The sequence below is a fragment of the Entomobacter blattae genome (assembly GCF_014672835.1).
GTDB lineage: Bacteria > Pseudomonadota > Alphaproteobacteria > Acetobacterales > Acetobacteraceae > Entomobacter > Entomobacter blattae.
The window spans coordinates 958,015-1,015,685 of sequence record NZ_CP060244.1 but is presented as its reverse complement, the minus strand read 5'-3'; the positions used below and the strand labels follow the sequence as shown (position 1 = coordinate 1,015,685).

Annotated in this window: 41 protein-coding genes and 6 pseudogenes (2 of these 47 only partly in view); 25 read left to right on the top strand and 22 right to left on the bottom strand. The window is 48.5% G+C overall.

Annotated features, from left to right (window positions below; all coding sequences use genetic code 11):
* The 4 genes from JGUZn3_RS04550 to JGUZn3_RS04535 all read left to right on the top strand — a co-directional run.
* On the top strand, positions 1-419 hold the 3' portion of the coding sequence (locus JGUZn3_RS04550; protein ID WP_203414498.1) for a cation diffusion facilitator family transporter. 931 nt of this gene lie to the left of the window's left edge; only the last 419 of its 1,350 coding nucleotides appear in the window; its start codon lies beyond the left edge, outside the window; the stop codon is at positions 417-419.
* A 99-nt stretch (positions 420-518) separates the two neighbouring features.
* The gene (locus JGUZn3_RS04545; protein ID WP_203414807.1) at positions 519-1,457 is read left to right on the top strand and encodes a cation diffusion facilitator family transporter; all 939 of its coding nucleotides are present in this window, start codon (positions 519-521) and stop codon (positions 1,455-1,457) included.
* Positions 1,458-1,778: 321 nt separating this feature from the next.
* Entirely contained in the window at positions 1,779-4,727 is a 2,949-nt protein-coding gene (locus JGUZn3_RS04540) for a TonB-dependent receptor family protein (protein ID WP_203414497.1), read from the top strand.
* A gap of 1,863 nt (positions 4,728-6,590) precedes the next feature.
* Positions 6,591-7,856, top strand: coding sequence for a chloride channel protein (locus JGUZn3_RS04535; RefSeq protein ID WP_238996939.1), 1,266 nt, complete (start codon positions 6,591-6,593; stop codon positions 7,854-7,856).
* Between the two features lie 235 nt (positions 7,857-8,091).
* On the opposite strand, the gene JGUZn3_RS04530 is transcribed toward JGUZn3_RS04535, so the two are convergent.
* From JGUZn3_RS04530 to JGUZn3_RS04520, 3 genes are all read right to left on the bottom strand, one after another.
* A complete protein-coding gene (locus JGUZn3_RS04530) occupies positions 8,092-9,186 on the bottom strand; it encodes a WD40 repeat domain-containing protein (protein WP_203414806.1) in 1,095 nt (364 codons plus the stop codon).
* A gap of 99 nt (positions 9,187-9,285) precedes the next feature.
* Complete coding sequence (locus JGUZn3_RS04525) at positions 9,286-10,284, bottom strand: CobW family GTP-binding protein (RefSeq protein WP_203414496.1); 999 nt, start codon at positions 10,282-10,284, stop codon at positions 9,286-9,288.
* Positions 10,285-10,490: 206 nt separating this feature from the next.
* Positions 10,491-11,885 (bottom strand): O-antigen ligase family protein, encoded by a 1,395-nt coding sequence (locus JGUZn3_RS04520; protein WP_203414495.1) that lies wholly within the window; start codon positions 11,883-11,885, stop codon positions 10,491-10,493.
* Between the two features lie 502 nt (positions 11,886-12,387).
* Here JGUZn3_RS04520 and JGUZn3_RS04515 point away from each other — a divergent pair.
* The gene (locus JGUZn3_RS04515; RefSeq protein WP_203414494.1) at positions 12,388-12,618 is read left to right on the top strand and encodes a hypothetical protein; all 231 of its coding nucleotides are present in this window, start codon (positions 12,388-12,390) and stop codon (positions 12,616-12,618) included.
* A 353-nt stretch (positions 12,619-12,971) separates the two neighbouring features.
* On the opposite strand, the pseudogene JGUZn3_RS12325 reads toward JGUZn3_RS04515, so the two are convergent.
* The 9 genes and pseudogenes from JGUZn3_RS12325 to JGUZn3_RS12835 all read right to left on the bottom strand — a co-directional run.
* Positions 12,972-13,130 (bottom strand): annotated as a pseudogene (locus JGUZn3_RS12325) (PCRF domain-containing protein); the annotation flags it as partial.
* Positions 13,131-13,266: 136 nt separating this feature from the next.
* On the bottom strand, positions 13,267-13,818 hold the full coding sequence (locus tag JGUZn3_RS04505; protein ID WP_275402867.1) for a metal ABC transporter solute-binding protein, Zn/Mn family: 552 nt from the start codon (positions 13,816-13,818) through the stop codon (positions 13,267-13,269).
* Between the two features lie 210 nt (positions 13,819-14,028).
* On the bottom strand, positions 14,029-15,153 hold the full coding sequence (locus tag JGUZn3_RS12575; protein WP_203414493.1) for a glycosyltransferase family 4 protein: 1,125 nt from the start codon (positions 15,151-15,153) through the stop codon (positions 14,029-14,031).
* 306 nt (positions 15,154-15,459) lie between these two features.
* Positions 15,460-16,590 (bottom strand): tRNA 2-thiouridine(34) synthase MnmA, encoded by a 1,131-nt coding sequence (gene mnmA / locus JGUZn3_RS04495; RefSeq protein ID WP_203414492.1) that lies wholly within the window; start codon positions 16,588-16,590, stop codon positions 15,460-15,462.
* Positions 16,591-17,105: 515 nt separating this feature from the next.
* Complete coding sequence (locus tag JGUZn3_RS04490; RefSeq protein WP_203414491.1) at positions 17,106-17,252, bottom strand: hypothetical protein; 147 nt, start codon at positions 17,250-17,252, stop codon at positions 17,106-17,108.
* Between the two features lie 24 nt (positions 17,253-17,276).
* The gene (locus tag JGUZn3_RS04485) at positions 17,277-17,591 is read right to left on the bottom strand and encodes a ferredoxin family 2Fe-2S iron-sulfur cluster binding protein (RefSeq protein ID WP_203414490.1); all 315 of its coding nucleotides are present in this window, start codon (positions 17,589-17,591) and stop codon (positions 17,277-17,279) included.
* A gap of 263 nt (positions 17,592-17,854) precedes the next feature.
* The gene (locus JGUZn3_RS04480) at positions 17,855-19,021 is read right to left on the bottom strand and encodes a cysteine desulfurase family protein (RefSeq protein WP_203414489.1); all 1,167 of its coding nucleotides are present in this window, start codon (positions 19,019-19,021) and stop codon (positions 17,855-17,857) included.
* Positions 19,002-20,066, bottom strand: a complete 1,065-nt coding sequence (locus JGUZn3_RS04475) for a cysteine desulfurase family protein (RefSeq protein WP_203414803.1) — start codon at positions 20,064-20,066, stop codon at positions 19,002-19,004. The genes JGUZn3_RS04480 and JGUZn3_RS04475 overlap by 20 nt, the downstream gene beginning before the upstream one ends.
* Before the next feature lie 12 nt (positions 20,067-20,078).
* A pseudogene (locus JGUZn3_RS12835) lies at positions 20,079-20,444 on the bottom strand (aminotransferase class V-fold PLP-dependent enzyme); the annotation flags it as partial.
* A 758-nt stretch (positions 20,445-21,202) separates the two neighbouring features.
* Here JGUZn3_RS12835 and JGUZn3_RS04465 point away from each other — a divergent pair.
* The 6 genes from JGUZn3_RS04465 to JGUZn3_RS04440 all read left to right on the top strand — a co-directional run bounded on the left by JGUZn3_RS04465 (position 21,203) and on the right by JGUZn3_RS04440 (position 27,683).
* The gene (locus JGUZn3_RS04465; protein ID WP_203414488.1) at positions 21,203-21,868 is read left to right on the top strand and encodes an alpha/beta hydrolase; all 666 of its coding nucleotides are present in this window, start codon (positions 21,203-21,205) and stop codon (positions 21,866-21,868) included.
* A gap of 406 nt (positions 21,869-22,274) precedes the next feature.
* Positions 22,275-23,540: a tyrosine--tRNA ligase gene (gene tyrS / locus JGUZn3_RS04460; protein ID WP_203414487.1), complete on the top strand. Its 1,266-nt coding sequence runs from the start codon at positions 22,275-22,277 to the stop codon at positions 23,538-23,540.
* 500 nt (positions 23,541-24,040) lie between these two features.
* Complete coding sequence (locus JGUZn3_RS04455; protein WP_203414486.1) at positions 24,041-24,424, top strand: hypothetical protein; 384 nt, start codon at positions 24,041-24,043, stop codon at positions 24,422-24,424.
* Positions 24,425-24,515: 91 nt separating this feature from the next.
* Positions 24,516-24,932 (top strand): DUF4186 domain-containing protein, encoded by a 417-nt coding sequence (locus JGUZn3_RS04450; protein WP_238996899.1) that lies wholly within the window; start codon positions 24,516-24,518, stop codon positions 24,930-24,932.
* 310 nt (positions 24,933-25,242) lie between these two features.
* Positions 25,243-26,490, top strand: a complete 1,248-nt coding sequence (locus JGUZn3_RS04445; protein WP_203414801.1) for an aminopeptidase — start codon at positions 25,243-25,245, stop codon at positions 26,488-26,490.
* A 410-nt stretch (positions 26,491-26,900) separates the two neighbouring features.
* A complete protein-coding gene (locus JGUZn3_RS04440; RefSeq protein WP_203414485.1) occupies positions 26,901-27,683 on the top strand; it encodes a hypothetical protein in 783 nt (260 codons plus the stop codon).
* 137 nt (positions 27,684-27,820) lie between these two features.
* Here the strand turns inward: JGUZn3_RS04440 and glk are convergent, their stop codons facing one another.
* The 7 genes and pseudogenes from glk to JGUZn3_RS04405 all read right to left on the bottom strand — a co-directional run.
* Entirely contained in the window at positions 27,821-28,873 is a 1,053-nt protein-coding gene (gene glk, locus JGUZn3_RS04435) for a glucokinase (protein ID WP_238996898.1), read from the bottom strand.
* 398 nt (positions 28,874-29,271) lie between these two features.
* The gene (locus JGUZn3_RS04430) at positions 29,272-30,399 is read right to left on the bottom strand and encodes a glycosyltransferase family 4 protein (protein WP_203414484.1); all 1,128 of its coding nucleotides are present in this window, start codon (positions 30,397-30,399) and stop codon (positions 29,272-29,274) included.
* A gap of 89 nt (positions 30,400-30,488) precedes the next feature.
* Positions 30,489-33,554, bottom strand: coding sequence for a heparinase II/III family protein (locus tag JGUZn3_RS04425; RefSeq protein ID WP_203414483.1), 3,066 nt, complete (start codon positions 33,552-33,554; stop codon positions 30,489-30,491).
* A gap of 242 nt (positions 33,555-33,796) precedes the next feature.
* Positions 33,797-34,462, bottom strand: coding sequence for a ribulose-phosphate 3-epimerase (gene rpe, locus JGUZn3_RS04420; protein WP_203414482.1), 666 nt, complete (start codon positions 34,460-34,462; stop codon positions 33,797-33,799).
* A 467-nt stretch (positions 34,463-34,929) separates the two neighbouring features.
* Positions 34,930-36,450 (bottom strand): RsmB/NOP family class I SAM-dependent RNA methyltransferase, encoded by a 1,521-nt coding sequence (locus tag JGUZn3_RS04415; protein WP_203414481.1) that lies wholly within the window; start codon positions 36,448-36,450, stop codon positions 34,930-34,932.
* A 333-nt stretch (positions 36,451-36,783) separates the two neighbouring features.
* Positions 36,784-37,044 carry a hypothetical protein gene (locus JGUZn3_RS04410; protein WP_203414480.1) on the bottom strand — a complete coding sequence of 87 codons (261 nt, stop codon included), beginning with the start codon at positions 37,042-37,044 and terminating at the stop codon, positions 36,784-36,786.
* A 10-nt stretch (positions 37,045-37,054) separates the two neighbouring features.
* Positions 37,055-37,369, bottom strand: a pseudogene (locus JGUZn3_RS04405) (SufD family Fe-S cluster assembly protein); the annotation flags it as partial.
* A gap of 380 nt (positions 37,370-37,749) precedes the next feature.
* On the opposite strand from JGUZn3_RS04405, the gene JGUZn3_RS04400 reads away from it, so the two are divergent.
* From JGUZn3_RS04400 to JGUZn3_RS04375, 6 genes are all read left to right on the top strand, one after another.
* Complete coding sequence (locus tag JGUZn3_RS04400) at positions 37,750-37,950, top strand: hypothetical protein (RefSeq protein ID WP_203414479.1); 201 nt, start codon at positions 37,750-37,752, stop codon at positions 37,948-37,950.
* 369 nt (positions 37,951-38,319) lie between these two features.
* Entirely contained in the window at positions 38,320-39,075 is a 756-nt protein-coding gene (locus JGUZn3_RS04395; RefSeq protein ID WP_203414478.1) for a YggS family pyridoxal phosphate-dependent enzyme, read from the top strand.
* Between the two features lie 124 nt (positions 39,076-39,199).
* Complete coding sequence (locus JGUZn3_RS04390; protein WP_203414477.1) at positions 39,200-41,269, top strand: potassium transporter Kup; 2,070 nt, start codon at positions 39,200-39,202, stop codon at positions 41,267-41,269.
* Between the two features lie 225 nt (positions 41,270-41,494).
* Complete coding sequence (gene hemW, locus JGUZn3_RS04385; protein WP_203414799.1) at positions 41,495-42,664, top strand: radical SAM family heme chaperone HemW; 1,170 nt, start codon at positions 41,495-41,497, stop codon at positions 42,662-42,664.
* Between the two features lie 608 nt (positions 42,665-43,272).
* Entirely contained in the window at positions 43,273-43,725 is a 453-nt protein-coding gene (locus JGUZn3_RS04380; RefSeq protein WP_203414476.1) for a DUF1489 family protein, read from the top strand.
* Positions 43,713-45,260 (top strand): lytic transglycosylase domain-containing protein, encoded by a 1,548-nt coding sequence (locus JGUZn3_RS04375; RefSeq protein ID WP_203414475.1) that lies wholly within the window; start codon positions 43,713-43,715, stop codon positions 45,258-45,260. Before JGUZn3_RS04380 ends, JGUZn3_RS04375 begins: the two co-directional genes overlap by 13 nt.
* Positions 45,261-45,633: 373 nt before the next feature.
* On the opposite strand, the pseudogene JGUZn3_RS04370 reads toward JGUZn3_RS04375, so the two are convergent.
* Positions 45,634-45,864, bottom strand: a pseudogene (locus JGUZn3_RS04370) (DUF3576 domain-containing protein); the annotation flags it as partial.
* Positions 45,865-46,265: 401 nt separating this feature from the next.
* On the opposite strand from JGUZn3_RS04370, the pseudogene JGUZn3_RS04365 reads away from it, so the two are divergent.
* From JGUZn3_RS04365 to JGUZn3_RS04340, 6 genes and pseudogenes are all read left to right on the top strand, one after another.
* Positions 46,266-46,331, top strand: a pseudogene (locus JGUZn3_RS04365) (30S ribosomal protein S7); the annotation flags it as partial.
* A 184-nt stretch (positions 46,332-46,515) separates the two neighbouring features.
* Positions 46,516-46,971: a DUF3576 domain-containing protein gene (locus tag JGUZn3_RS04360; protein ID WP_408871765.1), complete on the top strand. Its 456-nt coding sequence runs from the start codon at positions 46,516-46,518 to the stop codon at positions 46,969-46,971.
* Between the two features lie 182 nt (positions 46,972-47,153).
* Positions 47,154-49,844 carry a leucine--tRNA ligase gene (leuS, locus tag JGUZn3_RS04355; protein WP_203414474.1) on the top strand — a complete coding sequence of 897 codons (2,691 nt, stop codon included), beginning with the start codon at positions 47,154-47,156 and terminating at the stop codon, positions 49,842-49,844.
* A gap of 1 nt (position 49,845) precedes the next feature.
* Positions 49,846-50,664, top strand: a complete 819-nt coding sequence (gene lptE, locus JGUZn3_RS04350; protein ID WP_203414473.1) for an LPS assembly lipoprotein LptE — start codon at positions 49,846-49,848, stop codon at positions 50,662-50,664.
* A 40-nt stretch (positions 50,665-50,704) separates the two neighbouring features.
* A complete protein-coding gene (gene holA / locus JGUZn3_RS04345) occupies positions 50,705-51,727 on the top strand; it encodes a DNA polymerase III subunit delta (RefSeq protein ID WP_203414472.1) in 1,023 nt (340 codons plus the stop codon).
* A gap of 699 nt (positions 51,728-52,426) precedes the next feature.
* Positions 52,427-52,642 carry a cell division protein ZapA gene (locus JGUZn3_RS04340; protein ID WP_203414471.1) on the top strand — a complete coding sequence of 72 codons (216 nt, stop codon included), beginning with the start codon at positions 52,427-52,429 and terminating at the stop codon, positions 52,640-52,642.
* Between the two features lie 549 nt (positions 52,643-53,191).
* Here JGUZn3_RS04340 and JGUZn3_RS04335 read toward each other — a convergent pair.
* Positions 53,192-54,709: a glucosyltransferase domain-containing protein gene (locus JGUZn3_RS04335; RefSeq protein ID WP_203414470.1), complete on the bottom strand. Its 1,518-nt coding sequence runs from the start codon at positions 54,707-54,709 to the stop codon at positions 53,192-53,194.
* Between the two features lie 197 nt (positions 54,710-54,906).
* Positions 54,907-55,014 (bottom strand): annotated as a pseudogene (locus tag JGUZn3_RS04330) (30S ribosomal protein S10); the annotation flags it as partial.
* A 1,080-nt stretch (positions 55,015-56,094) separates the two neighbouring features.
* Here JGUZn3_RS04330 and trhP point away from each other — a divergent pair.
* Complete coding sequence (trhP, locus tag JGUZn3_RS04325; protein WP_203414469.1) at positions 56,095-57,516, top strand: prephenate-dependent tRNA uridine(34) hydroxylase TrhP; 1,422 nt, start codon at positions 56,095-56,097, stop codon at positions 57,514-57,516.
* Positions 57,513-57,671 carry the 5' end (the start) of a restriction endonuclease gene (locus JGUZn3_RS04320; protein WP_203414468.1) on the top strand. The gene runs 831 nt beyond the window's last position, so only the first 159 of its 990 coding nucleotides appear in the window; the start codon lies at positions 57,513-57,515; the stop codon falls past the right edge of the window. The genes trhP and JGUZn3_RS04320 overlap by 4 nt, the downstream gene beginning before the upstream one ends.

The following is a 57,671-nucleotide window of genomic DNA, read 5'->3' as shown; positions in this document are numbered from 1 at the left end:
CTTTGGCAGTGGTGATTGGGGGAGGGATAATCTATTTTACCCAGTGGCTGTGGCTGGACCCTGCCATCAGTCTGGGGGTTTCAGCCGCCATTATTCTGGCCACCTGGTCCTTACTGCGCTATTCTCTGGATATGGCCCTTGATGCCGTTCCCCCAGGCATAGATTTTGATGAAATTGCCCAGTTCCTACGCTCATACCCTGGCATAATGGCTATTCATGACCTCCATATCTGGCCCATGAGCACCACAGAAACAGCCTTAACAGCCCATCTTGTCTATCCAGGGCCAGCAGAACAACTCAGCCTATCAGAGCTTGCCCACCAATTGCGTCTACGCTTTAAGATCGACCATGCCACCTTCCAAGTTGAAACCGAGCAAGAGACCCTTTCCTGCACCCTTGATTCCAACAGCACGGTTTGATACCTCCGTTTGATACCTCCCATTTAATACCTCCCATTTAATACCTCCATGAGTCTGCCCTACGGGCTGATCACTCCTTCTCCAACTCTAGAAAGTGCCATGCCCCTCTCTCAACATGATGTAGCATTTCACACATCCTCCAAAATCTATATTGCCTGGATAAGTGTGGGGGTCAGCCTGCTGGCTTTTACCCTGAAATACGCCGCCTGGACCGTTACCGGAAGTGTGGCACTTTATTCTGATGCGCTGGAAACCGTTATCAATATTGTCGCAGCTTTTGGGGGGCTCATTGCCCTGTATATTGCCAGCAAACCCGCTGATGATAACCACACGTACGGCCATTTCAAAGCAGAGTATCTTTCCTCGGTCATGGAATCTGCCATGGTTGTGGTCACCGCTGTAAGCATTGCCCGCGAAGCATGGATCAGCTGGCAACACCCCATTATGCCCGACTCTTCACTATTAGGCATTACCCTAAATGGGACAGCGGGGGTTCTTAATTTTGCCTGGGCCCGTATCTTGCTCAATAAGGGCGCACGCTGGCGCTCACCAGCGTTAACGGCTGCTGGCCGGCATGTTATGTCCGATGTCTGGACAAGCCTTACTCTGGTTTGCACTTTCTCTCTTGTGCCTCTTACCGGGTTTTTATGGATTGACCCCCTGCTGGCCAGTCTTATCGCGTGTAATATCCTTCGGGTAGGCTTTGTCATGATACGCCATTCCATTGGCGGCCTCATGGATGAAGCCCCCGATACCGAAACACGTGCGACCATACGCACTCTTATCCAACAAAATGGTAAAGGCGCTATCGAAGCCCACGATTTACGCGTCAGAGCGGTAGGCGCTATTCTGTTTATTGATTTTCATCTTGTTGTTCCTGCCCAGCTGAGTGTAGAAAACGCCCACACCATTTGCGACCATATTGAACACGCCTTAAAAGCTGCACTTGGGCCAGCCCTTATTGGCATTCATGTGGAGCCCGAACGGGAAGCAAAAAATAAAAATGCCATTATCATTTCCCCCTGCCTTCAAGACTAAGAGCTCGCATACCCTCAGCCTCCAAACCTTCTTTATCCTTCAAAAAAACAGGCTTATAACACCCTAGCACTTAGTAATACTCTGATGCTTATAACACCTTGGCACTTACAAATACCTTGGCTCTTATACACCCTGGCAAGGTAATACTATAACAAAGCTTTGAAAAATTCTGTTTCCTATCAGAAAAATCCATAAAACACACTGCCTTTAAGGTTTATTTTACGAACTTCCCTCTGTAAAATTAAAAAAAAGACAAAGGCCTTCCAATCAAAATACCATCCCACAAAAATAAACAGGGCCTACTGTAAAACAGGATTTTTCATGACGTATCCAAAACGGGCACATTCCTCTTCTTGCCTCTCCCCCTTATTGTCCTCTCTTGCCATCCCAACTCACCTTTTCCCCTTCCAACTGAATACACCCTACGGCAGAAAGAACACGGCCTTTCCATCGATTGTTCCAGTTATTATTCACATTATTTTTCACATTATTTTTCTGGCAAAATTTCCGGTAAAATTTCTGGCAAAAATTTCAGCAGAATTTCTGACAAAGTTTCTGACAAAATTCCTGGGAAGAGGTTTGGGAAGAAGCCTGGGAAAGGGTCTAGGAAAAGCTCTGGGTGAAACTCTGGGAAAAACTCTGAAAAAAGACTTGGGGAAAACCTTGGGAAAAGCCTTGGTTTATATAATCCCCATCGCCATGATATCACTGCCAGGCGTTGCCAAAGCCCGCATAAGGCCTACCACCCGAGAGGCCCTTGTGAGCCCTGGCATAAGCAGCCCCCATAAGAGCAGCCTGAGCAAAACATATTCTGGCAAGACCCCTCTTAGCAAAACACATCTTGGCAAAGCACATCTGAGCAACGCCGATAGAACAAGCCCTAAAACAAACACACTCCCCGTCTCTTTAAAGGCCAGCTCCCAAGCCAAAAGGAAGGGGAAAGCCCGCAATCCCCTTCAAGTCGCCTCCCTACCCCCCAAGCCTCCGCCTAAAACAGGCATAAAAACAACACTCTCCCGCGCAGATTTCCCGCATCAAGCCTCCTTCAAGGTAAGCGCATCCACCCACCACCCAGCCCCAAGCCCAACAGCCCCGCCACCAACTGTTTCTGAAACTGTGGTCATCAAGGCACAAAGAAAGCCGCAGCCCTCACTCTTACATCCACAGGGGCAAACGCACTATAACGTAACGGAAGAAACCTATAACCTTACCCCGGCCCTCACCGTTGCCGATATGCTCATTACCGTCCCAGGTTTTTCCTACCGCACCGGCAATGGGCCACGCGATACGTCCCTTTCTCTTCGAGGGTCTAACAGCCAGCGCAGCTATGGGATTAGCAATATCGTCCTCTTTGATGACGGTTTTCCCGTAACCCAACCCGATGGTACTTCTCGTGCGGATCTTATAGACCCACATGCCTATGAAAGTGTCGATGTGTTCCAAGGGCCTTCCTCGACAGTGTTTGGCAATTACGCCCTTTACGGGGCTATTAATTTTCATACCCATCGCGGTAAGGAGATTGATGGCCTTCAGGTTGGTTCAGATTTTGGCTCCTATGCCACCTTCAACAATTATGCCACCTTTGGCAAGGCCGGCGAGAATTACGATATAAGCTTGTTTGGCAGCGATGTCAGAGGAACCGGCCTAACAGCCAATTCCGCTTACGAAACCTCTACCCTTAATAGCTTGATGACCTTTACCCTCAGCCCGCAAGACAAGCTGATTTTTAAAGCCATCAACAACATTACCAAAACATTGCAACCCCTTCGGTTAACGTTTGACCAATATCATCAAAACCCTTTTCAGAAAAACTGCCTCACCTTGCAAGGGGCGGGGTGTGCTTCTGTCTCTCTTTACGATAACGGGGCCTATGGCTCATCTCATACCATGAGTGCCGAGCTAGCCGGCTTAGGCCGATTTGACCGGCGTACCATTATTGGCGTGCGCTGGGAGCATAATTTTACCTCCCAAACCTTATGGCGCAACCAATTCACCTATGATGAGCGCCATATCAGCCAACCCACCACGGCCCTAAGCTACCGGGGGCCTTATAACTCTTATAATTATATGAGTGACCTCACCCGGATAGATAATATAGCAGGGTACAATATTACCACTTTTACCGGAGCCAACTTCAATTATCTCGATTATGGCTCCAAGGTCTATAATGTTTCCCCTGCGGGGCAGGCCAGCGTGGGCGCCTTAGCCCAAACCAATTATGGAAACCAGTGGAATGCTGGTGCAAGGCTTGAGGAAACCTTGCAAATCAACAAGCAATGGCAGGTTGTCGTTGGAGTAGGAGGGGAGCATACTGGCACGCAAGCCTTGCAAACCATTTACAATTATACCCCAGCGGGCATTCTCTCCCCCACCTATGTGCCAGTCCAGCGTGACTTTACCAACATTGCCCCAGAGGCTGCCGTAACCTATCACCCAATGGCAGACCTTGCCCTATTGGGACGCGTAGCCATGGGGTATAATACCCCCAGCACTTCTGCCTTGTTTGTCAGGCCAGATGGCCTGTTTGGTAACAATACAGACCTAAAGGGTGAAAAGAGCTTGGGCCTTGATATTGGGGAAGACTGGCATTACGGTCAGATCCTTCACCTTCAAACCACCGGCTTTTACGAATTCCATACCAATGAGCTCATTACCCAATATTCCTCTAACAATGCCAATGCCTATAGCTTTAACGTTCCCAACTCCCAGCACAGGGGTATAGAGTTCCTCACCGAGCTCACCCCCTTACCTGAACAATTGCCTAGCATGAAGCTCAGTGTTAATTACACGTATGATGACCAGATTTTTACCAATTTTCATGAAACACTCACCAATGCCGCCCAACAGCTTATGCTGAACCGGGCGGGCCGCAGAATTCCTGGGGTTATTCCGCATTTTCTGGATGCACGCTTTATTTATGAGCAAAAAGAAGGCCCCCTGCAAGGCCTTGGTGGATTTATTGAACTGAACTGGCGTAGCGCCTTCCCCCTTGATAATGCCAACCTTATTTCTGCAGATGGCTATAGGCTGGTTAACCTAAACCTGCATTATACTGTGCCCACCGCTGCCGCCTTTTTTAAAAAAATAACTCTGTTTTTAAATATTCAGAACCTGCTTGATACCACCTATATTGCCTCTGCCAACAATATTCGTAACACTTTAGCTTCAAATGGGCTGGAAAGCCCAGCCAGCGTGTTAGCAAGTAGCCGCCCATCTATTTTTGCTGGCACCCGACGGAGCTTTTATGGCGGCATTAAACTGAATTTTTAGAAACGAACCTCTCACAAGAGGAGGACTCACAAGAGGAGGACTCACAAGAGGAGGACTCACAAGAGGAGGACTCACAAGAGGAGGACTCACAAGAGGAGGACTCACAAGAGGAGGACTCACAAGAGGAGGACTCACAAGAGGAGGACTCACAAGAGGAGGACTCACAAGAGGAGGACTCACAAGAGGAGGACTCACAAGAGGAGGACTCACAAGAGGAGGACTCACAAGAGGAGGACTCACAAGAGGAGGACTCACAAGAGGAGGACTCACAAGAGGAGGACTCACAAGAGGAGGACTCACAAGAGGAGGACTCACAAGAGGAGGACTCACAAGAGGAGGACTCACAAGAGGAGGACTCACAAGAGGAGGACTCACAAGAGGAGGACTCACAAGAGGAGGACTCACAAGAGGAGGACTCACAAGAGGAGGACTCACAAGAGGAGGACTCACAAGAGGAGGACTCACAAGAGGAGGACTCACAAGAGGAGGACTCACAAGAGGAGGACTCACAAGAGGAGGACTCACAAGAGGAGGACTCACAAGAGGAGGACCTTATTTGGCAGCGAAAGTATTTTGAACCTCTCGGTTAGAAAAGCCAACATCTTTTCCTGTAAATTCGGCTAATAAATCTCCAAAAAATGTCTTCAATGGCAATTTTCCCTTACGATGTGGAAATTTCCAAGCTAGTCGAAGGTCTTAAGCAAGTTGATCGCAGTGTTCTCCCTTAGCAAGGGCATTTCAGAAAAACCCTAGGCTTGCCCACTTTTCCCGGGCATTGATGGTGGCATACAGCCTATGATCAAACAAGGGTTTAAAAATGCCTATTCGGATACAGCGAACAGAATGCCATTACCTTTGTTAGACGGCTCAGGCTATGGCGTTTTTAATACCCAGGCTAACCATATTTTCTACGAGCAAAATAACGATTCTACCATTAAGGGATCTTTCTCCATAAAGGGTATTTTACCTGTTTCAGAATTTTTGGAGCGATATATAACCTTGTGCAAAGATAGGGCACATTTCCCAAACGGGCTGTGGTAAAAAATGCGCATATTCAGAAGACTTTTACCACAAGCATTTCCACCATCTGCTCTTATCAAGCATGGTTGAAATATCTCTCTTTCAAACACGCCTTATTAAGGCTTACGATACGCTATGCACTCTTTCTAAAAAGCTTTATAAAAACATTCACAACTAAAAAGCTCTATCATCTGAGATAAAATGTTCCTCATCTATCCCCTCAACTATCCTCCCAACCCTTTTCTTTTAGAGCCTTAATCCTTATAGACCCATAATCCTTAGACTATTTTATTTTTTAGAAGCACTTTCTCCCATTCTTTCATTTTTTAACCTTCTTCTTCTCATGCCTCCTGTTCTCATTTCTCCTCAGTGTCTTTAGCTCTGATCGGGTGCTGGTCAATATTGAAACCTGCTCCTATACTACAACCAAAGAGGTCTATTACGCTGGTATTTCACGGATAAAACACAAAGCCAGCATTTACACCAATAATCACTAAATACTCCCCGAGATTCTCCCCAAAACCATTGCCAAACCACCCCCTAAAACCGCAGCACTGGAGCTCAAGAAGAACACTCAAGGAAAGGAGAAGAAACGGAAAAGCGTGAAAGCAGGGATTTAAACAGTTTCATCTTTTAACAAATATTACCTTTTCTTAGAAAAAGTGATAAATATCTATCTCAGATAATTCAGGTCATATTGAATTCAGCAAACCGCTTCCTTTTATCGCAACCTTCAGAGTTTCATTTTCTTGTTTCAGGGCCATGCCATCTTTCCATCCCAATAAACCTCTTCTCTCTCTTCGCCGAACCGCCTGGTTTGCACCAGAACAGTAGCGTAAGCAGCTGACCTACTGGGTGGGGGCTATATTGGTGGGTTTTGTTGCCGTAGTTTTTGCCAGTATCGCCAACCTTATTGCCCAATGGCAAAAGGAGCTCATCCACACAAACGCCTGGATCATGCTTGCCCTCTCACCAGCTGGACTTGCCTTATCCATCTGGCTCACACGAAATTATTTTAAAGGCGCACAGGGAAGCGGCATCCCCCAGGTTATTGCCAGCCTACACATGTCTGACATGAAAACGGTAGATCAAATCTTGGCCCTTAAAACAGCCCTGGGGAAAATTCTGCTCACCCTATTGGGGTTGGCTTGTGGGGCTTCCATTGGCCGTGAAGGGCCCACATGCCAGGTGGGGGCCAGCCTATTGCATAATTTTGGCCAACTCGGCAAAGTAACTGCTATTGGCGCACGCCGCAGTCTTATTCTCGCGGGTGGGGCGGCAGGTGTTGCCGCTGCCTTTAACACACCCTTGGGGGGAATTGTTTTTGCTATTGAAGAACTGAGCCATTCATTTGAACAAAAAACAACAGGTACTGTTTTGGCCGCTGTTGTTATCTCTGGGGTAACCACCATTGCGCTAATTGGAAACTACTCCTATTTTGGCCATGCCAATGTGGGGCTGCCTGTGGGGGTAGAGTGGCTAGGGATTATGGCCTGTAGCATACTGGGCGGAATTTCTGGCGGCCTTTTCTCCCGCATCCTTATCACCACCTCCAAGGGATTACCCGGAAAAATAGGGGGATGGCTCAACCGCCACCCCGTAAGCTTTGCGGCTCTTTGTGGTTTGGTTCTGGCCATGATCGGGCTGATTTCCCACGGTACCACCTATGGCACGGGCTATGAACAAGCCAAGGAAATTGTCATTGGTGATGCCCATTATCCGGCTTCGTTTTTTATTTTTAAATTTCTGGCCACTATTGTGTCTTACTGTTCGGGCATTCCGGGGGGAATATTTGCCCCCTCATTGGCCATTGGTGCAGGGCTTGGGGGATGGGTAGCCCAATTCTTTCCCCATGCGACAGTGGGAACCCTGGTTTTACTGGGAATGGTTGCCTATTTTTCAGCCGTTGTGCAATCCCCGCTGACCGCTGCTGTTATTGTTATGGAAATGACGGATAACCAGCAGATCCTTCTTGCCCTTCTTGCCACCTCTTTTGCTGCCTATGGGATTTCCAGCTTTATCAGCCACCCCCTCTACAGCTCACTGGCAAAAAACATGCTTGCCGTGCAAGAACACCCCGCAGTTTCTCCCAGCCTACCGAAGCCATAAAGGCTATCCCCGTTTTATCGGGTCATTATTCCTCTTGCCTATTATCCCTCTATTCCTCTCACCCATGATCTCTCTCATCATGACAAAATCCCTCTTAGACGGCCGTAAAAAATGCCCCCCTCCCAGCCTTTCCAGCACCCTCTTTCCAGGCACCCTATTCGTGTTCCATTCCCCTATTCGATAGAAATCACCATTCCTTTAGAAATACCATCTAGAAATACCATCCCTTAGGATGTTAGGATACTGCACTCAGGGAGAGGTCAACCACGGCCATGGTGCCGTCCTCTGTGCCAAACATTAAAATCTCCCCGTCAGGCGAACAACACAGACAGGATACAGGCCCTAACTGATGGGTTGAAAGGCTTACGGGCATCATACGGTCTGACTTTGTGTCAGCTAAGAAGACCGTACCATCGGAAAAGCCTGCTGCTACCAGGTCAAATTGGGGATGGAATGCCACCTTATTGCAGATTACGCCTGGAATGCCGGCCAATTCTACCGGCGGCTTGCCGATGGGCCCACCCCCAAAAAAGGGCCACATGACCACTGTATCGGCCCCGCTGGTGGCCAACCATTTTCCATTTCGGGAAAATGATAGGGAGTGCACCTTCCGAGGGTAGCCGCTCATACGGATATTATGGCCATCTGACAGCCGCCAACCATGAAGCTCATTCTCCTGCATGGTGGTCACCAGGGCTTCTCCTTGTGGGTGAAGGACCACCCCGATATGGCTGCCCTTCCAGTGATATTCCTGAGGTTTGTCTTCACTCGCATGCACATACCATAACGATGCCCCATTATAATGCGAGGTGGCTAAACGCTTGCCCTTGGCATCAAAAGCCAGGCCACTGACGGTTGAGGCATGCGAAAGCTGTTTGATGACCTTTCCCTCTGGGTTAAGCAAGACCACTTCCTTGCCAGAAGCAAAGGCGATCATCCCATTCCTGCCTTTCTCATCAACCCAACTGGTGCAGTGCTCCACCCAGCGCTTGCCCGTATAAAGAATCTCTACACGTCCATCGGCATGAATACGGCGCAGGCTGTTATCTTCCCCCCCTGTCAAGAAACTCTCGGGCTTACAATCGGCAGAAAGGCACAAGACTGGCCCTTCATGAACAGCCATTTGCTGCCAAGAAGAGATATCCTTCAACCCCTTACGCGCCACCAGCCAGACATCCCCTTCTGAAGTGGCAAAAAGAAAATTTTGCCCATTTTGGGAAACCGCACAGGATTCAATAAAACGCTCAACCTTTAAAAAAGTACCCCGGGTATCGATCAACGAGGAAAAAGGTGCTGAACCCTTTCCCCTTGCTGAAGCAGAAGGAGGCATAGAAGAAACCCCTTGGGGCAACATATGAGGAGAAGGTGTTTGAGGCATATCCTGGTTCCTGACTAAAGGCACAATAAAGGGAGAAGAAGGCTTTCCCTGTTAGGCTTTGCAGCCTTCAAAACCACGGCGTAACTGCGGGCGGTTAAGGTTACGACCAATAAAAACCAAGCGTGAAACCCGTGGTTCGCCTTCTTTCCAAGGGCCAATAAAATCGCCATTCACCATCATATGCACGGCCTGGAAAGCAAAACGCTGGTTTTCTCCAGCAAAATCGAGAATGCCTTTTGTCCGTAACATATCGCCTCCTTTGTCTTGGAGCAATTCGCCAATCCAAGCTTGAAAGCGCCGACCATCAATAGGGTCATGCATCTCAAACGACATGCTGATAATATCCTCATTATGGTCATGGTGATCAGACTCTAGAAAGTCTGGCACTTTTTTTAACACACGCTCAAGATCAAACCCACCCTGATCCAGTACATCCTCAAGCCTGGCCTGACCATTGGCCGTTTTATGCAAAGGGGCTAAAGGGTTAATAGTACGGATTTTGGCTTCCACGGCCTTAAGGGTCTCCTCATCAACCACATCCACCTTATTGAGAATAATCACATCAGCAAAAGCAATCTGGTTAGAGGCTTCCTGACTTTCTTGCAGAGTTTGCAGAAAATTCTTGGCATCAACCACCGTTACCACCGCATCCAAACGGGTCTGACGGCCTATTTCCTCATCCACAAAAAAGGTTTGGGCTACGGGAGCTGGATCTGCCAGGCCAGTGGTTTCGATAATAATGCCATCAAACCGGCCCTTGCGCTTAATAAGCCTGCCTAAAATACGGATTAAATCACCACGGACTGTACAACATATACAACCGTTATTCATTTCAAACACTTCTTCGTCTGCATCCACGACCAGGTCATTATCAATCCCCAGTTCCCCAAACTCATTCACAACCACAGCATATTTATGCCCATGGTCGGCAGTAAGAATATGATTGAGCAAAGTGGTTTTGCCTGCTCCCAAATAACCGGTCAGCACTGTTACAGGAATAGTCTGCTGTGCAGCAGAAGCGGGATGAGGAGAGGTCAAAGTCTCTGGCATAGATATCTTTGGTGTGGGGCTCTGTGACATGGGACTCTGTGACATGGGGCTCTCTGGCATGGGTTTTTTCCTATCAAGCTGATCAACAAGCTGTCTTATAACTTCAAAACCTGGTCTTAATAACTTAAAATATACTCTTATGGTCTTGGTCTTATGGGAAAATACTCTTTCCTCTCACTTTTCTGGCCTCTCGCTCCTTGGGCCTCTCATTCCTCTAACCTCTCATTTCTCTGGCGGCCATAAGGTGAAGATGTCCTTGTAGTGGATATAGGGGCAAACTCTGCCATTCCCATAGCCAGCAATAAAAAAAACCACCCTCCCAAAGGCATATTCACAAAAGAACTGGTAGAAGCGATAGGCCATTCCTGAATAAAAACCGCAGCAAAAATCCCAACACCCCAGGCCTTTTTATCGCTGAATATCCGCTGTCTTGGCAGGGCTGCCAACCCCTTGGCCAGCACCACCAACCAGCTTACCACCATCCCCCCAAACAGGAGAAGGCCCGGCCAGCCCGCATTGCTTAAGGCCTCTAGATAATGATTATGAGGATGCTGCACACAAATTTCAGCTCCACCCCCATTCCCTACTGGGGTAGGAACAAGCACCATGTCATGCCAATAAGCAGGGTTTGCACATTCATAGCGAAAACCATCAAACCCTATCCCTAGCCAAGGGTAGGCCTCAATCATCTGCCAGGTTCTGGCATAGATACGGGCATAATGGCTGGAAGAAAAATGGCTTATCTGATTTTCAAACAAAATCACCAAATGTTGGAAACTACCCGGTGAGGCATAATACACCCCTGCTAAAATAACCGGCACCAGAACAGCTAAAACACCGACAACCCAACGCAATTGGCTAATCCACAAGGCGGCTATGAACACCCCCAATCCAAAAAGTAAAAAAGGCATGCGCTGGCCAGCGAGGGCCATAACCGTACACCCCCCTGCCAGTAAAACTATCATGCCTGCTCCTGTTCCCAATCGCACCAGGAGGGAAGTGTTTCCTTCATGTCTGGTTTTATCGTCAACCTTCTGCCACCAAGCCGAACAGGCCAAAAGTAAAACCGGCAATAACAGGCGTGATAAAGGAGCCGCTGCCCTGGGTTTGGTATAGGGGCCTGTTAAGGTACCATCAAAATAACGGGGCTGACCAAAAAAATTAACCCCAAATATCGCCTGAAAGAGAATTTGGCCTACAATATAAGCACAACACACACATAACAGAATTTTCAAAAGAGTCTGCATCCGCGTAGAGACCAGCAGCCATACCTGCATGGCCACAACAAAAAGCAAGAACCGTACAACGACGAGAGATTGAAAAAAACTCCCCACCTGGCCACCATAAATGGGCCTTACCGGAAGGGAGCATATAACCCCCCAGAGCCACCATAAGGCCATCACCACCACTATAGGCTGTTTAATCCACCCCCAAGAGGCAGTAAGGGTCGAATGAAGAAGAAATAACAGGCTCGTAAGGGTTATGATCACCTCTGCCCCACCCCGAAAATGGGTTAAAAAGAAAGGCAGTAGCAAAACGGCTCCACAGCCTACTATTTTTAATTGCGCATCAAGGGGAGCTACAAAATTTTTACTCTTCACACTTTTCTCTTACCTCTGTGTTAGGCTATCTCTGTATTAGGCTGGCATCATTGGGATAAGCCCCTTAAATCAATAAACATACTCTCCAAAAAGGTCGTAGACCAAAAAGATATGGGCCAAAAATGTTGTGAACCAAAAAGAGTTGTGGGGCATATCATGGAGCGTATAGTAAGCTGCACTCTTCCCTCTATAGAAGGGCTCCCTAAAAACCACGCTCCAGAAAATAAATGTTCAATTTCCAGTTAGGCTTCTTCTTTTTGTAATTCACCTTAGCGCTCAAAAGGACATGTTCCAACTCCACACTCAAATTTGGGCTTCATCAAAATAGGCCCATCAACACCCAGTGTCTATCGCTGTTCAAACCCTGTTGCAACCTATAACCGGTGGTTATATCTAAGCCCCTCTTTTCCCTCTGGGTTACCCACACTCTTTCTTCCCAAACCCTTCGACATATAAAACCGAAAATCCAGCTGATCACCTGCTTCCACTATGAGAAAAACCTTTGCCGTTTAGGGCTCAGCCTTTAAATACTGGCTTTAAGGGCAAGCTGCAAGGGCGTATCCCCACGGAGTATTATCCCAAGGAGTTACCCCAAGGAAGTATTATACTCCTTCAGGAGCTGGTTGATATACAGCCTTTCTCTCCCCGTAGCACTAAAACCTGTTATATCATCGATCTGTTGCATCATTGGGCTCTTGATTTTCGACCTTTTGCAGCCTCTTCCCCACGATAACTTTAATATGGCGATCATTAATCTTTACACCCTAAAGCCTGTAAACACTTTGAATGTCATTTTCTCTGTAAGCGGTGATATTTCGTTCTTGAGGCTAATATTAAGATCCCGATTGTAGGCTGTTTTACCACAGATTGTTTCACTGGCAAGAATAATAGGTGCCGACGTTATAGAAAGGGCGAGTTACATAGAAAGGGTGAGTTCCACGGTGGACTATACAGGGGAGCAGGAGGTAGAGAAGAGTGGTGGCGTTCAATAGGGCCTGTGAGAATAACCTGTGAGAATCCCCATTGAATTGGCCGATATTGCCCCAGATATCGCAAAAGCCAAGATTTGTGAGAGGGAATACTATAAACCGCACCCGTTACAGTAGACGTATGGATACGCCCCTGACTTTCAGTGACAATTACACGCTGTACCCGATGCACGCCTGTTTCATATTTATGCCTGGCAAACACAGTTCGACCAGTGATATTGGCTATTCCTTCTTTAAGACCACCCAGTTCATTGTCACCAAGTTCTAAAATTTCAATAAGATATTCCGACAAAGCTTCAATCCCAAGCCCTTTCAAGATATCATGCGGCACCCTGGAGACCCCACCAAAAGATCGCCTGCAGGATAAAATCCCCTTCTTGAACAGAGAGATATCACTGCCCAAACTTTGCCAAATCCTCCCACGGCCAAACCCCAACAGGCAGGAAAACCCTGATAGAAGAGCTGAGCGTGTTTCTCCAAAAGGGTAGCACAGTCATATTTATGGTATGAAACCCTAAACTATCCAGCATGATATTAAAAACCGGCTCTGTCGCCGCATAGGATAAATCCGAGAAACGCTGGCGAATCTCCTGCTGCTTCTCTTCTATTTGATCTAAGGTCTTCTCAAATCGAGCCAAGTTATCAGCAAAGACAACCTTTTGGGTTGGAAGAAGGGCCGAAAATTTTTCTGATAACCGAATGGCTAATTTTTTCATATCTGGCACAGAAAACCACAAATGCGGGTTGGTATTTTCTTTTAAAGCCAGAAAGCAACTCACACAGATCATTTTATCGCGCGAGATAACATGAGAGGTCAATATTTTTTCAAACCAGTTATCATAGCCCATCCCATTTCTTATAAACACTGCCCCATGTTCGATAGTTTTTACCGCCATAGGGGGTAACTCAAAAAGATGGGGGTCCTGAAGGCTACCACTGAGAATGGCTTCGGCGCTTCTGCCTTCTCAAGTTTGAAACCCTATCCTTTTAGAGCATGTGCCTTTCTCTTATGTCCACTCTGGTATGTCCACTTTGGCAGAGGCAGCTATTGGAGGTTATCATGTGATCCTCCCCCAGTAAAATTTCTCGTAATAAAATAATTCCTATAAAATTTCCCGTAATAATTCCCGTAAATTTTTCTACGCCTTACCGCTTTACCGTAAGGGCCCAAAAGGGTATTTCCTTAAAACAGCCCGCCGTAAAGATTGCCTATGCCTGACAATATCCTCACGAGCAAACTGGCAGGCCTGTTGATAGCCCTTGGCAGAAAGAGCGCCCCATAAGGCTTGATCACCAGTGACAGATAAAAGGGCCTGAATAAGGCCTTGCGTATCTTCGGGGTTGAGCACAAGCCCCCCCTGGCCTACAACCTCCGGCAAGCCCCCACGATTGGCCGCAATCACGGGGGTTCCTGCAGCCATCGCCTCAAGCGCTGTCATGCCAAAAGGTTCTTCCCACCGGCTAGGCACCACCACAACTGCACTTTCAGCCATCGCCTGCAGCACATCCTGATGAGGGCGATAGCCATCCACACGAACCCCAGCCTTGTGCGCCATAGGTAAAAACTCTTTCAGAAAGGGCGTTGTAGGGCTGTTTGGCGAAAACCTGTCAGCACCAATCAGCCTCAGTTGCCACCCTGGCCTATGGGGCTTTACACCCTCCCATGCCTTAAGGAGGAGGTCCACTCCCTTATCAGCCACCAGGCGGCCAGCAAAGAGCAGAGTTTTTTGCCGTTGCTTTAGAGGCAGAACGTCCTCAATGGGGGGAACAGCAATACTATTGGGTAAAACCCCACACTGATTTGCCAATTTTTCTGGCACATCTTCAATCAAACGCGCCCTTAACCAGTGCGAAACACACATGACCTGGCTTTTGCGCAGTAACAGGCTACGTTGCCGCACTGTTTTTGCCCCTCGCATCCCCTGCGGGTCGTTATGAATATAGAGAATAAAGGGAAGAGTAGGAAAACGACGGATAAGCCTGAGCATAATTTCCGGGCGGTTATGCACCTCGACCAGCTCGGGCTTCACACGGTTAATAAGCTTGCTCACCCCTGCGGCATAACGGGCTGCCGCCTTAAGGGGAAAAGGGCTCAACCAACACGGTGGAGAGGGTACTGGCAAAAACACCTTCTGCCTATAAGGTTTAACCCCAGGGGGCAAGCTTCGGCCTACAATCCTATCGCCCGGAACAGCCTGATGGGCCACCAATAATCCAATAGCCCCAATATTATGGTCTGAAAACCCCTCCCGCGGGGGCAATACGCTTAAAACACGCATGGTTGTGCCCTCACCCTTTCTTCTACCCCCTATGGAGCTTGGGAAATTACAGAAACCAGTCGGCCAATTTTTACACTTTCCTCCACTCCCTATGATCTTGGCCCTGTAACCCTGTAATGCTTAACCCTATAATGCTTGGCCCCTATGGAGCTCCTGTGGAACTTGCCCTGTAGAGTTTAGCCAAATCTGCTCATCAGCGAGGCCATGGCAAGCCCGAATCACTCCCTCCTCCATTTAGTTTTCAAGCCTGTTAATCCCCCCTTATAACAATTTTATAACAAGGGGCCTTTATCACCAGGGCAAAATTTACGGGGTTGAGGCCATTGCGTCTACAGCATGGCTAAGAGAAGTGGGGCTGGGTAAAATAAAACCGCCCCCCAACACCCGGCTGCCTGTATAAAAAACACAAGCCTGACCTGGGGCAGGCATGGCGGCCTCGTGCAAGAGAACCTGCACCTGTCCCTGGAGTGCGTGTCCCTGGGGTGTAATGCTTATTTTAGCCGGCCTGGCCCCTTCACGAGCCCTGATCTGAACCGTGCAGGAAAGGGGCTCTTCTCTTGGTTCATCAACCAGCCAGTTCACATCGCGCAGAAAAAAGGACTGAATATGGGGGGTATCCCTAGGACCAATGACAACACGGCGGGTTTTGGCATCAATTTGGGTCACCATATGGCGCACCCCTTTAATGCTGGCCAAGTTCCCCAAACGCTTGCTCTGCCCCACAGTATAGCGAATCACCCCATCATGCTGACCTAAGACCTGGCCATGGGCGTTTACAATTTCGCCTGGCTGAGCCATGTCCGGGTGAAGAGCCTCCACCACCTGGGCATAATCCCCACTGGGAATAAAGCAAATATCCTGACTATCGGGTTTATCGGCCACATCTAGCCCGTACCGAGCTGCCTCAGCGCGAACCGCCTCTTTATGAGGCATATCGCCCAAGGGAAAGCGTAAAAATTCCAGCTGCTGCTGGGTGGTGGCAAACAAGAACCAGGACTGATCACGTGAGTCATCAACCGGGCGATGCAACTCTGCTCGCCCCTCCCCCTTTATGCGGCGCACATAATGGCCGGTTGCCATGGCTTCTGCTCCCAAATCATGAGCGATGTTTAACAGATCTGTAAACTTTACCCCCTGATTACACGCCACACAGGGAACAGGTGTTTCGCCCCTGGCATAGGATTCCGCAAAACGCTGAATGACAGAAGTACGAAAACGCTCTTCAGCATCAATAACATAATGGGCAATATTGAGCTTATCCGCGACCCTGCGGGCATCATAAATATCACGCCCCGCACAGCACGATCCTTTTTTAGCCTCTCCGCGCGAATCGTAAAGCTGAAGGGTTGCGCCGATAACCTCGTGGCCTTCTGCAGCCAGACGGGCAGCCACAACGCTGCTATCTACCCCCCCCGACATCGCGACCATGATCCGCACTTGATGACCCCTTTTTTCCGTGTAACCCAATAGACTTTAGTAAATTTTAAACGCAATAACCTTTAAACGCCGTAACCTTTATAGGGAAGCTGCAGAGATGCCCTAAAATAGAGACGCCCTAAAAGCGTTCCTTAAATTAAAGCGCTCCTTCCTCACTATCTCCTCCTCACTCTATAAAGAAGCCAGCAAGGCCTTGTCAGCTAAAAAAGGTTTTTGTCAGCTAAAAATTGTGTCAGCTCTCCTCCTACGCTTCAGAAAACATAGCCTTAACCCCCAAACTCCTTAATGGGGCCTTACACAATTTTTTGCTTTTACCTTAAGAGCTTAGAGCTTAGAGCTTAGAGCTTAGAGCTTAGAGCTTAGAGCTTAGAGCTTAGAGCTTAGAGCTTAGAGCTTAGAGCTTAGAGCTTAGAGCTTAGAGCTTAGAGCTTAGAGCTTAGAGCTTAGAGTAACTTTATTATAAGGGAAGCCGCAAGCCAGTATTTTGTGGCCAATACCCTTTGAGCTCGGTGTGCTCAGAGTATTTCGCCCCTGGCATAGAACTCCGAAAAAAGCTGAATGGCAGAAGTGTGAAAACGCTCTTCAGCATCAATAACGTAATGAGCAATTTTGAGCTTATCTGCAACCTTGCTCTGCACCCCTGCGAGCATCATAAATATCATGCCCTGCACAGCCTGATTTGGGTCTCAGCCCGACTTGGGTAAACGTACAACCAAGCCATCGAGCTCTTCTGTCATAATAATCTGGCAACCCAAACGGGATGTTTTCTCCAACCCAAAGGCAAGGTCGAGCATGTCTTCCTCATCGTCACTGGCTTTGGGCAATTTGTCATACCAGGAAGGATCGACAATCACATGGCAGGTTGCACAGGCCAAGGAGCCTTCACAGGCCCCTTCCAGATCCACACCATGTTGATGCGCAATCTCCAATACCGAAAGCCCGACAGGGGCATCCACCTCGCGATGGGTTCCATCAGCTTCAACAAAAATCATAGATGGCATGGTACAACCTCTTGATACAAAACATACCGGCTCTCGATATAAAAGATACCGGCAAACGGCAAAACAATATTCATAGCCTGGGGCTTAAAACCAAACCCCAAGCACTAACTTTACGGGCACTAAACTTTGCGGTCACAAACTCTACGATCACAAGCTATGCGATAAAGACAGGTTTTTAGCCCAGCAATACCAAGACTGCAAGAACACTGCAAGAACTGGGCACCAGGCAGCTCCTCCTATTGAGGTTCATCTTTTTTTGCTTCTTACCCTTTTACGGCAGAATATACAACCTGGTATGCACGGCATAACAGAGATGCCGCCCTATCAACCTCTTCAGCCGTCGTAAAACGTCCCAACGACAGCCGCACAGCTGAGGCAGCCATGTCTGCAGAAAGCCCCATGACCCTTAAAACATAAGAAGGGGAAACCGTGCTGGATGTACAAGCCGAACCCGTAGAACATTGCACCAAAGGGGCAGCAGCCATCAAGTCGAGAGCACGAACTCCTGGGAAACAGACATTTAAATTTCCCGGCAGGCGATAGTCCATACTCCCGTTAATGGAAAGTTGGGGCACACCCTTTTGCAATTGCTGCAACAGCCTGTTGCGCAAGGCCTTTAGCCTTTCTCCTTCAGCGGGCATTTCCTCTTGGGCGAGCTTACACGCAGCCCCCAGCCCCACAATTAATGGGGTTGGTAGCGTGCCTGCCCGCAAGCCACGCTCCTGCCCCCCGCCCGAAAATAACGCCACCAAGCGTGCCCGTGGCTTGCGCCTTACAAAAAGTGCTCCAACCCCTTTTGGACCATAGAATTTATGGGCAGAAATTGAGGCAAAATCAACATTGATCCCCTTGACATCTACCGGTATTTTTCCTACCGCTTGGGCCAGATCCACATGAAAACTGGCCCCAGCCGCATGCACCATTTCCGCAAGGGCTGGGATATCTTGAAGCACGCCTGTCTCGTTATTGGCCATCATAATACTGACCAACAAGGAGGGCGTTTTCAGCGCGTGGGCTAACATAGCAGGCTCCACCAATCCATCGGACTGCACCGGAAGGATAACGGGCTCAAAGCCTTCTGCCGCCAGATCCTGAACGGATTCCAAAACACATTTATGCTCAGTCGCCAGGGTTATAATTCGCCGAGGACTCTCAGGGCGATAAAGGCTGGCAAACCGGGCTGCCCCCTTTATGGCCAAGTTATTGGATTCCGTTGCCCCAGAAGTAAAATGAATTTCCCGCTCCTCTGCCCCTATCAGGGTTGCCACCTGCTGGCGGGCTTCCTCAATAGCCTGGGCTGCCTTTATCCCTTTTGCATGGTGGCTGCTATGGGGGTTACCAAATTCTTCAGCAAACCAGGGCAACATCTCTACCACCACACGGGGATCGCACCGCGTCGTCGCTTGATTGTCAAGATAAATGGGCTGCATGGGAGCCTCCCTTTTGAAAAGTTTGCACCATGCCCTTATAGCGCTCAATAAAAATAGCCACCTCTTCCTTTTTCACATTCCATGGAAGCGATACCCGTATGGCACACCCCGCCATAGGCCCATAGCCCATCGCCTCTAGCACATGAGAGCGCGCCACCTTACCCGAAGAGCACGCAGCCCCTGCAGAGACACAAACCCCGAGCATATCCAAAGCCATAAGCTGAGTTGCCCCAGACTTGCCCGCTAAAACCAGGCTTGACGTATTGACCAGCCTCTCGGCCTGCTGGCCTGCTACGAGCGCGCCGGCTTTTACAGCTGCCTGCTCCAGGGCATCTCGTAAGGCCCGAAGATGAGTGTGATACTCGCCAAGGGTTGATAAGGCTGCCTGTGCAGCAGCAGCAAAGGCCACCAGGGCTGGCAAAGCCGGTGTTCCCCCCCTGCGGCCCTGTTCTTGTCCACCTCCTGCAAAAAGGGGCATTAAGGGCATGGTTTGGCGAAAATGGCTCGGCTTAAGAAAAAGAGCCCCAGCGCCTTTAAGCCCCCCCAATTTATGACTGGAAATAGCCATGCTATCTGCGCCACTCTCTGCAAAATTAATGGCCATACGCCCGGCAGCCTGCACTGCATCCACATGCAATAACGCGTTATGTTTATGGCAGATACGGGCAATTTCAGCGATCGGGTTAATAACGCCTGTTTCATTATTGGCCCACATCACACATACCAGTTTCCCATTCTCCCCTGCTCTCGAAGAGCGATCTAGAAAATGACTAAAAGGGTGCTGTAAGGTGGGTTGCTCGAATCCCGATTGGGAGAGGGAAGCGCCCCACTGTTCGGCGGCTTCTTGTTCTAGAGCTCCTTTTTCTGGTACCTCTTTTCTCGACCCTCTTTCTGATGCCCCATCGAGCGCTCTTTTTAACGCTGAATTTTTTACAGGAAGGTTTTCCGAAGTCTGGCTCTGTGATCGGGAAGGCGATGAGAACAAAGTTTCTGAAATCCTGCTTTCATGATTATAGTTGAAAGAGGCAGGGCTTTCATATCCCATAGGGGTTGGGGCAGAAAGTGCCTGATCGAGCTTTTCAAGATCAAGAACACCATGAGGCAAAACAGGCAAGATTTGGGAATGAGCAGAAAACTTCCTTACGGCATCATGCTCCGTTGCCCCCACATAAAGGCGCCTGCCCTGGCTTAACGCCTGCATCGCCAAGACATTGCTTTCCGTGCCCCCAGACGTAAAGATACAATTTTCAACCGAGGCAGAAAACAAATGGGCCAGGTTTTCTCGTGCATCTTCCAACAGAGCACGTGCCAAACGCCCAGCCTTATGCACAGAAGACGGGTTACCCGTAAGGCTTGCCGCCTCCATTAAGGCTGCCAAAGCCTCTGGACGGGGAGGTTCTGTGGCATTCGCATCAAGATACACACTGGCTTGCCCCTTCAAGGCCACCTCAGCGCGCCTGACCTGCTGCCTGTTTTGGCCTTCCTTATCCTGCACGGCTCTTTCTCTTCCTTCTTCCTGATTACTCCCCACAAACCTGTAGCCGCTTAAAGGCCTGTTCATGGGGAACCCCTTGAGCACTTATGAGTTTAGCGCTCATAAGGCGGTTTGATCACCCCCTCTCCTCCTTCCTTTCCTTTCCTTCCCTTCTTTCTTACTTCTTACTTCTTACTGTCCTTAACCCTTCCTATTTAATAAAAATTGACTTTTTAACAAGACTTATAGAAGCCTTCCTTGGCGTTCTCCCTGTTCGTTATTTCTAGAAAAAATTAGTCGGCTATTTTTTTGTTTTATTAACGTATCATTAACGAGTCCAAGTCATAATTATGGCGAGATTACAGCACTCACCCCTTTCACAAAAATAGTGATCGGTTCCTAAATTTTCATACAGAAACTTTTACCAAACGTTTTTTTTGTATAATTTTTCAAAAAGGGAGGTTATAACTTAGCATATCGAATCGGTCTTAATTTCCATAAATACCTAAAACCTATTCACTATTTTATACTGAGAGCGTCTATGTTTTTACGTTTCCAAATTGTGCTTTTTCTATAGCACCTTGCGGAAAAAGGAGAAATTGGTTTTTTTCCTTTCTTAACCTAGCCGTTTTATATCATTAAGACACACCCAATAACTTGGCTGTTTTGCCTTAAACAAACAGCGCAGACTGCGGAATAGTAATATAATGCCAGAGATCATGTTTGCCGGCCCGGTGGGTCGTCTTGAGGGTCGTTATCACCATTCTTCTGATGAGGATGCCCCCTTGGCCCTTATCTTGCACCCCCATCCGCTTCACGGCGGCACCATGAACAACCGCATTACCTATACGATGTACCGCTCTTTTCAGAAAATGGGGTTTTCTGTCTTACGTTACAATTCCCGCGGGGTAGGCCGCTCCCAGGGCCGCTACGACGGCGGTAACGGCGAAATTTCCGACGCCGCAGCAGCCCTGGACTGGATGCAATCCATCAACCCCAATGCTACAGCCTTGTGGATTGCCGGCTATTCCTTCGGGGCTTTTGTTGGTATGCAGCTTTTAATGCGCAGGCCTGAGGTGACAGGTTGGATTAGCGTTGCCCCCCCTGCCAACCATTATGATTTTGGCTTTCTGGCCCCCTGTCCCTGTGGCGGCCTTATGATTGCAGGCGATGCAGACAACCTTGTGCCTGAGCCAGAAGTCCGCAAGCTGGTAGATAAGCTCAATACCCAAAAAGGGGTTGAGGTGGATTATCGGATCTTCAATGGGGCAGACCATGTTTTTGCCAACCATGCCGAGCATGTCAGTGAAGCGATTGAACACCATGTCAACCTTTGCCAGCAACATGCCCCGTTAATGCTGGCCGCTGATTAATCTTTTTACCCTCCCCCTTAAAACCCCTGCTTCGTCAAAAGGCAGGGTGTTTTGTTTTTTCCGGCTCTTCTTCTAGTACTCCTGGCACTCCGGCTATTGGCTTTGTACTGTTAAAGTGAGCTTTTCTGTTTGGCTTTTCGGATGAAACTTTCTCTGCCTGAATATCTTATCGCGCCTCTCTGGCTTTTTATTGCTCTGACTTTTCTCTGGCTTGTTTTTTTCGGGCTTTTGTTTCCCAGGTTTTTTCAAGCCTCTCGCTTCTATGGCATTCTGATCTGGGACATTCTGAAAGACCGAGGCCCTAGAAAGCTTGCGCCCTAAAAATTTGACTTCCTAAGAATTTTTCTTGTTTTTTCGGCTATCCCTATTCTAATACTTCTTATATATTCATAACGAAATTGCTCCGATGACCACAGAACTTAAAAGCCCCTTTCTTCAGGAAGCCCAAGCCAGAGGGTTTATTTTTCAAGCAACAGACCTGGCAGCCCTTGATGAAGCCATGCTTAAAGGCCCTATAAAGGGCTATATTGGCTTTGACCCCACCGCCGATAGCCTACATGTAGGCTCTATGGTGCAGCTGATGCTTCTAAGGCTTATGCGCAAACACCACCATACCCCTGTAGCCTTGCTTGGTGGCGGGACAGCCCGCATCGGAGACCCCTCCTTCCGCGAGGAAGCCCGCAAGCTGATGACGGCTGAAACCATTCAAAAAAACCTTGAAGGCATTAGCAAAAACATCCACCAGCTTCTCTTCTCTGGGGAGGCTCACGGCCCTACGCCCCTTATTGCCAATAATGCAGACTGGCTGGACCAGCTCTCCTATATCTCACTCCTTCAGGATGTGGGGGTTCATTTTTCCATCAGCCGCATGCTCTCGTTTGATTCAGTCAAATCTCGCCTTGAGCGTGAACAAGGGCTGACTTTTCTGGAGTTTAACTACTCTATCCTTCAATCTTACGATTTCCGAGAGCTTTACCGAACTCAGAATATTACCCTGCAAATGGGCGGGTCCGACCAGTGGGGAAATATTGTTTCAGGTGTTGAGCTTATCCGCAGAACGGAGGGCCAGCAGGTTTTTGGCCTCACAGCCCCGCTTCTGACCACTTCCTCAGGCAGCAAAATGGGCAAAACGGCGCAAGGAGCTGTCTGGCTTTCAGAAGAACGACTCCCAGTGTTTGACTACTGGCAGTTCTGGCGTAATACAGAAGACGCAGACGTAACCCGTTTCCTGAAATTATTTACAGAACTTCCCCTTAAAGAATGTGAACGTTTGGGTTCTCTCCCCGGTGCTGAAATTAATGAAGCCAAAAAAATCCTCGCCACAGAAGCCACAGCCCTATGCCATGGGCGCGAGAAGGCCCAAAAAGCCTTGGCAACTGCCATTGAGGAGTTTGAAAAGGGCCATACAGGCCATCATTCCTCTCTCCCTGTAAAGGAAATCGAAACCAGTGCACTGGAAAATGGCCTGCCGGCTTTCAAACTGCTAGCCCTTACGGCAATGACCACCAGTAACGCAGAAGCTCGCCGGTTAATCAGGGGAGGAGGGATGCGCTTAAACGATATGGCGGTACAAGATGAAGAACAGGCCATTACCCTTAAGGATTTTGTTGAGGGCCAACTCAAACTCTCCCTTGGCAAAAAACGGCATATTCTCGTGCGCTTAAAGCCATAAAGAGTTTTAAAATTTAATGATTTTTAAAACTTGATCGAAAAAGGCATAGAAGAAAACAAAGGCGCAGAAAAAAGAAAAACGGGGCTGATTCGCCTCAAGGCGTGGGTCTTAAAAAAATAAAAAACTCTTAAAAAATAAAAAATTTGAAGAGTCTTTGAAGAGTCCATGCCCTATTCTCCCACCAGGTTTCAGAGAGGTTTGCTCGGTACTGACTTTTTTAAGACGGTTTTTTGGATTTTTTAAGACAGTTTTTTAATAACGTGCTCAATAATTTCATTGTATAAAAATTTCATTGTGTAAAACGTGCTCAATAACAGGAATTTTTAGGAAATCTGCGAGAATTTTCTTCTCTTGAACTGATGTTCTTGCAATCCCAACATTGTAAAAAAATCGGAAAAGCCATAAGTTATCAATAACGTAATAAACTTTTCCCTTTTTGATCGCCTTTCATTATTTAAAGCCCTCATTATTAATTCAAACAGAAAATAAGGAATACCCCAATGAAACGCCTTTTTATTCCTGCCTTATTTCTTGCAAGCATTTATGGCTTGATCACTTCCATTGCCCAGGCCCAAACTCCTAACGATGCCGCCCTCCCACAGCAGACCACTCCGCCAACCACCCAGGCCCTGCCCCCTACCTCTGGACAGCAGCCTTTATCGGGCCAGGTTTCCCCCCGAGACGAGTTTAGCAGGCAACGCTACCAGCGTACTCAAAGAGAGACCCGTCAAGACTATCAACAAAATGATCGCCAAGAGAGGAATTACCGCCAAGATAGCCGTAAATCCCATCCTTTTGATAGAAAGCAGACCCATACAAAACAGCAGCAAAATCACCGCCCATGGTATGGTTCCGGCGGCAGCTGGCACTCCCATCAGCGTTAAAATACAAAGGATGACTTCATTAAAAACGTGGCCCTATTAAAAACAGCTATGCCCATAAACAAGCTAACCTTTTAGGCATGGTCATTTAGACATGACCATTCCGCCCCGTTCTGACCCATCTTTTCAAGAGATGATGGCCCAACGTCTTACAGCCTTGCAAGGCTCGGCTTTTCGCCGGAAATTTCGCCTCAGCTCTAAATTATGCACCTACGTACAGCAAAAGGGGATAAAGACAATTGAAGACCATGCCACAACTTTTATCAAGCAGCGCCTTCAACCGGCCTTTCCCCCTAAAGATGGCAAACAAACCCCCTATAAAGGGCACCCTGTTTTTGTAGCCCAGCATGCCACCGCCACATGCTGCCGTAGCTGTTTGCAAAAATGGCACCATATTCCCAAAGGCCAAACCCTGACAGACGCCGAAGTGACTTATATCGTTGCTTTTATCCTCATATGGATTCAGCATAATATTTCCTCCTCCCAACCTCCCCCCCTGAATGCCCCTTAAATTTTCCCTCTGCCTTACCTCTTAACCACCTTGTTAACCACTTTGGCTGAAAATCTCCCTCCACCTTTGACTTGAAAACTTCAAGGCTTAAAATCCCACCGCCCACCGCCCACCGCTCAGCACTTGGCTTTCAGAGCATTGGCTTTAAGAAAACCGTAGGCCCCTTAGAACCCTTTTGGGTCGGTAACCCTTTATGGTTGTTGTGATCGATAGAGCTCTAGGAATGGTTTTTGATTCCGGTATCATTTATCATTTTGGGCTTCCCTTTAGGGGGTGTTTCTGTTTTTATAAACTCCTCTCTTATCCAGGAATGACTATGACCGACACTCACCAACGCTTTGCCACACTCCTTGATAAACTTGGAGAAGTAGCAGTTAAAGCCGGCCTTAACCTTCGCCCAGGCCAGGAGCTGATCATCAGCGCTCCCATCGAAGCCCTCCCCCTCGTGCGCACCATTACCAAATATGCCTATCAGGTGGGAACAACCCAGGTAACGCCGATTTTTTCGGACAACATCCTTAAAAAAGCCCGATTCCTTTACGGTCATGAAGCTATTTTTGACTATGCTTCCCAGTGGTTTGCCGATGGTATTGCCGAGGCCTTTCAAAACGGTGCCGCCCGTATGGCCATTACGGGGGAAGACCCCTCGCTATTAAGCGATATTGCCCCCGAACGTATTGCCCGTGCCACCAAGGCTTCTAGCATAGCCAACCAAAAAGCCATGAAGCTTATCACCAGCTTTGCAACAAATTGGACCATTGTTGCCTTTGCCACTCCGGAATGGGCTGCCAAGGTTTTTCCAGATATTCCTATCGATCAGGCCGTAGAAAATCTGTGGGAGGCTATTTTTACCGCTTCGCGCATTCGGGGTACAGACCCTATTGCGGAGTGGAAAGACCATAACGCCCAGCTGAACAAAAAGGCCACTCAACTGAACACCCAGCGGTTTTCTGCCTTGCATTTTACCGGCCCCGGTACCGACATGACCATTGGCTTGGCTGATGACCATTTTTGGGCAGCAGGAGCCGAAGAAACCCAAAACGGTATTATTTGTAACCCCAACATTCCTACCGAAGAAGTATTTACCACCCCTCATAGACTGAGGGTTAACGGGCACGTGCAAAGCACCAAGCCACTCTCCTATCAGGGGAATTTAATCGATAACATACGGGTCACCTTTAAAGACGGCACCATTACCGAAGCCCATGCCACAAAGGGAGAAGATGCCCTCCACCGCATGATTGCCAACGATGAAGGGGCCAGACGGCTAGGAGAGGTAGCCCTAGTTCCCCACTCCTCTCCCATCGCCCAACAGAATATTCTTTTTCAAAATACTCTTTTTGATGAAAATGCAGCCAGCCACATCGCCTTGGGGCAGTCTTACAGCAAATGCATGATGAATGCAGAAGCTTTAAGCGATAAGGAATTGCTGGAAAAAGGAGCTAATCAAAGCATCATTCATGTCGATTGGATGATTGGGTCAGGAGAAATCGATGTTGATGGCTTAAGCCAAACCCAGGAAAGGCAGCCTTTAATGCGCAAGGGGGAATGGGTATAGCCCTTTTACGGCGGAAAGCTACCCATAAATGAGACATAACACAATGAAATTTTTTTACAGCGAAATTTTTTACAGCTGTTGGAACATTCCAGGCTCTTGCAGCATATTTCCCCCCTATCCCTCATGGCTCTTTGGTCGAAAAGCTTAATGGATGACCAATAAAAGCCCAGGAAATGGCTTGCTGCTCCCTCGGGATAACCTCTCTCGAAGGATAACCCCTCTCAGAGGGAACCCTCAAGGGGTAACCTCCTTCAAGGAGTAGCCTCCTCTCGGGGGGGCAGCCTCTCATTGGAGGCAAGCGCCTTTTTCTCCCTCAAAGATATTCCTGCTCAAAGAGCATGTCCTTCCCCCAGAGGATTTCCTAACTAGAGAATTTTCTCAAAAGAATAATAATGGAGTGCTTACCCTCTATGGCCCACCTACTACCCCGTTTTTATAAGACAGGAGTTTTTATTCTCGTAACCCTTCTGGTTGGAGGAGCAGCAGGCTTCCCCGTTCAGCTTTTCTCCTCTGCCTTTGCCTGGCCAAGTTCTGAGCAGAACCTCTCTCCCACTTCCTCCGGAGGAAGGATCTTTTTTGAAGGAAAAACCCCGCATCATTCTTTCCCTAAAGAACAAAAAACCACAGCGCAAAAGACAGCCTTAAAGAGACTATCACCATTTCCCCATACTACACTTTCCTCTTCAACATCCTTCACTTCTTTTACCCAACTGGCCCAGCACACACCTCCCACGGCAGATGTGCGCCACCGCTCCCATCCACAAAGCGCCCCCCAATCCCCTGCTCAGCACCGAACCCCATTACCCCCTCAAACCCGCAAGGCCATTAGCGAGGATATTACCAAGGCGATGGCCTATGAATTACCCACAGATTTTATCAACCGCGCCCGCACCGTATTTCTGGTAGGAAAAACTGCCGGAATCCACTTTCCCTCCCTTGAAGGACGAACAATTGCCGAGGAAAGCGAAACTATACGCCATACGCCCAACTTGCTTCACATCCTTGAAACCAGCCACTTTACACCAGAAAAATTCCTGATCGGCATGACCAGCTTTATTCTCACCTATGCTAGCCTACATTCTCCGCAATTGCCTATTAAAGTCCCTGCTCGCAATATAACCCTCCTCCAGCAGGATATCCAAGGAACAGAAGGATTAATAAAAGCAGCCCAAGCCATGCAAGCCACCCCGTAATACCCGCTTCTGCCTAGATTATAAAAACAGGTCATAAAAACAGACCGCCAAACGACAAAAAACCACCTGTTAAGGTGGTTTTTGCCTAACGCCTTTCAAGAAGACGTAAGAACCCCTTTAAAAGGATCTGCAAGATATTACGGCCTACTCTCGCTTACCGCTATGCCTGACACTGTATATTTCTTGGCAAAAGCTGCCGCAGCCCCTAAGAGGCCTGGTTGAGGGTAAGTCATGAGCTTAACGGGAATATCTGCCATCATCCGCTCAAAACGGCCTTTATCAACAAAGCGTTCAGCAAAACCAGACCGGGGAAGAAAGTCTGCCAGGCGCTGGCCTAATCCCCCTGCAATCACTACCCCTCTTGCGCCTTGGGCAAGGGCATAATTGCCTGCAGCTGTTCCCAAACACATACAAAAACGATCGAACGCCGCCGAAGCCAGATGGTCACTTTCCGAAAGGGCCATATCCCACAACACCTTATCTTCCTGGCGAGCCACGGCTAAGCCTGCATTGGCTGCAAGGGTTTCGTAAATATTGCCAAGGCCAGGCCCTGAAACAATCCGCTCTACGGAAACCCGGCGGAAACGCCTACGTAAATAGCGAAGGATATTATCTTCCAGCTCATCGACAGGGGAAAAATTAATGTGACCGCCTTCTGTTTCCCCAACAATATACCCCCCTGGATAAAGGGTAAGATAAGCCACACCCAACCCCGTACCTGGGCCCACAATGGTAATAACTCCCTGTTGAGGCAACGCTTTGTTAGGGCCACAAAGATGCTTGAGAGACTCTTCACCAACATGGGCTACAGCATGGGCTACAGCACCAAAATCATTAACCAGGGTCAGGTTCTTTACCCCTAACTTGGCGGGCAGATCTGCCGGGCGGATCACCCACGGATTGTTGGTCAGCTTTAAAACTTCCCCATGGATAGGACAGGCTATGGCGATAGCTGCCGAGTCCGGTAGAGTGCGACCAACCTGGCGCCCAAAATGCTCCCACGCCAACTGCAGGCTTGCATGCTCAGCTGTTTTAAGGGTAATCTCCTTTTCTACTTCAAGAACGCGCCCATTGGCCACGCGGGCAAAAGCAAAACGAGCATTGGTTCCCCCAATATCAGCAGTGATCAGCTCCATAACATCTTTTTCGGGTTTGACTGAATCGGATTTTGCTGTGCTTTTTTCTGACATAAACCATTCCCTCTGAAAAATAATAAAAATAAAACGGAAACCCTAAAATTTTCTAAAAATTCTTTACGCCCTCTTTATCTCTATCTTTTAGATATAAACCGAATAGGCCAAAACACGTTCCATAAAATTAAGCTTGGTCAAATAGAAGATCGGCAACTTGTTCAATAAGACGGGATTTCTGGACATGATAAGGAATTTCCGTGACCACCACCTGCCAGCTACCAAAAATGTAAGCCTAAAGAAAAATATAAAGCTAAAGTACAGTATAAGCCCAAATAAGGGTTGCAAATCAGGATCCCAATAAGGGGCATTGAAATCGTCCCATCCCCATAAGAGCCAGGCCATAGGTGCAAGGACCCCACCCTTATTTTGAGCCTACAATATTTACTCCTGCAAGACTATCGCGTTTTAGACCCCTTGGACAACAACCTGCTGGCCGTATTTTTCAGGATATTTTTCTCATTATAACGCATAAAAGCCTCTTTCAGCCCGGCAAGCCCCATAGTATTACGCTTTTGTGAAGACTGAACCAGCTCATTAAGGGCATTGGCCAGCCCTGCACTATCTCCAGGGGGAACAAGCAAGCCGGTAACCCCATTTTTAACCAACTGGCGACAGCCCTTTATATCGCTGGCCACCACGGGCAAACCTGTCAGCATCGCCTCGATAACCGACATGGGAAGCCCTTCAAAAAGGCTGGGAAGAACAAAAATATCCGCAGCGGCCAAAACAGCAGGCACATCGTTTCGGTATCCCAAAAGCCTTAACCGTTTGCCCAGGGTTTTTTCCGCATCGACAAAAACCTCGGTGAGGTCTTCACCATGGTCAGAAGGCAATTTTTCACCCACTATCCATAATAGGGCCTCTGGCACATGCTGCATGGCTGCAAACAACTCGGGGTATCCTTTATGGCGTACCAAACGAGAAACCATAACCACCACAACGTCATCATCCTTCACCTGGAGTTGCTTACGAATATCCCGGCGGGCAAAAATATCGGGATGGAAACAGTGCGGATCCCGGCCATTGCCGATGGCACGAGTATGGCGATGGATATAAAATCTCCTGGCTTGCTCTGCTTCTTCAGAAGAGACCGTGAAGTAAATATCGGTTATCTTACCGGTCAACCATTCCAACACAAAAGACAATGCCCTCCGAAAGCAAGGGCCTGGTTGGTTAAATAAAAAACCATGGCCTGTATAGGCTATGACGGGCACTCCAGTAAGCTTGGCAGCCCAGCGGGCCAAAATACCGCTAATAGGCATATGGGCATGGACAATATCAGGCTTTTCTTTCCGCATAAGCTGCACAAGGGCCATAAAAGCCTGTATATTCCGCCACGGGGAGTAAGAACGGCTTAAAGGAAGGGCTACAACCTTAAACCCTTCCTTACGAAGATCAGACAATAAGGGCCCATCCGCACTGGCCCCGATCACCTCGCAACCTTGCTGTCTAAGCTGCTTCATTAAGGGGAGGACAAACTGCTTTAACGAAAAATCAACATTCGCAATTTCAAGAATCTTCATAACCACCAAATCTTATAGGAGAGACCTTGTCATAGGGGTTAAGCTGCAGCTTTAGCTTCTGCTCCCCCTTAGGTTTAAATGGCATATCTTCACCCTTTTCTGTTTGAACCAGGATTATTCTTAATCCGCATACGGACAAGCCGCCAACGGATCCTTTTAATATATCTTCCAGCTTCGTGTTGTAACCATAGGGTTTGTTCCATGGACTCTACGGGGTCCGCCCCCCCATGGTCTGCCTCATGATCTGCTGCCTCATGGCCGATTTCCTCATGCCCCTGTGCAGTTGTCCCCTGTGCAGTTGTAAAATCTTTTTCTATCCTCCCTTCCTTAAACCCACCTTCCTTGGAGTCCCCTTCCTTGAGAAAGACCTTGCCATGGGGGTCAACCAGCAGCTTTGGCTTTGGCTTTGGCTTCCTCCCGGCTTTAAATGGTGTATCTTCACCTTTTCCTGTTAAGGAAACTAGCTGCCGCATGGGGGGCAAAGGTGGTGGCATACCCGCAGCACGGTTCAGGCCCGCAGACTTTCTCGCCTTCTCAGCTGAAAAGTCTGAATGCACCGAAACATCTTCTGGGATTTCCCCCCCACCCACCACCAAGGTAAAGGGGGAAGGCGCAGGCCGGGGAACAAGAATTTCATCAGCCAGGCTCTCCATAGCCTCTGCCCTATCTTTCGGGACAAGCACCCCGTCTGAAGGAAAGGTTGACGAAAGGGCCTTCTCTTCTCCTATGGAATCTTTCATCTGGAACGCAAAAGGGACCATCGACGGGGGTGATACCCCCCTGGAATAGACCCCCCTGCTTTCTTCCCCAACGGCTTTCTCCTGCTCTTCCTGGGGCCTCTCCTCCCGATCCATCAGGGGTGAGCTACCTAGGGGTGTGCCAGCTAAGGATGAGTCAGAATCTTGTTGATTTTGGGGAAATTCTTGCCGGGTTGGCTGGCAAGAAGAAGACCTCAAGAAAGCCTGTTTCGGAGAATTTTCTGCCTTCGGAGAGTTTTCTGCCTGAGAAATCTTCTCTGGCTGCACAATCTTCTCTGGTGAGATTTTTTTCCGCGCGTTTTCTTCCGAAGAAGATCTCCCTTGTAAGCCTTCCTCTCGTAACCCTTTCGGGGGAGAATCTCCCAAAGGAAAGTCCCCTTCTGAAAAACCATCCTTTGAGGAAGAGGGCTTTGAGGGGCTCTCCGCGTGAAAATGGCCCTCATGTCCCTCCCCAGATGGACTCTGAGATGACTGCTGAAATGGCTGATGAGAGGATCTCTGAGACGGCCTTTGGGGCAGAGGCTGTTCAGCGGAAACCTCGGCCGGAGGGAGCACTTCGTCTTCCCCCGCTCCAAAACGAACCTCAGAACGAATCCCAGAATGATCGGGTGTTAGAGTATGGGGAGTTTCTTCCCCTCCACGAGAAGCAAAATCCTGCTGGTTTTTATCCACTCCCCCCAGGCCTTTTCCCTCATCAGGCGGTGCGTCGGAGGGTGAGCGCGAAGAGTGAGGAGAGAAACGCTCCCCGGAATCAGAGAAGGGATTACTTGCATCGGCAAAGGGGCTGTCTGGATCGCTTTTTAAGCCCGCAGAAGATGCAGCTGCGCTTGAAAGCCATTGATCAAGCACCACCACCAATTGCATAGAGGGCTTTGGGTGGCCATCCCCCAGATAAACGCTCTCCATCACAAAAATACGCCCCCCCGATACCTTGAAGAGCCAGTGCTGTTCTAAAGACTGTGCTGAAGGCATACTGAGCAAAACTTCCTGCTGATGCAAGCTAGGGGTTACTTTGATATCGGGATGAAGATGAAACCGGGCCCCGGCATCAAAAGGCTCAGCCGCACTGAGAATATCTTCCCCCCGCAAATCCTCTCCCGAGGGGGAAAGATAAAGCCGCCTGATCCGATGCACAGGCGCCTCTACGGAAAATTTGCTGTGCAGGTTATACCAAACCGCTCCCCCTTCGGTAAAAAACTCATCAGAGACATCATGCTCATGGATCTGCACCCCATTCGGTAGGCTGGGCACATCCTTCCCCGGTTTATAGAGTTCAACCGAAGAGTGTGCCTCTGGCCTTTTCAGCACCTCTTGCCAGTGGGGGTAAGAAGAAAAACCACAATTCACGATAATCCTCTGAGCCCCAACAGAAAATTCAAAACTGCCAACCTCACTATGCGAAAGCTCTGCAAAAGCTGGGGCAGGCCGTGTGCCGGCATCAAGAAAAAGGAGAGATTTCCCCACAGAAAATCGAACAAAACCATTCAGTTTATGGGCGGTGGGCATAACCCGTAACCGCGAGGCCTGTAACAACAAGGCATTAATCTCTGCGGCGACTTGCTCTGTGGAACTGTTAAAGAGAACCAGCTTGCCATCTCCATGACGCATACCGCGCAAAATGGCACACATTTTTTCAATCCGCCCTGCCAGAATATCAGGAACCGGCAAATAGGCCACCTTTAACAGGGAGCGAATCTCCACCAAATCGCGCAATATTTCAAACTGCACCTGAGGGCTTAAACTATAATGGGTTCCGTTCTTATCGATCTGGGTAGCAATTTCAGATTCCAAAACGTCCATAAGCCGAAGAACAGGCCCTTCGCAATCGGGCATGGCAATGGTAGCAGCCAACACCCCTTTCATAAGGGCAAAATAATGCTGGTCCTTCGCTGCAGAAAATAAAAGAGCTTTCGCGGTTTTTCCTTCTGAAAGGATAAGCCGCATGAATTTTTTGCGGTAGTGATCATCCGCCGAAGCGGCAAAAAAATCATAATGGCTCAGGCTATAAAAAAGCCGTGCCCCGATGATTTCCGGGTGATAGGCGATCTTGGGAATATCTTTTTTCTGCATCCAGGCTGCGATTTGGGCGCGAACGGCAAGGCGGGCCGTATCCGTGCCCAAAGCCCGCATATCCCGCAGCCAAGAAAAACTATAGAACTGGGCGGCAAGGCAATTGTCCCGATGGTAGATATCCCAATGTTGGGGGCCAAAGGGGTAGGGTTTTTTGGTATAAGGCCATTCCCCCCTTACCAGGGAAGACCCTTTAAGAGGGCTGCCCGACCATAAATCACGTAGGACAAAAACAGGCCTATCCGGGGCCTGCTCCAGGCGCAACACTAACGGAAGCCTGGCAAGGGCAATGCGCAGTTTTTTATACGCGTTACCCTTTTTGTTCATTGATCTGCTACTCCCCTCTATGATTTTACGGGCTTTCCATGTCTGAATATTTCAGATGAATACATATTGGCACGCCAATATAAAACCCTATTACTTTTGCAAATTATACCAGTGAAAATTATACCGAAAAAAAATGGATAATATATTTAATTTTCTTCCATTCGCAATCTTTATCCCCATTTTTCCTTTAAGCCCCTCTTTTCCTTTTAAGGAAGAGTCCTTTTTAAAACTGAAGAAAGCCTTTAAGAGAACGATTTCAAACGCTTAATGGCCTCAGCATAATCTTTCTGCCCATAAACGGCCGTGCCGGCTACGATTACATCGGCACCCGCAGCAACTGCCAGAGGAGCGGTTTCATGGTTTATGCCACCATCGACCATCAGGCGAATATCACGACCAGTTTTTTCTATCATCTCACGAATTTTGCGGATTTTCTCCAGCTGAGAAGGAAGAAATTGCTGGCCACCAAAACCTGGGTTCACCGTCATCACCAAAATAATATCGACAATCCCCATCACTTCCGAAATCGCTTCAGGGGGGGTCGCTGGGCAAAGCACAATGCCTGGTTTTGCCCCCAAAGCTTGGATATGCTGAAGAGTGCGGTAAACATGCGGACCAGATTCAATATGGACCAATAAATGGTTAGCCCCTGCTTTAACAAAGGGTTCCAGAAATAAGTCAACAGGCTGGATCATCAGATGGACATCAAACGGTATTTTCACATGGGGGCGTAAAGCCTGGAGCATGAGCGGGCCAAAAGTAATATTTGGCACGAAGTGACCATCCATCACATCCAGATGCAACCAATCCGCTCCGGCCTTTTCCACAGCTGCGGCCTCTTCTCCTGCGCGGGAAAAATCGGCAGAAAGAAGGCTTGGTGCAACAAGGGGTGGGGTTAGTTTTGGCATAGCTTAGATCCTGTTCCTTTTTTATAACGTAGCGTAACATTTATAACGTCGCGCACAAATCACTGGCTGGTATATCAAACGCCTTTATCACAATCACACAAAAAACCTGCCTTAATGGCTAAGGCTATACAGGCTTATTAATATAGAACTTGCCTCTTCTATAAAAAGATACGGCTTCTTTTTCCATCGTTAGAATAAACTTCTTATTAAGATTTTCCCCTGCCATATCCTAGTCTGTTTCCTCATCTATCCTTATACATTCAGTGACTGCTTCTCGTTTTCTCTGCCTTGCCCTTGCCAAGGACACACCGTGTTTCTCTGGCTATAGGGGAAAAGTCGACCAACCTAAAAGGCTCAGAATAGGAAGCCCACTTTTTCCCTAGTTTCGGCTTGCTTTCGGCCCATTTTCGGGGAGAAGCCCTTCACCATTTCGTTTGACCCTTTATCTATCCTGATTTTGATGGTTTTTAAAAGACTTTCCGCAAACGTAGGATAAAAAAGCCATCCATCCCCCCTTTTTCTGCCCACATACCCGGATGGGTTGCCACATACCCCTCCTTCCCGAAGGCCTCAGGCGGTAGAAAGGGAAGTTCTTCAGGGGGAATAGGGTCGATCACAAAGCCCAGAGATTGTGCATAGTCCAAATGGGCCACCCCTTCTTCAGGCTGCAAGGAACAAACTGAATAAACCAGCCTTCCGCCTTTTTCCAAAAGGCCCGGCATAGATTTCAAAAGCCGCTCTTGCTGATCCGCCCAAAGGCGAATGTCCTGCGCCTTGCGATTTCTGAGCACATCTGGGTGTCGGCGAGCCGTGCCAGTCGCTGAACAAGGCGCATCCAGTAAAATTGCCTGAGCCTTTTGAGGGGGCGCCCATTGCAAGAGATCGGCTATAACCTCTTCTACTTTAAAGCCAAGCCGTGTCATATTTTCGGCAAGGCGCAGCATGCGTTTTGCATCCCGCTCAACGGCTGTAATCTGACCACCCGCATCAGCAAGCTGGGCCGTTTTACCACCTGGTGCGGCACAAAGGTCAAACACACGCTCGCCAGCTTGCACATTCAGCACTCGTGCTGGCAAGGTTGCAGCACTATCTTGCACCCAAAAATTTCCCTCCGCAAAGCCTGCCAATTCAACAGGCCTGGTCCCCGCAGGGAAGCGAATACTGCCATTGGGCAAAACCTGCCCCCCTGGAGGCTGGGGGGCTCCTTTTTTAAGGGTAATATCCAACGGAGCTTCATGGCTCAAAGCCTCGGCAATGAGGCGGGCCTTGCGCCCCCAGCTGCGCCATAACCAAGCGGGAACATCTAACCGGTCCTGGTCGAGTTCCTCAAGCTGGACGGCTCCACCCTCGACCACCCGGCGCAAAACCGCATTGACCAACCCCCCAAAAGGGGCAAGATGACGCCGCTTGGCCAGGTTAACACAGGTAGAAACCGCAGCATGGGAGGGGGTTTCCAAAAACAGGAGCTGGGCTGCCCCTATGAGCAAAATAATCTTAACTACCAAAGGAGGCTGGCGTTTAACATGAGGAAGGATAACCTCTTCCAACGTACCAAGATGGCGCAAAACACAGGCGGCAATACGATGGGCTGCAGCCTTGTCACGAGCCTCTACCTGATGATGGCCTACGCTTGAAAAACCACCTTCCAGGGTATGGCTTTTTTCAAGCACCCCTTCAAGAATATCAAAAGCGATCTCGCGTGTTGGATCTATCTGACCTGTTCCCTTAACGCTTTTTCCTTTTTTATGAGCCTTTTTTCCTCCTGACTGAAAAGTTTTTTCAGACTTAAGACCTGGCACTTCCTTTGGGAGCTGCTGGGAAAAAGCCCCCCCTGTCTTGCCTCCATTTTCGGGTTGTGTTTTGGCTATGGCCTTTTTTTGCAGGATTCTCTTTCCTCTTTTTTCGGCTCCCTTTTTTTCAGGGGGGGGGCCTTTTGCTGCCCTTCCAAGAGGCTTATTGGCCCTTTTACTTGCTCTCTCTTCTCCCATATCTTTATCCCTATACCCTTTCCCCTTTCGGGCCACACACCCAAGCCATGATCCCCTACTCTTCACCCCTATTGCCCTCTATTCCTCCCCTCTTTCAAGAGAGAAACGCTTAGCTGAAGATATAAGCTTAGGAGAAGAACAACCCAAACGTGCCACAAATAACGGGATTTGCCCATAAAATACAGAATTATTTACACCTCTTCTCTGCTTTGTCTGCTTGCTACCCATCAACAGCCTCAACAGGGCCTAAACCCAGCCGATGTTTTTACCTATGGCCCTAGGCAATATCCATTGCCCTGTATCCACTGCCCTGTACAAGCGAGATCCTCTGCCCTATACAAGATAGTCTATTTTAGCAACCTCTTCCATATGAGAGCCAGGACCAGTAGGCGCTCTCTTGCCTTGACTTTGAACCCCTTTATTTTGAACTTCTTGAGTTTTCAGGTCTGCAGTTCTGCCAGGTCTGCTCCGCGGCCCTTCCAGAACGGGTTCATAGTCCAAACCAGAACGGATTATGAGAATAGGTTTTTCTGGCTCGGCCTCTGCAACACGGGCATGTAAGTTTTTAACTTCCAGCATGTGATTTTTGCTCATACTCTCATTCCTATCCCACGCTGCCTTCCAAGCTGATTTCCAAAAGTTTTTGGGCCTCTACAGCAAATTCCATCGGCAACTCTTTAAGAACTTCACGGCAGAACCCATTCACAATAAGACCAATGGCATCTTCCTCAGAAAGCCCACGCTGGCGGCAATAAAACATTTGCTCGTCAGAGATTTTAGACGTGGTAGCCTCATGCTCTATCGTCGATGTCATATTTCTATTTTTTATATAAGGTACTGTATGCGCTCCACACTCACTTCCAATTAGCAAGCTATCACACTGTGTAAAATTACGACTATTGGCTGCCTTGGGCATCAATAGTGAAGAGACAGTGGGAAAAGACAGTATGAAAAACGGTTGGAGCACTTCATAAGCCCCTTCTGAGCATGAAGCAGACCATAGCGCCCTTCACCCCAGTGACCTATATACCCAAAACCGGCAGTAAGAGCCAAGATCCAGCCATAAATACATGAATCTGGCCATAAATATGCGGTTAAAGTGTTGGCTAGTCTATCTCACCTGTCTCCAGCCCCCATGTTCCAACTTATGTCTCTCCAACTTATGTCACTCCAGCCTATGGATCTCCAGTCCATGTGTCTCAAGCCCATGGCACGACTGACATGTCGACGGCTTTTTGAGAGAGTCCTTTGAGAAAGTCCATAGTTGATTGTTTCCCCTACGTGGCAAGGAGCACATACATGACAGGAAGCACAATTGAAAGGGCTATCAAAAGCTGTTTATTAAAAAACCGTTTTAAAAAAAACTCAGCTTTTAAACACTCACCTGACAAGAACAAAGAGGAAGAACTGAGCCAGCTCATTGAACCAACGAATAAAGCAGAGACCACAACTTTTGCCCAGATGGAGCGTGAGCCTCTACCCTTAAGAGGGGTGTCATGAAACATGGTGGCAAGATCCACGCCCATTATGAAGCAATTGATGCTAAAGGAAGGGTGGTTTGCTAAAGTAGATAACCCGGACTGGGGATGGATCGTGGGGTAAGGCCAGAGTGAGGACCAAATAAGAGCAACCCAAACTGGGTGGGCCGTTGGGTAAACCAGAGTGGGGGCCAAATGAGGGCAACCCGGACTGAGATGGGCCGTGGGGTTGGGCAGAATGAGATGAACCAGAGTAGGACGGACCAAATGAGGATGAGCCAGAGCTGGTGACCACACCTGCAAGGAGGCCCATTAAATAGCACACTTTAAATAGTACACTTTTAGCACCCCCCTTTACCAAGAGGGGGTGAATATGGTTGTATAGGGTGTTATGACGCGTTCTGATCATGGGTCCTCCCCCCCTCCTTCCTTCTCTCATCCTGCGGGAGATACTTCCCCTTCCTCCCAAGCTGAAGGCCAAACGATTGTGCAGGCTCTTCAACAGGTGCGGCACACCATGGCCCAGGCTGCCCAGGCGTGCCATAGGAACCCACAAGAAATCGATCTTCTTGCTGTTTCCAAATTTCACCCTGCTTCAGCCATTGAAGCCGCCATTTTGGCAGGACAGTCCCTTTTTGGGGAAAACAGGGTGCAGGAAGCTGCTGAAAAATTCCCTCCCCTGCAAGAGCGTTTCCCCCATATTGAGCTGCATCTTATTGGCTCTCTTCAAACCAACAAGGTTATGGAGGCGGTAAAAATTGCCCACACCATCCAAAGCCTTGACCGCACAAAACTGGCCGACCATATTGCCCGCGCAGCCGAAACCCATAAAAGGCTGCCTCATCTTCTGGTGCAGGTTAATACCGGGCGCGAGCCACAAAAATCGGGTATTTTACCAGAACAGGCCGATGTTTTTATCCCTCTTATGCAAAAACGCTTTGGCCAGGCCCTGCAAGGGGTTATGGCCATACCCCCCGAAAACCAAGACCCTATTCCCCATTTCAGGCTATTGCGCTATATTGCCCATAACCACGCCTTACCCATTCTTTCCATGGGCATGTCCCACGATTACCAATTGGCCATTGCTGAAGGGGCGACCATGATCCGAGTGGGAACAGCCATTTTTGGGGTGCGCCAACCATTATAAAGCTCCCCTTATCTTTTATAGCCCCTGCCAATAAAAATATTGCCTTTTGCTGTTAACCCCGTTACCAGAAATGTCATTAATCCCAAACAAGATAAATGCGGAAACGCAACGGAGTTTGTTTTCCATGACCTCTTCTGAGCCAATAGGAAAGACCCCCCAACCTCACTCTTCTTCCCAGTCCTCTTCCCCATCAGATTCCCCGTCAGCTGCTCAGTCATCTCCGCCTCCTTCTGCACAAGCTTCTGCGCCCTCCTCCTCTGAAAAGAACGAGGCCGCACCAGCCAAAGACAGCAAAATTACTGAATTTGGGGCGGATGAAAAAGAACATAAACAAGCTCCTGTCGGCTTGGCGGCCATGCTGGCAGTGTTGGGGGTTGTTTTTGGAGATATTGGGACAAGCCCGCTTTATGCCCTTAAGTCTACTCTTCTGTTGGCCTCTCCCAACACACCCGCCAACCTTTCCGATCTTTTAGGGATTGAAAGCCTGATCTTCTGGTCTCTCATCCTGATTGTCACCATCAAATATGTTGTGCTCATCATGCGGGCCGACCATAACGGAGAAGGGGGAATCCTAGCCTTAACCTCCCTCGCCCAACGCGTGGCCACCAGTACTCGCACCAAGATTTTATTGGGCTTTATTGGCGTCATCGGGACTTGCCTTTTCTTTGGGGATGGCATGATTACACCTGCCATTTCTGTTCTCTCCGCCATTGAAGGGCTGGAGGTGAGTATTCCCTCGGCCTCCCATTTGGTTATCCCTATTGCCCTTATCGTACTGGTTGGCCTGTTTAGTGTTCAATATTATGGAACAGGGGTGGTTGGGAAGGTTTTTGGGCCGGTTATGCTCATTTGGTTCGGAACCCTGGGCATTTTGGGAATTCTGGAAATTACCAAGCATCCTTATATTTTGCTGGCCATTTTGCCCCACCACGCCATTTTATTCTTATACCATCATGGCTGGGTGGGATTCAGAGTCCTGGGATCTGTTGTGCTAGCCGTCACAGGGGCTGAAGCCCTTTATGCCGATATGGGCCATTTTGGCCGCACCCCTATACGCTATGCCTGGCTTTTTTATGTCTTGCCAGCCCTGGTTTTAAATTATTTTGGCCAGGGGGCCTTACTGCTCTCACACCCTTCTGCCATTTCCAACCCGTTTTTTCTACTATGCCCAGACGCTTTGCGGATTCCCCTTTTTGTTCTCTCTACCTTGGCAACCGTTATTGCCAGCCAAGCCGGAATTTCTGGTGGATTCTCTCTGGTACGACAGGTGGTTCAACTGGGGTATTTCCCCCGCATGCGCATTCACCACACCAACGCTAACGAAGAAGGGCAAATTTATGTGCCCGAATTCAACCGCTTTTTAATGATAGGTGCCTTATTGCTGGTGATAACTTTCCAATCTTCCAATGCTCTGGCCTCGGCCTATGGCATTGCTGTTACAGGCACGTTTGTCTGCACCTGCTGCCTTGCTATTGTTGTTTTCCGGCGGATTTATAAATGGCCGGCTTGGATTGTGGGCCTTGTTTTTGGCTTTTTCTTCATTATTGACTTTACTTTCTTTGCCGCCAATGCCCTTAAAATTCCACAAGGGGGATGGGTGCCACTGGTCTTGGGTGTTACCCTAACCCTCATGATGTCAACCTGGAAAAAGGGGCGCAGCCTTATCCGTGCCCGACAAAAACAAGATAGTTTTCCGGTGGGCTCCTTTTTAGCCCGCCTGCCCCAATCTCGAACCATTCACGTTCCTGGTACCGCCGTTTACATGACAGCTACCCCAGAATATGTGCCCAGCAGCTTGTTGCATAACCTTAAACACAACAAAGTTCTTCACGAGCAGATATTTTTGGTAACGGTTGAAAACCTTGATCAGCCCGAGGTCACCCGCGGGCACCGCATTGCCTTGCAAGAGCTTGCCCCCAATATCTTCCGGGTTATGGTGCGTTATGGATTTATGGAAATACCCAACCTCCCCCGCGCTTTGGAAAACCTGAAGAATAATGGGGTTGATTTTGACGGCCTGCAAGCCTCTTACTTCCTCAGCCATGAGATGGTGGTAAGGTCTTCAGTTCCTAAAATTGCACTCTGGCGAATGTGGCTATTCTTGTTTATGTCGCGTAATGCCACACCGGCACGGGTGTTTTTTCGTATTCCAGCCGATAGAGTGGTAGAGTTCGGGGTTAAAATTGCCATTTAACCTCCACCTTTCACCCTTAGGAAAGACTTGGCCAAAGAGGCAATCCCTAAAAAGGGGCCTCTTACATTTCAGACCCAACCCTACAAACACTGTCACCGGCACGCTCCTGAATGGGGAAAAGAGCGGGCTTGAAAATCTCTGGGCAGACCGCCTATTTTTCCAAACCCGCCATCATCATAGGGATGGACACATCGCATGTTGCCCCCTGTAATGTTTCCTTCTGCAATGTTCCCTTCTGCGCCATCTCCAACCTTTGGGCTTTATATCCATTGGCCCTTCTGCCTCTCCAAGTGCCCCTATTGTGATTTTAACAGCCATGTCTGGGCCGATATTCCCTATGATCGTATGGCCAATGCCCTGAAAGCGGAACTCCAATCCTACACCCCCCTTATGGCTGGACGTAAGTTACGATCGCTCTTTTTTGGGGGAGGTACCCCCTCATTAATGCCACCGCACACCGTTGAATCCCTTATAGAGGCGGCCTACGCTTCTTTCTCCACCACTGACATGGTGGAGATCACATTGGAGGCCAACCCCACCAGTGCCGAAACCGAAAAGCTGCGGGCTTTTAAGGCTGCTGGCATTAACCGCCTTTCCATCGGCGTGCAAAGCCTTATTCCCGAAGAGCTTACCCGGCTGGGCCGCACCCACAACGTTCAGCAGGCCCGCGCGGCCCTGGAGACAGCAAACCGTTTCTTTGCGCGCTATTCGTTTGATTTAATCTATGCCCGTCCTCACCAAAGCCTGCAAGACTGGCAAGAAGAACTCTCCATGGCCCTCACCCTGGCAGGAGATCATCTCTCCCTTTACCAGCTGACCATTGAACCCAATACGGCTTATGCCTCCCTCCACCGCCAAGGAAAACTGACCCTACCTGATGATGAGCAGGCCGCTGCCTTTTATCGGTTAACCGATAAATTGTTGGCTGCGCAGGGATTCTTCCCTTATGAAATTTCCAACTATGCTCGCCCTAAAGGAGAAAGCCTGCATAATCTGGGCTACTGGCATTATCATGATTATATCGGCATTGGCCCAGGCGCACATGGCAGGCTCACCTTACCCGATGGCCATATCTATGCAACCCGCAGCCACCGCTCTCCCCAGCACTGGCTTGAAAATATGGAACAACGGGGAAAGGCCACCCGCCAGAACACGCCCCTTACAGCCCATGAAAAGGCCGAAGAAATGCTGCTTATGGGATTACGCTTGCAAAAAGGGATTAATGGGGAAGAGTTTTTAGCCCGAACAGGCCTTGCCCTTACCGATCTTCTCAATCCTTCTGCCTTACAGGCTTGCCTGGAAGAAGGCTACCTCACCATGGCGCACAACCAGCTGGCCCCCACTCTGGAAGGCCGCCTACGGCTCGAAGCGATCCTTGCGGCTTTACTGGGTTAACGTGTGTTCCCCGCACACGCGGGGATAAAAATGATGAAACGGGTGAAAAGACGGATGACCTTATTCCCAAAGGGAAACATATCTCTGTCCAAGAAAGGAATTTTGTCATAAGCCATAAGCCATAAGCCAAGCATTAACCGCCTTTCCAGCTGTTTTGGTGGGATTTACCAGAACAAGTTAGCGGCGTAAGGGGAAAGACTCTTCCAAGAAATTTTTTAGGGAGAACGTTTTTTAGGAGAAGCTTTTTGGAAGGCGTTTTTTTTGGGGGATCACCCATAATTTTCAAACCTTGGAGGATGAGAACGGCGCCACCCCTCAAAACAAGACACTTGAAATCAAAACAAGACTATTGAAACAAAACTATTGAAGTGAAACAAGATACTTGAAGTGAAGGGCCTTGAGGGAGACGTTTCCAATATGAGTCTCTAGCCCAATATCCATCTCCAGAGCCTTTATTCCTCTATTGGCTGTTTCCTTAAAATGATCCAGCGAATATTTTTACCGGTTCACGCCTTAAAATTTCCCATTTTTTCAGGCATTTCCTTTATCATGGCTATGGTAATAGGATATAAGAGACCCAAGCATTATTCGATAAAGAGGACAACTCTGTGCTGCATCTTATGAAACTGGCCGTTGGTGCAACTTCTCTGGATGACATTGTAGCATGCCAGCACCAGCAAAAACTTTCAGCACCCACCACCGCAGAAGGTGCGATTCCCACGCCTTTTATCACCACCCGAAATTTTCCCCGCCGCCATGCCGAACTGCTGGATGGGGGCTCTTTATACTGGGTCGTGGGAGGGGCGCTCAGAGGGCGGCAAGGGATTGAAGATATTACCCATTACGAGCGCGATGATGGCCAAAAGAGCGTTCGCATGACCCTCTCCCCAGAGATCATTCCGGTTCTCCCGCACCCTATCCGTCCCTTTCAGGGCTGGCGTTATCTTGAAGCTGACCATGCCCCGTCAGACCTGCAATCCCCTACGGCCTTCCATAATAAGGGTCTTTCTACCCTTCCCGACCACCTTATAACCGAGCTGCAACTGCTATGCCTTTTATAAAATCCTCTTTCGCCCCGTTTTTTGCCCCATGGCCCCTATTTTTACGGCTGGCTTTCTGCTGCCTGTTTGCCCTTGGCCTGGCAGCATGCGGAGGAGATAGCGCCCGCGTAGGCAGCAGCCGCTTTAGCAATGCTCCACCTGATGGAACCAACCCCTATCCTCCCCCAGGGCCCCCCAACGACCCCTGGGGGCCCTATATCCAGGAAGCCTCTAGCCGCATGTCTATTCCTCATCAGTGGATTCGTGCCGTCATCAAACAAGAATCAGGGGGGTATCAATATATGGATGGCAGCCCCATTACCTCTTCCGCCGGTGCTATGGGGCTGATGCAGCTTATGGCTCCCACCTATGCCGACATGCAAGAGCAATATGGCCTTGGGGACGATGCCTACGAGCCACATGATAACATTATGGCAGGTACAGCCTATATCCGCAGGCTTTACAAAAAATACGGAGCACCCGCCTTCCTTGCTGCCTATAATGCCGGCCCAGCCCGGCTAGAGCGTTATCTTTATCAGAGCCAGCAGCTTCCCAACGAAACGGTAAATTATGTGGCCTCCATAACCCCTAATCTGGGAAATGACCTCCCCTTAAGCGGCCCCTTGGCCAGCTACGCTGGGCCTGATCAAACCGTTAGTAATGACTCCCAGGGTAGTGGAACCGCCCTTCCCCCCGTCTCTTCAGGCAGACGTTATGCACGCACAGCACAGGCACGCACTCAAACAGCCTATAATACAGCATCCACCTCTTCTTATTATAGAGCGATTACGGCAGCAAGCGCTTCTAGCTCTTCTGGGGGGTGTTATCACGATCCCAACAAGGCTTTCGACCCCGCACGATGCGACCCTTACCCCGTAACCACCCCAACGACCCAAGCCGCCAATTGCTACCACGACCCAAACAAGGCCTTTGACCCCTCTCGTTGTGATCCGCGCCCAGCGCCCCCGATCCAGCTCGCCTCTTATCAGCAACCCTATCCCCCCAACACAAGCCCCAGTAGGGGGATACGTTCAAGCCGTACATGTTACCGTAGTCATAAGAGCGACGATGATGCCCCAGACAATGATGCCTCAGACGATAATTCCCCCTGTGAAAACCCACCTCTTCTCGTAGGGTCCACGGCAAGAGCTGTTAAAACCAACCCCCTTCCTTCTTCCTCATCCTCCCAATGGGCCTCTTATACCCCCCCAGCCAACCCTCTTTCGCAGAAGCCCTCTGCCATGCGCCGTACGTCCTCTCCCACCCTGCCGACTTACAGCGCGCTGACCCAAACCCCTGTGCCTTATTCCCACGGGGAATGGGGGATTCAAGTGGGAGCTTATACCTCTCAAAAGCTCGCCCTCTCTTACACCACCAAAGCCCAACATACGGCCATGGCCGCCTTACAACAGGCCAGAAAAACCGTTCAACCCGTGCCCGGAAAGCCCCTTTATCGGGCCAGACTGACAGGGATAAGCCGCACCAATGCCGCAGCCGCTTGTTCTACTCTCAAACAAAGTGGACAACCCTGTATGATCCTCAGACCGGGAGATTAAAGCTGCTAAGGTTATAAAAACCTCTCCCTCTTTCCGTTCAAAAACCCCACTGGAATGGCACTGAACGTTAAAGCGCTAGGGCAAGTCCCCCCTAAAAGAAATACCAGGACACGCACTTCTTCCTCTGGCTCTTTTAATAACCTCTCTCACTCTCAGTTCAATTACAAAAACACAAAAGCCCATTACAGAGATAAAAAAGAACTGCATCAACCACGCATTCAAGAATTTCTGCCAAAAATTCCTGCGAGCCCCAGCTTTCCCCTCCCATTAAGATATTGCCCCCCCATACGGCTTAGCTCTTGGTCCATCAACACAATAAAACCAATGGTTGCAGCCGCCAAGATCAGCATTTCCCTCTTACCGCCAGTATGCAGGCTGCTGGGGTATCAACCCATTGGTTGCCTTCGCGGATCTGCCTGAAAACAGAAACCCTGATTGCATCAGAACGCAGCCTGCGGCTAAGAATATAGGCAGAAATGCGAAACCGCTCATTATGGGTAGCGGGTGGGGTGTACCAATCTGTTAGAATGACACCGCCTACGGCATCAGCTGAGGCAAACGGCATGAAGGAGAAGGTATCAAGTGCACCGCGCCACAAATAGGCTATGCCTAGTATGCGGTGTGCAAAGAGCAAAAATTAAACCAAGGCGTCTCATCTTTTAGGTCAATCTATACCCACGATCCCTAATAACTGACCCATGTACGACACCACCCATTCTAAACTGAGGAGTCCTTAAAGAACAAAATATCGGTTGTCATTTAAAGAATAAATTACTGGTTATCATTTACCGCTCTATGGTGGGCCGTTGGGCATCTCCCAAACACTTCAAAACACTCCCAAACAGTAGAAAACCAGCCACTATAAAAATTTTTTATTATACGCTATTCTTTTAAGGGTATTCAGCGCCAGCAGGCTCTTTTATAAAATGGGGTATCTTTAAAAACGTATTCCACCTATAAAGCTGGATATGGTGCCAAGAGGCCGAAGTAAGAGGGAATTAAGATATGAGTCGCCGTCATCGCGCAGTTAAGCGCGAGATTCTTCCTGATCTAAAGTTTGGAGATGTTGTTTCCTATGGCACACTTACCATTCTATTTCCTGCACAGAATAAAGGGAGGCTGCAAGACTTTTATGACTGAAATTTATAAACCTTTCCGGCCTCTTTCCTGCAGTTTGCCACAACTTTGCCAGCAGCGTTGCCAGACCCCGTCAAAGCCCCTGCCAAGGCGTATGGCCCATGTTCTGGGAAGCGCTATGCTGGGAGGGGTATTGCTCCTTTCCGCTTGCTCTGACGAGCCAGAACCCGATGAGCTGGCCCGCCCCACCAACCATCTCCTACGCGAAGATCGCTCAGCCAGTGGAGGCGATGATGCCCTTTCCAATGGGGTCAATGCCTATTTGTGGCGCGGTGCGCTTGATACCCTCTCCTTCATGCCGTTTGCCTCAGCTGATGCCGTAGGCGGTGTCATTCTAACAGATTGGTACACCCCACCCGCTACCCATAATGAGCGGTTTCGCATTTCTGCCTATATTCTTAGCCGTAGGCTGCGTTCTGATGCAATCAGGGTTTCTGTTTTCAGGCAGATCCGCGAAGGCAACCAATGGGTTGATACCCCAGCAGCAGCGACCACCGCTTCTGAAATTACCACCAAAATCCTTACCCGTGCCCGCCAGCTGCGCGCTGATGGCGGAGAGAGCGGAAACGATTAACCCCTCTCTGTAACCCTTCCTGTCGTGATTTTTCCTTTCCGCAATGCGCAGCTTATAGTAAAAAGGCTTTGCCATGCCTGGCAGGCCTTTTTTTTCGGGGCCAAACAAAGCACCCTTCTATCCTGACTTATCTGCCCTGCTGGTTTGCCAGCCCAAAATATCGAGAATGATTGAGGCCCTGCATGTCCGAAACGCTTCCCCTGTCCTATGATTTCCGTAAAATAGAAACACTCTGGCAAAAAGCCTGGGAAAGCAGCTCCCTATTTCAAGTCAGTGATATCCCCACTGAAGGCAGAAAAACCTACTATGTTCTTGAAATGTTCCCATACCCTTCAGGCCAATTACATATGGGGCACGTCCGCAACTATACATTGGGAGACGTGGTGGCCCGCTATAAACGCGCCCAAGGGTTTGAAGTGCTCCACCCCATGGGCTGGGATGCCTTTGGCCTTCCGGCTGAAAATGCTGCCCGCGAACGTGGAACCCACCCCGAAAAATGGACGTGGAACAACATTGCCACAATGCGGGGTACCTTAAAACAATTAGGTTTCTCCCTTAACTGGGAGCGCGAATTTGCCACCTGCCAGCCAGAATATTATGGCCAGCAACAAGCCCTGTTTTTGGATATGCTCGATGCCAATTTGGTAGAACGTCGCGAGTCCTGGATTAACTGGGACCCTGTTGACCACACCGTGCTCGCCAATGAACAGGTGATAGATGGCAAGGGCTGGCGTTCTGGAGCACCGATTGAAAAGCGTAAACTCTTCCAATGGTTTTTCAAGATTACGGATTTTGCAGAAGACCTACTAGACGGCCTACAAAAGCTGCCCCGCTGGCCAGAACGTGTATTAACCATGCAGGAACGCTGGATTGGCCGTTCAGAAGGGGCTCATGTTACCTTCCCACTGGTCAAACATTCTGGCCCGCTGGCCGAGCATTCTGGGCTTGCCACCTTGCCAGACAAAGCCATACAAGACAAAGCCATACAAGTTTTTACCACCCGGCCCGATACCTTATTTGGCATGGCTTTTCTGGCCATATCACCCGATCATCCCCTCACTCAGGCCTTGGCAGCCAATATCCCTGCCCTGGCTGCCTTTGTAGCGGAATGCCACCAGCTTGGCACTTCGGAAGAAGCCATTGAAAAGGCCGAAAAGCGCGGATATGACACGGGTCTTCGGGTAAAACATCCCTTTATGCCCGATGTCAGCTTTCCTGTATGGGTTGCAAATTTTGTGTTGATGGATTACGGCACAGGGGCTGTTTTTGGATGCCCTTCAGGGGATCAGCGCGATCTGGACTTTGCCCGGAAATATCGCCTGCCTTTCCGCCCTGTCATCCTACCGGAAGGAGAGACCGCCGCCATTTTCCAGATTGAAGAGAGTGCCTATACCGGTCTTGGTACCCTTTTTAACTCTGATTTTCTCGATGGGCTAGACGTTAAGGCTGCCAAGGCCAAAGCCATTGCCGAGCTGGAAAAACGCCATGTTGGCACCAAAGTCACCAACTGGCGGTTAAGAGATTGGGGTATTTCTCGCCAACGTTATTGGGGCTGCCCTATTCCCATTATCCACTGCCCTCATTGCGGGATTGTCCCCGTCCCCAAAGAGCAACTGCCAGTGACTCTCCCCGAGGATGTCACTTTTGATCAAGCCGGTAACCCGCTGGACTATCACCCCAGCTGGAAACACACCACTTGCCCCCGTTGCCATAGCCCGGCCACCCGTGAGACAGACACTTTTGATACTTTTGTCGATAGCTCCTGGTATTTCGCCCGCTTTACCGCCCCACACGCCTCTACCCCTACCAACCCAAAAGCGGCCAACAGCTGGCTCCCTGTTAACCAATATGTCGGCGGTATTGAGCATGCCATTCTTCACCTGCTCTATGCCCGTTTCTTTACCCGCGCCATGCACAAGACTGGCCATCTGGATAAGGATGAACCCTTCGAGGGCCTGTTTACCCAGGGCATGGTCAATCATGAAACCTATAAGGACATTCACGGCCAGTGGCTTTACCCCGAAGAGGTTAAAAGAACCGGTAACAATGCCATTCACTACACCACAGGTGAACCCGTCAGCATCGGCCGGGTAGAAAAAATGTCCAAATCCAAGCGCAACACCATTGCGCCCACCGCCATTATTGAGCGCTTTGGTGCTGATACCGCCCGGTGGTTCGTACTCTCCGATAGCCCACCGGAAAGAGATATGGAATGGACAGAGGCAGGGGTGAGCAGTGCGGCGCGCTTTACCCAAAGGCTTTACCGCACCGTGGCAGCCGTTGCCAATAGCACGACGAAAGAAGATTACACCCAGGACGTTTCCCCCACATGGGGCTCAGAAAAGGCTTTGGCCCTGCGCCAGGCCACTCACCGCACGATTGTCGCAGTAACCGAGGCCCTTGAGGAATTTACCATGAATGTGGCTGTTGCCCGTATTCACGAGCTGACCTCCCGCCTGGCAGAGGCCGAAAAAACCCCGACAGAAGAGGGTATGGCCCTAGCTCGCCGTGAAGCGGCCCTTACCCTGTGCCTGCTCTGTGCTCCCATGATCCCTCATCTGGCGGAAGAAATGTTCAGCCTGCTGAATGGCCATAGCAGTGCAACAGCCCAAAGCACGGTTACAGACTTTGCCGCAACCCAACCCTGGCCACAGCCAGACCCAGCACTGCTCGTGGCCAGCCAGGTGACCATTGCCATACAGATTATGGGCAAACTCCGTGGAACACTGACCGTACCCCCTGATACAGACCCAGAAACACTCATGCAGCAGGCCGAGGCCGACCCCCATGTGGCCAAGTTCCTGGAGGGGAAAAAAATTGTCAAGCGCATCCATGTCCCCAATCGCATTATTAATTTTGTTGTAGCAGGGTAATATGCCTTTTTTTCGTATCTTCCAAAAATCTTCCCCTGTTCTTCAGGGTGCACTTTCCGGTAGCTTTCTTTTATTCAGCCTCTCAGCTTGTGGCTTCCAACCGCTTTATAATGGACAAAAACAGCACGAGGTTTCTGCCAAGCTACGCGATGTTTATGTGTCCAGCATTCCTGAGCGATTTGGCCAGCAAGTAAGGCTTTCCCTCCAACAGAATCTGGCGGGGAGTGGGCCTGAAGACCCCCACGGCTACACGCTCAACGTCTATCCTGGAATCTCTTCCGAAGCCATTGGTATTAACCAAGATAACACCTCTGGGCGCACCCGCTCCATCGGCACGGCCCGCTGGGAGTTGCTCACCATCAGCAATAACCCCGTCAAGCTGGCAGAAGGCAATGCCACAACTATTGATGGCTACACGGTAACCTATGAGCAAAATATTGCTCAAACCCTGAACGATGAAACGGTTAAGGGCCGTATTGCCAAAAATCTGGCTGATGAAATTACCCAGCAATTGGCCACCTGGTTTAACCTGCACGAAACGGATTTGGCTAAACAGGAAGCCGATGCGATAAAGGCCAAGGAAAAAGCAACCGCAGCAAACCAGATAGAGACGACCAACAAGCCTGAGCGCCCCCGTTATCTGATTTCAGGCATGGTTCCTGAAGGGGGGTCGGGTTCTGCCTATCAAGAGGCTGGCCCTGATGGCTTACCCGCCATGGCAACAGGGCGTACGTCTTATAACCCATTGGATACCAGTGCCATTAATCAGCTCCATAATTCTGAAGATATTGGCACACCCTCCTCTTCCACCACTCCATAATTCTCTCCCTTGAGTTCTCTCACTTGACCACAACCCTTTCATGAAAATTGCTCCCCATTCTATCAAGACGATCCTGAAGGATCCTGGCACTCTGAGGGCTATTCTTCTGTATGGAGAAGATCGTGGGTTGATCCGCGAACGGGCCAAAACCCTGGTGCAGGCGATACTCCAGCAGGAGGATGATCCTTTTCGGCTCGCCATTTTAGAAAAAGAAACCCATAGCCGCCTATTGGAGGAATTTTCTGCCCTGTCGCTGATTGGAGGCCAAAGGGTTGTATGGGTGCGCGATACAGCCGATACTCTAACTCCCACTATCAAACAGGCCCTGGCTATCAACAATGAGACCCTGTTGATTCTGGAAGGACCTGGCCTAAATACCAAAACCAAGCTTAAGGCCCTGCTGGAGGCAAACCCTATTGGCGGCTGTATTGGCTGTTACCCGAGCGAGGGAAAAACACTTGAACGCACTGTTCAGGACATGCTCACCGAACAGGGGTTACACTGTAGTGAGGAAGGGGTTGCATGGCTTATACACAACCTTTCTGCTGACCAGGCCAGCCTACGCCATGAAATTGAAAAGCTTACCCTTTATGCGGGTATGGAGAAAAAGCTTACTCTTCAGGACATTCAAGCTTGTATCGAACCGTCCTCCACCCTTTCCCTTGAAGAGGCTCTCTTTTCTGCTACAGCAGCAAACAGATCCCAAGCAGATACGGCCATAGAAAAAGCCTTAGAAGAAGGCACGCAACCCGTAGCCATTGCCCGAGCAACCCTTAACCATTTTCAACGTTTACTGAAAGTCAAACTGGCCATAGAGGAAGGAGAGCCGTACCCAACAGCGATAGCCCAGCTCAGGCCCCCTGTTTTTTTTAAACGCAACGAAGCTTTTGCCCAGGCCATTAGAATTTGGGCTACCCCAGCGCTTAAGAAAGCCCTTAAAAGAACCTGGCAACTTGAGTTAGAATGCAAGCAAGGGATCGCTCCCCCTGAAACCCTTGCCCGCCGACATATGGCGTTTTTATGCCACCTTGCCCAAACCCAGAAAAAAGCTGCCTATCAATAAAGCTACCCATAAAAGATCGTGGGTCATATTCAAAAGAACCCAGCTTAACAGGGTCTAATGGTTCATTCGAACGAGGGGTTAAGACCCGTTTAATAGGCAGTTTGAACCGTAACATCACTCCTTTAGGCTCAAACGGCTTTCCCAGATACTCGTCTGCCCTCGCCGCTAGAAAGAATAGACCAGACTAAATAATAGACCAGATTAGTGTTGCGTGCACTCTCGACCTTGAGACGGCCCATTTTTCTACTCATAGTGCTCTACCTTATTCCCTGCCTTGTAGACAGGTTATTGCATCTACAGCTTTTGCCGGCAACAAAATAGGTTTCATTTTCCTAAAGAACAGAAAAATCAGCAGACCTACTTCCACCTTTCTAACACCTCTTTTACGGCATGAAAACAAGGCGACAGCGAAGGAAGCTGTTATTGAAAAAACGGCAAAGGCTCAGCATGAGCAAGCCATAGGCGAACAATTAATAAACCGTTTGGAAAATGCCTTGGAGAGAATTGCTTATTCTCTTGAGAAGAAAAAGAAACTGAGTGAGTATAATGGCTCAGAGGGGCAAGACAGCCCTATAAAGCATGAAAATGTAGAGAGTGTGTCTGCCAGTTTGGATATGCTTATTGCCCAGATACGCGAAGTTTTAGACTATGTCGAATCTGACTCTTCTTTAAACACACCAGATTCACAAGGATAGAAGAATGGGTCAGGTGACCGTAAAAATTAATGGATACGCTTATACTGTTATTTGTGAAGATGGCCAAGAGCAGCATCTACAAGATTCCTCTCTGGAAAAGCTGCTCTCCAACACGCCAACCTCCGTTGAAATGTTTCAAAATACAAAGGAAAGCATCTCCATTCGGCTTGATGAAAGACATAAAACCAGCCGCTACCTTACTGGATTGCTGAGCCTTTAGCGCATTCCACCAGAGATTCGTCCCAGAGACTTGCCCCAGAGATTTACCTAGGAAAAACCCTTATCAAAAAGCCTGTATAAACTTTATAAAAAAGACAGGGAGCTTTTTCTTTCCCTCTTGCCCTTAACTCCTAACTGGGTTACACACAAAAACGTGTCTGCGTAGCTCAGTAGGATAGAGCACAGGATTCCTAAAATAATTGGGCACTGCCGATGGAAACATCGATGGTGAATCTGCTCAAAGTCGGGGAACACTTCAGCTTAAGGCTATGTCAATCCCGAGCCAAGCCCTGCTTGTTGCAGGGAAGGTGTAGAGACTGGACGGGCAGTACCTAACGCCCATTTGGGCTATGGTGAAGGGACAGTCCAGCCCACAAACATCTTTTTTCAGATGGTAGTGAAAACTATAGTGGGATGAATCCTGGGGCCGTGGGTTCGAATCCCGCCGCGGACACCATTAAGAACATACAAAATAATGGTAGATCAGTGTTTTTCATAACACTATCATAATAAACCATTATAAAGTCCCCTTTCTATCTTACAGCGAGATTTACTTAATACCTCGCATGCTGCAGGTATCGAATAAGTCTTTCTCTGTATAAAAATCTACAAAAGTTGTATTTTTATAAGAGTACAGTGCATAATCAGGGGTTGTAAGAATTTTTTTTGCCTTATGAGAATTCTTCATTTCCTTTATCGATTCACAGATCTTCTCTGTAGGGCCTATAATGGCCTTTTCAAGAAAAGGATAAATTTTAAAGTTCGATAACCACAAAAGATGCTGTTCTCCAAAGAGATGTGCCAACAAGGGAGTTTTTTTGAGCATAAATTGGCTTGCTGGTGCCAACGGAAGCGCGTTTTGCGCAATGAGCTGGGTATTGTTTACCAGGGCAGGGTTGTGCGTAACGTCATAATGAACATTCGAGATGATCATAGTGCTATGTCGATCTTGAAAATGTAAAAAAGCACCGTAACTATAACTGAAGGAAAAACACAGCAAGGCGAATAGGGAATATAGTCCTATATATACCCCTTTTGACATCGTGCTAATGATATATAATGCCAAGAGCCAAAGCCCACTTGTACCAATCAGCAAGCGCTGTGCATAAGGTTCATAGGGAAGTAAAAGACTTGGCCCTTCAGCGTTTAACATAATAACACCAAAGGCGATAATCGTTACGAAAATACCCCATAGCCAAATAAACAGGACTTTGATCGGTTGTTGAGTGATTGTAAGGGCTCGTACCAAAAGACTAAGCAGGACAAGCCCAATACTAATAGAGAAAACGGTAGAAAAATTGGGGTAAAAAACAAGCCTGATATTGTCAATGACATGGAAAAGATTGGGCCAGACATTGTGAATATTCAGTAAGGTACGCCCCGTGACCTGCGGAAAAATTCTAGTGATCGTGACTTTATAGGCCAAGAGGAGAAGAAGGGTAGCTGCCAGATAAAATATGATTTTTACAAGGAATTTGGCTTCAAAACGCAGCTGTTGCGCCATGAAATGTTTAACTGTGATAAAAGTGGCCAAACTTGCATAAAGGCCAAGTGCGGGCTGGTAAGAATAGAGGATAAACCCGATGCCCAACATATTCAGCCAGAAGAAACATAAGGGAAGAATCAGTGATGTGGCAGCGAAAATAGCAGCACAACTAGCGAGTGTCATAGGCAGACTATCGTAGCTGTATGACATATTCTGCAAATAGAAGGGGTTGAGAAAGAGAAGGGAAAGGAGGGAAAGGGAAAAGAGAGTGATCTGCCCAAAAATTTCTTGTGCAGCCCAAAATGTTGTCCCTGCCATAAGGCCAACAGCAAAAAGCTGCGGGAAAGAAGAAAGATAAGCACCATCTGACAAGGTGAATAAATTAATCGATAATTTACTTAAAACTCGCCCTTCATCAACCCAGAATAATTGACCGACATAATGGCGTATATTATCATCACGATAAAGAGCATCAGGCCTAAAAAGAGACGCATATAAAAAATAGAAAAATAGAAAAATTGTAAGACCAGCAACCGGTCTGGAAAGCGGGTGGTGAAGAATATTGCAATATTTGCGTCTCATCAATGCTAGACCTAGTTTATAAAACATAAAAACACGTTAAAACAATTTTATATATCGATTGTACCATCGAAATAAGAGTACCTCTTACGATTAAAAAATTTTAATCTTCGTATCCACCAGTAAAAAACGGGTGTGATTTTTTGTTTTATTATTATTGATTAAGCAAAGCGGTTCATCTCGGTCTCTCTCCAACGGAGTACCTGCGCACCCATACGTTTTGCCGTATTCACGATTTCTTTCGTGCTGGTATCAAGGACACGATGATCGTATGCCTTAAGACGAATGCGGATGTTTTGGTTATCCATCTTTCTGTATCTGTCCAACTAATTTTTTCGGAGATAAAAGTACTATTCCGTAATATACAGACTTTTATATTAACTGCTGTTTAGATTAAAAGTAGATAATCACTCATATTTTTTATTAGTTTCTTGCTAAAAATTCTTTAATTATTTTTTCAAGATGAGCATTCTATTTCATCAAATTATCTCATCAAGAAGAGCAATATCATGCTGCCCTTTATGATGCCACTGGTCCGGATGCTTACGGTGTGACCTTTTTCAAGATCTTGAATTTCTGCTCATAAATTATTTCTTTCTTTTATTTTTTCCTTAGTCTGCTCATGGACTTGACAATAAGATAAGAGGCTTGTCCTGTGCTGTTTTTATCTCTTTGGTCATTTTATGAATATCTGAAATAATGTTTTCATTCACCAGAATATGACGTGTTTTTGGATCATGTAAAATGTATAGACAAGCTTGATAGGAGTTTTTTCTTCAATCATTTTTTAAGGTTATGATGTATTTCTGTATTGATCATAATATACTCCTTAATTTCTTTGATAATGACAATAAATAACCACCATAACTGTATCTATTATTACAATACTGAAGATATATATTTAGAAATATAAAACTCTCTGAGAGAGACGACACTCTTCTTCTTAAGAATGGATAAGCCCAGTAAAATTGCAATATAAAATTGCAACAAACGTCTTTGTAAGAAAAGCTGAAGCTGCCAATGCAACGAAAAAACACATCAACAAGAACACTTCATCAAACAAGCAACAATATTCCGTAAAAACGAAAGAGAACCAGCCCCTACAGGCAAGAACAATATCGTTAACAACACGAGAGCTGTCAAATGACGGAATAAGGCTAACTGCTTACTTTCTGCAAGGCCTTCAAGTGGTTCTTTTTCAATGACCATAGATTTCCCTGCAGTAATGCAGTTCGCAGTTAAGTTGGCGAGAGATACGCGTTCATTTAAAAGCTGGTTCTGGTTTTATCCCCAGACCCTCTTTTAAATTAGGAATTGTATTTCACGCGCCCTGTTGGCATTATGCCTCACAATATCTTTTTCTTCCCACAGCAAATACCCCAGATCATATGACCCCCACCACCCCCTCGAAAACTGAACTTCTTAGCCCTGCTGGTACATTAAAAGCGATGCGTTATGCCTTTGCCTATGGGGCAGATGCTGTTTATGCGGGCCAACCCCGCTATAGCTTACGTGTACGCAACAACGAATTTACCCACCAGACTCTTAAAATCGGCATTGATGAAGCCCATGCTCTGGGAAAGCGCTTTTATGTTGTGGTGAATATCGCCCCTCATAATGCCAAGCTCAAAACCTTTATTAAAGACCTAGAGCCAGTGGTGGCCATGCATCCTGATGCCCTTATTATGTCTGACCCGGGCTTGATTATGATGGTAAGAGAGAGTTTTCCAGAAATGGCTATTCATCTTTCTGTCCAGGCTAATGCCGTCAACTGGGCCTCTGTAAAATTCTGGAAACAGATGGGGTTGGAAAGGGTTATTCTCTCGCGGGAACTTTCCATTAAGGAAATTGAGGAAATCCGCCAGAATGTGCCTGATATTGAACTAGAAGTCTTTGTGCATGGGGCTTTGTGCATGGCCTATTCTGGGCGTTGCCTGCTTTCGGGGTATATCAACCACCGCGATGCTAACCAAGGAACATGCACAAATGCCTGTCGATGGGAGTATGGAGTAGAACAAGCCACAGAGAATGAATTAGGGGAAATTGTAAGCCTCCCCGCCAAAACCCCGCCCACCTTGGGAGAAGGCCCCGCCACAGAAGATGTTTTTATTCTGCGTGAAGGCCGTCGCCCCGATGAGGAAATGACAGCCTTTGAAGATGAGCACGGCACCTATATCATGAACTCGAAGGATCTGCGGGCGGTTCAACATGTGGGCCAGCTGGTGAATATCGGGGTCACATCCCTAAAAATTGAAGGCAGGACCAAATCCCATTATTATTGTGCCCGCACAGCCCAGGTTTATCGTAAAGCCATTGACGATGCCCTTGCTGGCCGCCCCTTTGATGAAACCTTGATGGACACCTTGGAAGCCCTAGCCCATCGTGGCTATACCGAGGGCTTTCTACGCCGCCATAGCCACGATAAATACCAGAACTACCAAACCGGCTCTTCCGTTTCGTTAAAGCAGCAATTTGTTGGCGAACTGACTGGCAAGCGTCAAGGCGCACTCGCAGAGGTTACGGTTAAAAACCGCTTTTGCATGAACGACCAGCTAGAACTTATGACCCCTCAAGGCAATATCTCCTTTACGCTTGATGATATGGAAAATAAAAAGGGGCAGAAAATTGATATTGCTCCAGGAGACGGCCATACGGTGTATATTCCTATTCCTCCTGGGGTTTCCCTCTCCTATGCGTTGCTGATGCGCTATTTAGCCCCCTCTCCTTTGGCGGCCAACACGGCAGATCAGCACGTAGATAATAGCATAGTTGAAAATGCAGTGAGTGAGCCACCCCCATTACCCCTATGAAACACGTCATCCCCAAACGGCGAACCAAAGCAGAGCAGATAATCCATAAGGGTATCCCGACCTTTGATAAGTTCATGCTCCCTATTTTACATCTTTGTGCTGAAAAAAAGACATCGACGATGCAGGAACTCATTAAAAAGGCTGCCGATATCCTG

Coding starts and splice junctions, on each gene's coding strand:
- JGUZn3_RS04545 (WP_203414807.1), top strand. CDS start 519: ATGCCCCTCTCTCAACATGATGTAGCATTTCACACATCCTCCAAAATC.
- JGUZn3_RS04540 (WP_203414497.1), top strand. CDS start 1,779: ATGACGTATCCAAAACGGGCACATTCCTCTTCTTGCCTCTCCCCCTTA.
- JGUZn3_RS04530 (WP_203414806.1), bottom strand. CDS start 9,186: ATGCCTCCTTCTGCTTCAGCAAGGGGAAAGGGTTCAGCACCTTTTTCC.
- JGUZn3_RS04525 (WP_203414496.1), bottom strand. CDS start 10,284: ATGCCAGAGACTTTGACCTCTCCTCATCCCGCTTCTGCTGCACAGCAG.
- JGUZn3_RS12575 (WP_203414493.1), bottom strand. CDS start 15,153: ATGCGTGTTTTAAGCGTATTGCCCCCGCGGGAGGGGTTTTCAGACCAT.
- JGUZn3_RS04490 (WP_203414491.1), bottom strand. CDS start 17,252: ATGATATTTATGATGCTCGCAGGGGTGCAGAGCAAGGTTGCAGATAAG.
- JGUZn3_RS04485 (WP_203414490.1), bottom strand. CDS start 17,591: ATGCCATCTATGATTTTTGTTGAAGCTGATGGAACCCATCGCGAGGTG.
- JGUZn3_RS04480 (WP_203414489.1), bottom strand. CDS start 19,021: ATGCAGCCCATTTATCTTGACAATCAAGCGACGACGCGGTGCGATCCC.
- JGUZn3_RS04475 (WP_203414803.1), bottom strand. CDS start 20,066: ATGGGATATGAAAGCCCTGCCTCTTTCAACTATAATCATGAAAGCAGG.
- JGUZn3_RS04465 (WP_203414488.1), top strand. CDS start 21,203: ATGCCAGAGATCATGTTTGCCGGCCCGGTGGGTCGTCTTGAGGGTCGT.
- tyrS (WP_203414487.1), top strand. CDS start 22,275: ATGACCACAGAACTTAAAAGCCCCTTTCTTCAGGAAGCCCAAGCCAGA.
- JGUZn3_RS04455 (WP_203414486.1), top strand. CDS start 24,041: ATGAAACGCCTTTTTATTCCTGCCTTATTTCTTGCAAGCATTTATGGC.
- JGUZn3_RS04450 (WP_238996899.1), top strand. CDS start 24,516: ATGACCATTCCGCCCCGTTCTGACCCATCTTTTCAAGAGATGATGGCC.
- JGUZn3_RS04445 (WP_203414801.1), top strand. CDS start 25,243: ATGACTATGACCGACACTCACCAACGCTTTGCCACACTCCTTGATAAA.
- JGUZn3_RS04440 (WP_203414485.1), top strand. CDS start 26,901: ATGGCCCACCTACTACCCCGTTTTTATAAGACAGGAGTTTTTATTCTC.
- glk (WP_238996898.1), bottom strand. CDS start 28,873: ATGTCAGAAAAAAGCACAGCAAAATCCGATTCAGTCAAACCCGAAAAA.
- JGUZn3_RS04430 (WP_203414484.1), bottom strand. CDS start 30,399: ATGAAGATTCTTGAAATTGCGAATGTTGATTTTTCGTTAAAGCAGTTT.
- JGUZn3_RS04425 (WP_203414483.1), bottom strand. CDS start 33,554: ATGAACAAAAAGGGTAACGCGTATAAAAAACTGCGCATTGCCCTTGCC.
- rpe (WP_203414482.1), bottom strand. CDS start 34,462: ATGCCAAAACTAACCCCACCCCTTGTTGCACCAAGCCTTCTTTCTGCC.
- JGUZn3_RS04415 (WP_203414481.1), bottom strand. CDS start 36,450: ATGGGAGAAGAGAGAGCAAGTAAAAGGGCCAATAAGCCTCTTGGAAGG.
- JGUZn3_RS04410 (WP_203414480.1), bottom strand. CDS start 37,044: ATGAGCAAAAATCACATGCTGGAAGTTAAAAACTTACATGCCCGTGTT.
- JGUZn3_RS04400 (WP_203414479.1), top strand. CDS start 37,750: ATGACAGGAAGCACAATTGAAAGGGCTATCAAAAGCTGTTTATTAAAA.
- JGUZn3_RS04395 (WP_203414478.1), top strand. CDS start 38,320: ATGACGCGTTCTGATCATGGGTCCTCCCCCCCTCCTTCCTTCTCTCAT.
- JGUZn3_RS04390 (WP_203414477.1), top strand. CDS start 39,200: ATGACCTCTTCTGAGCCAATAGGAAAGACCCCCCAACCTCACTCTTCT.
- hemW (WP_203414799.1), top strand. CDS start 41,495: ATGTTCCCTTCTGCGCCATCTCCAACCTTTGGGCTTTATATCCATTGG.
- JGUZn3_RS04375 (WP_203414475.1), top strand. CDS start 43,713: ATGCCTTTTATAAAATCCTCTTTCGCCCCGTTTTTTGCCCCATGGCCC.
- JGUZn3_RS04360 (WP_408871765.1), top strand. CDS start 46,516: ATGCTGGGAGGGGTATTGCTCCTTTCCGCTTGCTCTGACGAGCCAGAA.
- leuS (WP_203414474.1), top strand. CDS start 47,154: ATGTCCGAAACGCTTCCCCTGTCCTATGATTTCCGTAAAATAGAAACA.
- lptE (WP_203414473.1), top strand. CDS start 49,846: ATGCCTTTTTTTCGTATCTTCCAAAAATCTTCCCCTGTTCTTCAGGGT.
- holA (WP_203414472.1), top strand. CDS start 50,705: ATGAAAATTGCTCCCCATTCTATCAAGACGATCCTGAAGGATCCTGGC.
- JGUZn3_RS04340 (WP_203414471.1), top strand. CDS start 52,427: ATGGGTCAGGTGACCGTAAAAATTAATGGATACGCTTATACTGTTATT.
- JGUZn3_RS04335 (WP_203414470.1), bottom strand. CDS start 54,709: ATGAGACGCAAATATTGCAATATTCTTCACCACCCGCTTTCCAGACCG.
- trhP (WP_203414469.1), top strand. CDS start 56,095: ATGACCCCCACCACCCCCTCGAAAACTGAACTTCTTAGCCCTGCTGGT.